This window comes from Bradyrhizobium sp. AZCC 2176 (assembly GCF_036924645.1).
Classification (GTDB): domain Bacteria; phylum Pseudomonadota; class Alphaproteobacteria; order Rhizobiales; family Xanthobacteraceae; genus Bradyrhizobium.
On the sequence record NZ_JAZHRX010000001.1, the window covers coordinates 5595135 to 5652805 of the forward strand.

Annotated in this window: 50 protein-coding genes and 3 pseudogenes (2 of these 53 cut by a window edge); 34 read left to right on the plus strand and 19 right to left on the minus strand. The window is 63.4% G+C overall.

Features of this window, described 5'->3' with window-relative positions; all coding sequences use genetic code 11:
- The 4 genes and pseudogenes from V1288_RS26310 to V1288_RS26325 all read right to left on the minus strand — a co-directional run.
- Positions 1–803 carry the 5' portion of an ABC transporter permease gene (locus V1288_RS26310; protein WP_442893987.1) on the minus strand. It extends 235 nt beyond the left edge of the window, so only the first 803 of its 1038 coding nucleotides appear in the window; it begins with the start codon at positions 801–803; its stop codon lies beyond the left edge, outside the window.
- 10 nt (positions 804–813) lie between these two features.
- Positions 814–2319, minus strand: a complete 1506-nt coding sequence (locus tag V1288_RS26315) for a sugar ABC transporter ATP-binding protein (RefSeq protein ID WP_334359797.1) — start codon at positions 2317–2319, stop codon at positions 814–816.
- A 6-nt stretch (positions 2320–2325) separates the two neighbouring features.
- A complete protein-coding gene (locus tag V1288_RS26320; RefSeq protein ID WP_334359798.1) occupies positions 2326–3345 on the minus strand; it encodes a sugar ABC transporter substrate-binding protein in 1020 nt (339 codons plus the stop codon).
- A 404-nt stretch (positions 3346–3749) separates the two neighbouring features.
- Positions 3750–4003, minus strand: a pseudogene (locus V1288_RS26325) (globin); the annotation flags it as partial.
- Between V1288_RS26325 and V1288_RS26330 the strand changes: the two are divergent.
- The 11 genes and pseudogenes from V1288_RS26330 (at position 3994) to V1288_RS26380 (ending at position 15415) form a co-directional block, all read left to right on the plus strand.
- Positions 3994–4284, plus strand: a complete 291-nt coding sequence (locus tag V1288_RS26330; protein ID WP_334359799.1) for a hypothetical protein — start codon at positions 3994–3996, stop codon at positions 4282–4284. The pseudogene V1288_RS26325 and the gene V1288_RS26330 sit on opposite strands and share 10 nt — an antisense overlap.
- Before the next feature lie 199 nt (positions 4285–4483).
- Positions 4484–4855, plus strand: coding sequence for a DUF2946 domain-containing protein (locus tag V1288_RS26335; protein ID WP_334359800.1), 372 nt, complete (start codon positions 4484–4486; stop codon positions 4853–4855).
- Between the two features lie 93 nt (positions 4856–4948).
- Positions 4949–7333, plus strand: a complete 2385-nt coding sequence (locus V1288_RS26340) for a TonB-dependent receptor family protein (protein WP_334359801.1) — start codon at positions 4949–4951, stop codon at positions 7331–7333.
- A gap of 29 nt (positions 7334–7362) precedes the next feature.
- Positions 7363–8577 carry a sialidase family protein gene (locus tag V1288_RS26345; RefSeq protein ID WP_334359802.1) on the plus strand — a complete coding sequence of 405 codons (1215 nt, stop codon included), beginning with the start codon at positions 7363–7365 and terminating at the stop codon, positions 8575–8577.
- Positions 8574–9074 (plus strand): TlpA family protein disulfide reductase, encoded by a 501-nt coding sequence (locus tag V1288_RS26350; RefSeq protein ID WP_334359803.1) that lies wholly within the window; start codon positions 8574–8576, stop codon positions 9072–9074. Before V1288_RS26345 ends, V1288_RS26350 begins: the two co-directional genes overlap by 4 nt.
- Positions 9075–9183: 109 nt before the next feature.
- On the plus strand, positions 9184–9693 hold the full coding sequence (locus V1288_RS26355) for a copper chaperone PCu(A)C (protein WP_334359804.1): 510 nt from the start codon (positions 9184–9186) through the stop codon (positions 9691–9693).
- A 9-nt stretch (positions 9694–9702) separates the two neighbouring features.
- Positions 9703–10227 carry a YcnI family copper-binding membrane protein gene (locus tag V1288_RS26360; RefSeq protein ID WP_334359805.1) on the plus strand — a complete coding sequence of 175 codons (525 nt, stop codon included), beginning with the start codon at positions 9703–9705 and terminating at the stop codon, positions 10225–10227.
- 9 nt (positions 10228–10236) lie between these two features.
- On the plus strand, positions 10237–11802 hold the full coding sequence (locus tag V1288_RS26365) for a copper resistance CopC/CopD family protein (RefSeq protein WP_334359806.1): 1566 nt from the start codon (positions 10237–10239) through the stop codon (positions 11800–11802).
- A gap of 236 nt (positions 11803–12038) precedes the next feature.
- Positions 12039–13355, plus strand: a complete 1317-nt coding sequence (gene proS / locus V1288_RS26370) for a proline--tRNA ligase (RefSeq protein ID WP_334359807.1) — start codon at positions 12039–12041, stop codon at positions 13353–13355.
- A 72-nt stretch (positions 13356–13427) separates the two neighbouring features.
- Positions 13428–14708, plus strand: coding sequence for a lipoprotein-releasing ABC transporter permease subunit (locus V1288_RS26375; RefSeq protein ID WP_334359808.1), 1281 nt, complete (start codon positions 13428–13430; stop codon positions 14706–14708).
- Between the two features lie 7 nt (positions 14709–14715).
- Positions 14716–15415: pseudogene (locus V1288_RS26380) on the plus strand (ABC transporter ATP-binding protein).
- Between the two features lie 78 nt (positions 15416–15493).
- Here the strand turns inward: V1288_RS26380 and V1288_RS26385 are convergent.
- Positions 15494–15760, minus strand: coding sequence for a DUF3551 domain-containing protein (locus V1288_RS26385; RefSeq protein WP_334359809.1), 267 nt, complete (start codon positions 15758–15760; stop codon positions 15494–15496).
- Positions 15761–15904: 144 nt separating this feature from the next.
- Positions 15905–16198, minus strand: coding sequence for a DUF3551 domain-containing protein (locus tag V1288_RS26390; RefSeq protein WP_334359810.1), 294 nt, complete (start codon positions 16196–16198; stop codon positions 15905–15907).
- 270 nt (positions 16199–16468) lie between these two features.
- Here V1288_RS26390 and V1288_RS26395 point away from each other — a divergent pair, with 270 nt between their 5' ends.
- Both V1288_RS26395 and dnaE read left to right on the plus strand, forming a co-directional pair.
- Positions 16469–17218, plus strand: coding sequence for an outer membrane protein (locus V1288_RS26395; protein WP_334359811.1), 750 nt, complete (start codon positions 16469–16471; stop codon positions 17216–17218).
- Between the two features lie 814 nt (positions 17219–18032).
- Positions 18033–21539 (plus strand): DNA polymerase III subunit alpha, encoded by a 3507-nt coding sequence (gene dnaE, locus V1288_RS26400; protein ID WP_334359812.1) that lies wholly within the window; start codon positions 18033–18035, stop codon positions 21537–21539.
- A gap of 20 nt (positions 21540–21559) precedes the next feature.
- Here dnaE and V1288_RS26405 read toward each other — a convergent pair whose 3' ends face one another.
- The gene (locus V1288_RS26405; protein ID WP_334359813.1) at positions 21560–21931 is read right to left on the minus strand and encodes a VOC family protein; all 372 of its coding nucleotides are present in this window, start codon (positions 21929–21931) and stop codon (positions 21560–21562) included.
- Between the two features lie 105 nt (positions 21932–22036).
- Complete coding sequence (locus tag V1288_RS26410; RefSeq protein WP_334359814.1) at positions 22037–22726, minus strand: helix-turn-helix transcriptional regulator; 690 nt, start codon at positions 22724–22726, stop codon at positions 22037–22039.
- Between the two features lie 270 nt (positions 22727–22996).
- Between V1288_RS26410 and V1288_RS26415 the strand changes: the two genes are divergently transcribed.
- Positions 22997–23416 (plus strand): CBS domain-containing protein, encoded by a 420-nt coding sequence (locus V1288_RS26415; protein ID WP_334359815.1) that lies wholly within the window; start codon positions 22997–22999, stop codon positions 23414–23416.
- Between the two features lie 123 nt (positions 23417–23539).
- Here V1288_RS26415 and V1288_RS26420 read toward each other — a convergent pair whose 3' ends face one another.
- Complete coding sequence (locus V1288_RS26420) at positions 23540–24007, minus strand: aminoacyl-tRNA deacylase (protein ID WP_334359816.1); 468 nt, start codon at positions 24005–24007, stop codon at positions 23540–23542.
- A gap of 241 nt (positions 24008–24248) precedes the next feature.
- Here V1288_RS26420 and V1288_RS26425 point away from each other — a divergent pair, with 241 nt between their 5' ends.
- The 17 genes from V1288_RS26425 (at position 24249) to lpxB (ending at position 43255) form a co-directional block, all read left to right on the plus strand.
- Complete coding sequence (locus V1288_RS26425) at positions 24249–26642, plus strand: caspase family protein (RefSeq protein ID WP_334359817.1); 2394 nt, start codon at positions 24249–24251, stop codon at positions 26640–26642.
- A gap of 225 nt (positions 26643–26867) precedes the next feature.
- Entirely contained in the window at positions 26868–27866 is a 999-nt protein-coding gene (locus V1288_RS26430) for a 30S ribosomal protein S2 (protein WP_334359818.1), read from the plus strand.
- 134 nt (positions 27867–28000) lie between these two features.
- Positions 28001–28927 carry a translation elongation factor Ts gene (gene tsf / locus V1288_RS26435; RefSeq protein ID WP_334359819.1) on the plus strand — a complete coding sequence of 309 codons (927 nt, stop codon included), beginning with the start codon at positions 28001–28003 and terminating at the stop codon, positions 28925–28927.
- Positions 28928–28998: 71 nt separating this feature from the next.
- Entirely contained in the window at positions 28999–29715 is a 717-nt protein-coding gene (pyrH, locus tag V1288_RS26440; RefSeq protein WP_334359820.1) for a UMP kinase, read from the plus strand.
- Between the two features lie 70 nt (positions 29716–29785).
- Complete coding sequence (frr, locus tag V1288_RS26445) at positions 29786–30349, plus strand: ribosome recycling factor (protein WP_334359821.1); 564 nt, start codon at positions 29786–29788, stop codon at positions 30347–30349.
- Positions 30350–30391: 42 nt separating this feature from the next.
- Positions 30392–31147 carry an isoprenyl transferase gene (locus tag V1288_RS26450; RefSeq protein ID WP_334359822.1) on the plus strand — a complete coding sequence of 252 codons (756 nt, stop codon included), beginning with the start codon at positions 30392–30394 and terminating at the stop codon, positions 31145–31147.
- Positions 31144–32010: a phosphatidate cytidylyltransferase gene (locus V1288_RS26455; protein WP_442893988.1), complete on the plus strand. Its 867-nt coding sequence runs from the start codon at positions 31144–31146 to the stop codon at positions 32008–32010. Before V1288_RS26450 ends, V1288_RS26455 begins: the two co-directional genes overlap by 4 nt.
- 4 nt (positions 32011–32014) lie before the next feature.
- Positions 32015–33238, plus strand: a complete 1224-nt coding sequence (gene dxr / locus V1288_RS26460) for a 1-deoxy-D-xylulose-5-phosphate reductoisomerase (protein ID WP_334359823.1) — start codon at positions 32015–32017, stop codon at positions 33236–33238.
- Between the two features lie 43 nt (positions 33239–33281).
- Complete coding sequence (gene rseP, locus V1288_RS26465; RefSeq protein WP_334359824.1) at positions 33282–34457, plus strand: RIP metalloprotease RseP; 1176 nt, start codon at positions 33282–33284, stop codon at positions 34455–34457.
- A gap of 172 nt (positions 34458–34629) precedes the next feature.
- On the plus strand, positions 34630–37182 hold the full coding sequence (bamA, locus tag V1288_RS26470) for an outer membrane protein assembly factor BamA (protein WP_334359825.1): 2553 nt from the start codon (positions 34630–34632) through the stop codon (positions 37180–37182).
- 129 nt (positions 37183–37311) lie between these two features.
- Complete coding sequence (gene lpxD / locus V1288_RS26475; protein WP_334359826.1) at positions 37312–38379, plus strand: UDP-3-O-(3-hydroxymyristoyl)glucosamine N-acyltransferase; 1068 nt, start codon at positions 37312–37314, stop codon at positions 38377–38379.
- Positions 38379–38837, plus strand: coding sequence for a 3-hydroxyacyl-ACP dehydratase FabZ (fabZ, locus tag V1288_RS26480; protein ID WP_334359827.1), 459 nt, complete (start codon positions 38379–38381; stop codon positions 38835–38837). Before lpxD ends, fabZ begins: the two co-directional genes overlap by 1 nt.
- A 193-nt stretch (positions 38838–39030) precedes the next feature.
- Positions 39031–39618 carry a histidine phosphatase family protein gene (locus tag V1288_RS26485; RefSeq protein ID WP_334359828.1) on the plus strand — a complete coding sequence of 196 codons (588 nt, stop codon included), beginning with the start codon at positions 39031–39033 and terminating at the stop codon, positions 39616–39618.
- A gap of 244 nt (positions 39619–39862) precedes the next feature.
- Positions 39863–40216, plus strand: a complete 354-nt coding sequence (locus V1288_RS26490) for a hypothetical protein (protein WP_334359829.1) — start codon at positions 39863–39865, stop codon at positions 40214–40216.
- A 171-nt stretch (positions 40217–40387) separates the two neighbouring features.
- Entirely contained in the window at positions 40388–41191 is an 804-nt protein-coding gene (gene lpxA / locus V1288_RS26495; RefSeq protein ID WP_334359830.1) for an acyl-ACP--UDP-N-acetylglucosamine O-acyltransferase, read from the plus strand.
- A gap of 19 nt (positions 41192–41210) precedes the next feature.
- A complete protein-coding gene (locus V1288_RS26500) occupies positions 41211–42068 on the plus strand; it encodes an LpxI family protein (protein WP_334359831.1) in 858 nt (285 codons plus the stop codon).
- Between the two features lie 23 nt (positions 42069–42091).
- Positions 42092–43255 (plus strand): lipid-A-disaccharide synthase, encoded by a 1164-nt coding sequence (gene lpxB / locus V1288_RS26505; RefSeq protein ID WP_334361408.1) that lies wholly within the window; start codon positions 42092–42094, stop codon positions 43253–43255.
- 66 nt (positions 43256–43321) lie between these two features.
- On the opposite strand, the gene gltA is transcribed toward lpxB, so the two are convergent.
- Both gltA and gltX read right to left on the minus strand, forming a co-directional pair.
- Positions 43322–44626: a citrate synthase gene (gene gltA, locus V1288_RS26510; RefSeq protein WP_334359832.1), complete on the minus strand. Its 1305-nt coding sequence runs from the start codon at positions 44624–44626 to the stop codon at positions 43322–43324.
- A 159-nt stretch (positions 44627–44785) separates the two neighbouring features.
- Positions 44786–46210, minus strand: a complete 1425-nt coding sequence (gene gltX, locus V1288_RS26515; protein ID WP_334359833.1) for a glutamate--tRNA ligase — start codon at positions 46208–46210, stop codon at positions 44786–44788.
- A 142-nt stretch (positions 46211–46352) separates the two neighbouring features.
- Here gltX and V1288_RS26520 point away from each other — a divergent pair, with 142 nt between their 5' ends.
- Positions 46353–48035 (plus strand): glutamine--tRNA ligase/YqeY domain fusion protein, encoded by a 1683-nt coding sequence (locus tag V1288_RS26520; protein ID WP_334359834.1) that lies wholly within the window; start codon positions 46353–46355, stop codon positions 48033–48035.
- A gap of 45 nt (positions 48036–48080) precedes the next feature.
- Entirely contained in the window at positions 48081–48425 is a 345-nt protein-coding gene (locus V1288_RS26525) for a nuclear transport factor 2 family protein (protein WP_334359835.1), read from the plus strand.
- Positions 48426–48537: 112 nt separating this feature from the next.
- On the opposite strand, the gene V1288_RS26530 is transcribed toward V1288_RS26525, so the two are convergent.
- From V1288_RS26530 to V1288_RS26545, 4 genes are all read right to left on the minus strand, one after another.
- A complete protein-coding gene (locus tag V1288_RS26530) occupies positions 48538–49707 on the minus strand; it encodes a saccharopine dehydrogenase family protein (RefSeq protein ID WP_334359836.1) in 1170 nt (389 codons plus the stop codon).
- A 128-nt stretch (positions 49708–49835) separates the two neighbouring features.
- Positions 49836–51266: a type I glutamate--ammonia ligase gene (glnA, locus tag V1288_RS26535; protein WP_334359837.1), complete on the minus strand. Its 1431-nt coding sequence runs from the start codon at positions 51264–51266 to the stop codon at positions 49836–49838.
- A gap of 114 nt (positions 51267–51380) precedes the next feature.
- Positions 51381–51563 carry a hypothetical protein gene (locus tag V1288_RS26540; protein ID WP_334359838.1) on the minus strand — a complete coding sequence of 61 codons (183 nt, stop codon included), beginning with the start codon at positions 51561–51563 and terminating at the stop codon, positions 51381–51383.
- A 179-nt stretch (positions 51564–51742) separates the two neighbouring features.
- On the minus strand, positions 51743–51997 hold the full coding sequence (locus V1288_RS26545; RefSeq protein WP_334359839.1) for a hypothetical protein: 255 nt from the start codon (positions 51995–51997) through the stop codon (positions 51743–51745).
- Between the two features lie 456 nt (positions 51998–52453).
- Here V1288_RS26545 and V1288_RS26550 point away from each other — a divergent pair, with 456 nt between their 5' ends.
- Positions 52454–54748, plus strand: a complete 2295-nt coding sequence (locus V1288_RS26550) for a ComEC/Rec2 family competence protein (RefSeq protein ID WP_334359840.1) — start codon at positions 52454–52456, stop codon at positions 54746–54748.
- Positions 54749–54832: 84 nt separating this feature from the next.
- Here the strand turns inward: V1288_RS26550 and V1288_RS26555 are convergent, their stop codons facing one another.
- From V1288_RS26555 to V1288_RS26570, 4 genes and pseudogenes are all read right to left on the minus strand, one after another.
- Positions 54833–55018, minus strand: a complete 186-nt coding sequence (locus V1288_RS26555; RefSeq protein WP_334359841.1) for a hypothetical protein — start codon at positions 55016–55018, stop codon at positions 54833–54835.
- 141 nt (positions 55019–55159) lie between these two features.
- A complete protein-coding gene (locus tag V1288_RS26560) occupies positions 55160–55576 on the minus strand; it encodes a hypothetical protein (protein ID WP_334359842.1) in 417 nt (138 codons plus the stop codon).
- Between the two features lie 248 nt (positions 55577–55824).
- Positions 55825–56527, minus strand: a pseudogene (gene lexA / locus V1288_RS26565) (transcriptional repressor LexA).
- 201 nt (positions 56528–56728) lie between these two features.
- A protein-coding gene (locus tag V1288_RS26570) for a molybdopterin molybdotransferase MoeA (RefSeq protein WP_334359843.1) crosses the window boundary here: on the minus strand, positions 56729–57671 show its 3' portion. 269 nt of this gene lie beyond the right edge of the window; the window shows 943 of its 1212 coding nt (coding positions 270–1212); its start codon lies beyond the right edge, outside the window; it ends in the stop codon at positions 56729–56731.

Below are 57671 nucleotides of genomic sequence, written 5' to 3' on the forward strand. Positions count from 1 at the left end.
GTGTCAAACTCGTTCTGCTGCGCGCTGCCGAAATGCGCCACCCCCAGCATGCCGCCGATGCCGGCGCAAACAGCCGAAATCACCATCACGCTGCCGAGGATCAGCTTGACGTTGAGCCCGGAATATTCCGCCGCCTCGCGGTTTCCGCCGACCATGTAGACGTAGCGGCCGAAGCGGGTGTGGGTCAGCACCAGATGGCCGCCGAGCAGCATTAGCGCGGCTACGATCACGATCCAGGGAATGCCGCCGATCGATGTCGATCCCAAGGTCGTAACCAGCGGGGGCACCTTGTAGGCGATCTGCCCGCGCACCAACAGCGCCGAGATGCCGGCGGCGATCTGCATCATCGCCAGCGTCATGATGAAGGAGGGGATGCCGATAACCGTCAAGCCGAACGCGTTGACGAGGCCGAGCAGGGCGCACAGCGCCAGCGCCAGCAGGATCGCGGCCCATCCGGGCATCGGGACGTTGGCGATGTTAACGTAGGATTCCTGCAGCGTGAAATAGGCGACCGCAATGCCGGTGACGTTGGCGATCGCGGCGATCGAAAGATCGATTTCGGCGCACAGAATCACGAAGGTGAGGCCGACGGCGATGATGCCGGTGACCGAAATCTGGGTGAGGATGTTGCCGAGATTGTCGAGCGTCGCGAACGAGGGGCTTGCTGCCGCGAAGAAGCCGAACAGGCAGATCAGCGTCAGGAACGGCGCGATGTTGCGCATCTGGGAGCGCAGCATCGCGGCAAGCCGGTGCGGGCGCTTGCGATCCGAAGCGGCGACTGTCACGCTTTCACCGGTCGTCATGTCGGTCTCCTCACGCCGCTTCCAGGAGGCGGTCCTTGCTAATCTGTTCGTTGGCAAACTCCCGCACGACAGCGCCGCGCTTGAGCACAATGACGCGGTCGGCGAGCGACAGCACTGTCTCCGGCTCGGTGGAGAGTACGATGATGGCGAGCCCCTTGGCGCGGAGGTTCCTGACGATGTGGATGACGTCGTTCTTGGCGCCGACATCCATGCCGCGGGTCGGCTCGCACAGCACCAATAGCCGCGGCGGGTAGCTGAGCCACTTCGCCAGCGCCACCTTCTGCTGGTTGCCGCCTGACAGCATGCCAAGATCGAGCTCGACCGCGGCCGGCCTGATCCGCAATTGCTCGACCTGCCGGTTGGCGATCGCGCGTTCGCGCGACGGCTTGAGCAGCAGGGATGAAATGCGATCGAGGATGCTGATCGAGATGTTCTTGTAGACCGGCTCCTGCAGGAACAGCATGTCGCGCCGGCTCTCGGGCACGAACGCGATCCCGGCGCGGCGGGCGCCGGCCGTGCTGCGGAAGGCTTTTTGTTCTCCGGCGATCGCCAGCGAGCCCTGGTCTGGCTTGAGCTTGCCGAACAGGATTCGTGCCAGTTCGAGCTGGCCGCATCCCATAAAGCCGTAGATGCCGAGCACTTCGCCGGCACGGACATCGAACGAAACCTCGCGCAGGCTGCGGGCGAGCGAGAGCCCGCTTGCGTTCAACACCACCGGCCGGTCCGCGGCGGGCGGCGGCAGCATGATGTCATGCGTATAGGTCTCCTCCAGCGCCTCGCGGCCCTTGCCGATCATCGCTTCGATCAATGCCGGTTTGCTCGTCTCGGATGCGGCGGCCTCCGCGACCTTCCGGCCGTTGCGGAACACCGTCACGGTATCGGAGACGCGCAGGATGTCCTCGATGAAATGCGAGATGAAGACGATGCTGGTGCCTTCGTCCCGCAACCGTTTCAGCGTCGCGAACAGGCGCTCCACCTCGGGCGGCGACAGCGCCGAGGTCGGCTCGTCGAGGATGATGATGCGGGCGCCCGAGAACAGCACGCGGGCGATCTCGATCAGTTGCTGCAGCCCGATCGGGAGGTCACCGAGCCGCGACATCGGATCGACGTCGATGCCGAACCGCTTCAATTGCTCGCCGGCCTCGCGCGCCATGCGCCGCCATTGCACGAGGCCGAGGCGGTTGGTCGGCTGGGCGCCGAGAAACACGTTCTCGGCCACCGAGAGATCAGGCGCGACGCTGAGTTCCTGATGAACCATCGCAATGCCCGCCGCATGCGCGTCGCGCACCGATCGAAAGCGGGTTTCCCGGCCGTCAAGGACGAAGCGGCCGGAAAAATCCGCATGCACGCCGGCGATGATTTTCATCAGCGTGCTTTTCCCCGCGCCGTTTTCGCCGACGAGACCATGGATCTCGCCGGCGGTCAGCGCGAAATCGACCCCACGAAGGGCTTCGACGCCGCCGAAGGCCTTCGTGATGTCGTGCAGTTCGAGGATGGGCTTAAGTCCCCTGGACATGCTGGCTCAGATCAGGAAGTGGTCCTCCATCCATTGCATGCCGGCTGCGTTGGCTTTCGTCACCACCGGGCCGTCCGTGATCACATGCTTCGGAATACCCTGTCCGCTCTTCTCGCCGCCGGTCACCGCGGCGACGCCGGCGATGATGGCGCCGCCATGGATGCGGCAGGAGGGATTGCGGACGGTCGCGAACATGCGGCCTTCGCTCACCGCCTGGATCGCCGGTGGCATGGCATCGACGCCGCCGATCAGGATGTTGGTGCGGTTGCGCGCCTTCATGATGTTATAGGCGGCCAGCGCCATGTCGTCATTGTGGAAGAAGGCCGCATCGATTTGCGGGTGCTTCGTCAGATAGGTCTCCCATAGCCGAGCTGTCTTCGAGACGTCCCAATCGGCGGGCTGGGTGTCGAGCACCTCGATGTTGGGGAATTGCTTCACCACGGACTCGAAGCCCTTGGCGCGGCCCTGCGCGCCGGTATGGCCGAGCGCGCCTTGCGTCATGATGATCTTGCCCTTGCCGCCCATGGCGTTGCAGAGCGCCTGCGTCACCGAAGCGCCCATGAATTCATTGTCGGGCGCCAGGAACGAATGCACCTTGATCTGGTCGAGCGGGGCGATCAGCGTGTCCATGTCGATCACGGGCGTGCCGGCATCGATCATCTTCTGCACGGGCTGGGTCAGCGTGCCGATGCCGAATGCCTGGATGGCGACAAAATCCCATTTCTGCGACGCCATGTTGTCGATCGCGGCGCGCTGCTTGACCGCGTCGAGCTGGCCGTCGAACCAGGTGACTTCGACGTTGAACAGCTTGCCCCACCATTCCGCCGCCTGCTTGCCCTGGGCGCACCAAGTGGCCTGCAGGCCCGCATTGGAGAATGCCGCCTTCAGCGGTTTCTCCGATCGTGCGGCTGCCGCCAGCGCCGGATTGATGCCCAACCCGCCGAGCAGGGCGGTTGCCGCACCGGCGGCCGCGCCTGTCTGAAGAAGATTACGCCTTGTCGTAGAGGATTTGTCAGTCCCGGACATCGCTCGCTCCCTCGATTGTTGTTACCGACGGCGTCGATTGCACGCACCGCGGATCGAGGCAGTCTTTCACACTCGGCGCATTTGCGCCACCGGCTGACTTGATCGTCCGTATCAATGACTTTCAGGAAATTTGGTGCCTGTCGTTTCACTGCGCTGCAACGAGACTTTCGATGTCACCGAGCAACTTCCGCCACGCTGCATTCATGTCGTCCGACCATTCCCGCCCCGATGACCTCACACAGCGTCTGCGCAATGATGTCAAAGAAGGCGACGAACAATTCGCGCGGCGTGCCAGCGCATGGTCCGCCAAAGTGTGCGCGGTTTGGCGACAAGATCATGCGCCGATTCAAAAGAATAGCGCGCGATCGGACGCAAAACCGGCTTCCACTTTTGCTGATCGCGCGCGGCCGTCGTGCGAGGAAACCTCCGAGATGATCAGGCGGAAATGACCGCTGCGTTCGCCGGCAAAATCCAGGATGGCGTCGATCGTTAAAGCCAGCATCGAACCCTTGACGAGTTCGCTGCCCTCAGTGCGGAACATCGTCCGCGCTTCGGGATGCGCATCGAACAGCCGGCGATAGACCAACGGCGTCAGATCCGCGCAACGCGTGGCGGCCAGTTCAAAACTCCGCTCGATCGGATTTGGCGATGCCATCATTGCTGCTTGCAATGGTCTCGAAAAAAGAAATCTCTCGAAAAAAAGAGCAGGGCTGGGAGCCCTGCTCAAAAATTGTGTCGACCCTTAATTTCCTCGAAAACTTAGATTTGATCTTGATTGTCGAGGCGACGCTGCTTGTGCGCGTCAGGGCTCCTCCCGAGACTTGGACCACCAAGCTTGAGCCTCTCGGCCAGCCTGAGCTTGAATTGGTAGACCATCTTTTTCGTCTTGTCACCATTTTCGGCAACGTTTGTTCAAAATTCCAGCACTCTGCGAAATGATTGGGAATTTGCTACTGACGGTTGTGGATTTAGCTGCAATTCGCCCGAGGCTTGGTATTGGGGTAGGGCGCCCTCCTAATGCTGCAAAACGCATCGCTTTTCGCCAGCTTCTTTCCTTGAAGCCGCAACATAATTCCGGGAACCTGATCTCGACTTCAGACTCTCATGGTGACTAAGGTCTGAAGCGGATGGGATTGCGATGCGCCGCCGGCTGAAGAATTTTCTGCCAATTGTCCTGATTGCCCTGGTGGTGCAGATTTTTGCACCGATCGGCGCATGCTGGGCGGCGAGCATCGCGGCCTCCGATCCGCTCGCCGGCGCCGTGATCTGCCACGGCAATGGCGCGCCCGGTGCAGGGCAGACCGATCAGACCGGCCACCGCGCCCACGACGGATGCTGTTCGGTTTGCAGCGTGCTTCAGACCGGTGCGCCGGTCGATGTGCCGCGGACTGCGGCGATCGCCGTCGATCGGGTTGCCGAGCGGGTGGCCTGGTTCGATTTTGCCTTCCGGCTGACAAACGCTCGCGCCGGTTCGCACGCGCAGGCGCGCGCGCCACCTTCCATTTCCTGACGCCCCGAACTCCCGAGTGATCGGTGCGGCGACTGCCGTGCCGGTTGGTGCAGTCATTCAAGCCGGCCAAAGAGCTGGCGTCAGGAATATCTTATGTATCGTTCTCAAGCCTTGGGTGGCGCGAGCCTGCTTGTGCTCGGCGGCGCGCTCTCCCTCGCGCCGTCGACCGCTGGGGCCCAGACGGCGTTACCGGCAGTGACCATCGAGGCGCCGCGCGCCACAGCGGCCAGACCGGCGGCCCGAAAGCCGGCCGTTCGCTCGTCCGCCCGGACGCAGGCGAGGCCGCCTTCGGCCAACCCCGCACCTGCCGCGTCGCTAACCGCGGGCATTACCCCCAGCGTGGCGCGCGCGCTGCTTTACCAGGCGCCCAATGGCCAGACCGAGACGACCATCGACCGCAGCCGGTTCGAAAACCGGCCGGCATTTTCTGTGGCCGATGTGCTGCGCGAGAGCCCGGGCATCTCGATCAAGCAGGGCAACGGGCCGCGCGATGTCGGCATCTCGATCCGCGGCTCCAACGCCCGCAACGGTTTTGGTATCCGCAACCTCGTGATCTTTGAGGACGGTTTTCCGGTCACGCAGCCGGACGGGCTTTCCCGCAGCGACCTGATCGATCCGCGGGCCTATGGCGCGATCGACGTCATCCGGGGGCCGTCGTCGGCGCTCTATGGCAACTACGCCACCGGCGGCGCGCTCAATTTCCGCACCCGCCCGGGCGGCACCATCGACGGCGCCGAATATGGCGTCGACGGCGGCAGTTTTGGTTATCTCAACAACTATCTTGCCTACGGCAAGAAGGTCGGCAATTTCGAGGGCTCGCTGTTTGCGAGCGACGCGCGCGGTGACGGATTTATCCAGAATAGCTGGTTCAATACCCAGACGGTCAATTTTCTAGGCACCTTGCAAGCGACGCCCGACGATCGCTTCACCGTCAAGTTCATCAACAACAATCTCGACACCCGGCTTCCGCTCCGGCTGTCGCTCAACCAGTACCATCAAAATCCCTTCCAGCAGGGCTGCGATATGGCCGGCGTTGCCGGCTGCGGATCGGTGTCGCTCTTCAACAACGGCTTCAATGGTCCGAAGAGTTCGGTCACCGCGGTGCAGGCCGGACTTGGCCGCGAGGATCGCCGTACCATCGTCGGTGGCAGATGGGAGCACGACTTCGACAACACGACCACCTGGCGCAACCAGTTCGTGTTCGACGACCGCAATATCAGCCAGCCGACGGGAGCCACCAGCGCAATCGGCGATTTCCCCTCCTACAACTACATGAGTGATGTCACCAAGCGTGGTGAGATATTTGGGCTGGAATCGACGACGTATTTCGGCGCGTTCTACAACACGCTGACGGCGTCGAGCGATACCCGCAACGTCATGCCGGGCGGCAATGCGAGGCTCGGTCTCCTGGCGAGCAACACCTTCAGCGACACGTCGAACTACGGCGTTCGCGCACGCGAAGAGCTCAAGCTGACGCCGGACCTGATCGCAATTGCGGGCATCGGATGGGAAACGACCCATCTGAAGGGGATCAACACTTCTTACACCTACGGCACGACTAACGTCCCGACGGCGACGCCAGGACTGCCGATAGTCGCCGATCGGCAGTTCCAGAACACTGCGCCAGAGCTGGCGCTGCTCTACAAGCTGAACAGTGAGTGGCTGTTCCGGGCACGCGTCGCCACCGGATACGGCACGCCGCAGGTCGGTAACCTCTTCGTCCTCTCTGACGGCCGAAACGGCAACAATACGCAGCTAAAGACTCAGCAAAACCTCGGTTACGACATCGGGTTCGATTGGACGCCGAACAACACGCTCAAATTCAGCGCGACAGGCTTCTACGAATTCTTCAAGAACGAGTTGGTTACACAGGCCACCCAGGTCGGCGCACCCAATGCAAGTTTCACGTTCAACGCCCCACGATCGGAACATCGCGGCGTAGAGCTTGCGGCCGACTGGAAGTTCTATCCCGGCTGGCGATTTACGGCGGCGTATACCTATCTCGACGAGGTCTACACAGATTACACCGAGAAGATCGTCAACGGCGCGACGTTCAGCTTCAACCGCGCGGGCAACAAGATTCCCGGCATCTCGCCGCACGAACTGACGGCACGGCTCGGCTATGATCACATGTGGGGGCCGCTTGCAGGTCTCGGGGCGTTCGTCGAGCTTCAGTGGAAAGACTCGTTCTACATGGACAACGCCAACCTCTTGAAGGCGCCCGGCTACGAACTGGTCAATCTCAACGTGCACTACAGCACCGACCTCAAGTCCGACTACTTCAAGTCGTTGAGCATGTATGTCGAAGTCAGAAACCTGTTCAACCGTACCTACGTCGCTTCCGCCAACAACATCGGAAACTCGGTTACGGCCGCAGGCGTGCAAAATCCTGCGAGCGTGCTGGCGAACACGACCGGCTCGATCTATGCCGGTTCGCCGCGCGCATTCATCGCCGGAATGAAGGTGGCGTTCAAATGAGCGGACAGCACTGGAAAAGGAGTACGGCCATGATGCGAATGAGCTTGCTCGCGACCCTCGTCATTTCGCTTTGGCAAACCGCGGCTCACGCGCAAATGAGCCATCATCAGCATGCCTCGGAAGCCGCATGCGAGGAGGCTGACTTGCGCTGCGCGTCGAAGGTCACGCCGGCCTTCGCATCGGATGGAACGCTGTGGCTCGCCTGGATGGCGGGAGGCCGGATATCGGTGGCAAGCTCAAAGGATAAGGGCCGCAGCTTTTCGACGCCGGTTCAGGTGACGAAGGAAAAGCTCAACCTCGACTGGGGTCCGGATGCGCGTCCCCAGATCGTCGTCGAGAAAAACGGCGGCATCGCACTGGCGTTTTCGATCTTCAGAGACAAGGCGTTCAACGGCCAGGTGCTCGCCACGCGCTCAATCGATGGCGGCCGGAGCTTCGCGGAGTTGCAGCCGATCACGTCGAGTAACGACAGCCAGCGTTTCGTCACGCTCGGGCTCGATGCGGATGGCTCAGTGTTTGCGGCCTGGATCGATAAGCGCAACCGGGTGCCCGCGCAGCAGGCGGGCAAGAAATACGAGGGGGCAGGGCTGTTCTTCGCGTCGTCGAAGGACGGCGACGCGGCTTATTCCGAAACGCGGCTGGCAAGTGACAACACCTGCGAATGCTGCCGGCTCGGTCTTGCATTCGCAGGCCCCGGCCATCCCGTAGTCGTGTTCAGGAACATCTTCGAAGGCGGTGTGCGGGATCACGCGGTCATGACGTTTGCCGATCCGGCGACGCCGGGCGAGGTTCGCCGCGTCAGCAACGACGACTGGCAGATTTCGGCCTGCCCGCATCATGGGCCTAGTCTTGCGATCTCGGCTGCGGGCACCTATCACGTGAGCTGGTACACCAACGGCAAGGCCCGCATGGGGCTATTCTATGCCCGCTCGGACGACCAGGGCCGTACGTTTTCCGATCCGCTTCCGCTCGGACGCTCCGACCGCAATCCGACGCGGCCGTACGTACTGAGCGGCCCGCACGGCGCCACCATGGTCTGGAAGGAGTTTGACGGCGAGAAGACCTCGGTCAATGCGATGACCTCGCATGACGAAGGCAAGAGCTGGTCGACGCCGGTCGTGGTCGCCGTGACGACGGACACGTCCGATCATCCGCTGCTGGTCAGCGACGGACAGAAGACCTACCTTTCCTGGATGACCAAGTCCGACGGATATCGCCTGCTGCCGATCGGAGACGGATCATGAAACGCTTCCTGCTGGCTGCAATTTTCCTCGTTGCATCTCTCGCCGCCGTGCCGGCAGCCGAGACGCCGTCCGAACTCAAGCCGTTCGTGCGCGGAAGCTGGCAGAACCTGTTGCGTTCGCACGCCGGGCGTCCGACGCTGGTGCATTTCTGGGGCGTCACCTGCGGCCCCTGCAAGGTCGAACTGCCGCTGCTCGGACAGTTTATGAAAGACCACTCCGAACTCGCCGTCGTGACAATCAGTGCCGATCTCGTTCCGAATCTGCCGGGTGCCGCGCGCACGATGCTGGAGAAGGCCGGGCTGGGATCGGCAGAGAACTGGATTTTCAGCGACGGCTTTGTCGAACGCCTGCGGTTCGAGATCGACCCGGCCTGGCAGGGAGAGATCCCGCGCACGCTCTTGATCGCGCGGGACGGAACCGTCACCACGATCGAAGGTTCGGCCGAGATACCGGACCTCGAAAAATGGCTGGACCAACAAAAAGTCGCGAGCAAATAAAGACGCACTCCCGTTATTGTGACTATTAAATTTGCGTTCTCAAGTTAAGGCAACAGCGGGCCTGGTCGTCCGCTGTGCCGGCCATACTTCATAAATCGAAAGACACACGATGAAACCTGTTCTGCAATTCTTCGCCTGCGCCGCCCTGTTTGCGCTGCTCGGCGCGCCCGCGCACGCCCAGGAGGTCAAGGCCGGCGATCTCGTCATCACGCAGCCCTGGAGCCGGGCGACGCCCGGAGGCGCGAAGATTGCGGGTGGCTTCCTCACGATCGAGAACAAGGGCGCGGCGCTGGACCGGTTGATCAGCGGGGCCGGCGATATCGCCGGCAAGGTCGAAATTCACGAAATGGCGATGAACAACGGCGTCATGACCATGCGTCCGCTCGACAAGGGCCTCGTGATTGAGCCCGGCAAGACCGTCAAGCTCGCGCCCGGCGGCTACCATCTGATGCTGATGGATCTGAAGACGCCGCTCAAGCAGGGCGACAAGGTGCCGCTCACGCTCGAATTCGAGAAGGCCGGCAAGGTGACGCTGTCGCTCGACGTGCAGGGCGTCGGCGCGCAGGCGCCCGCGGGCGGAGCGCCGTCGGGGCATGATCATTCCGGCATGAAGAAGTAGGGACAGCCAATGCCGAAACCAGTGCTGGTCGCCGCTGCCCTTGCCGCGTTCGTCGTCGCTCCGGCAGGCGCCCATATCACCCTTGAGAAACGGCAGGCGCCGGTGGGCTCGTACTACAAGGCGGTGTTTGCCGTGCCGCACGGCTGCGCGGGATCGCCGACGGTCAAGCTGCGGGTTCAAATTCCGGAAGGCGTGATCGGCATCAAGCCGATGCCAAAGCCGGGGTGGACTGTCGAGACGGTCAAAGGCAAATACACCGCCGAGTATGAGTTTCACGGCGGGAAAATATCCGAGGGCGTCAAGGAAGTGGTGTGGAGCGGCGGTAAGCTCGCCGACGACAATTACGATGAATTCGTCGTCTCCAGTTTTCTCACGCCTGGCCTGAAGCCGGACACCACGCTGTATTTTCCCGTGGTGCAGGAATGCGAGCAGGGCGTCAGCCGCTGGATTGATATTCCGGCCGAAGGTAACGATGCGCATGGCCGTGGCAGCAAATCGCCGGCGCCAGGCCTCAAGCTGATCGCGAAGCCGTAAGGCCCTCCCATGGCGCGCGTGCTCGCCAGCCTTGCCGCGCTGCTGTCGGCTCTATGTTTTGCGAGCGCAGCGTGGGCCCATGCGACGCTGCTTTCTTCGGAGCCGGCCGATGGCAGCGTGCTGGCGCAGCCGCCGAGGATGGTGCAGTTGCACTTCAACGAAGGCGTTACGCCGGCCGTGATCGGTTTGATCGATGCCGGCGGCAAGGCGCGCGATGTCGCCACCCGCGCGGTCGGACAATCCGTGCTGATCGTTTTGCCCGACGACCTGCCGCAGGGCACGCAGATCGTCAGCTATCGCGTGGTCTCGCAGGACGGTCATCCCGTGGCGGGATCGATGGTGTTTTCGATCGGCGCCGAGACCGGGACCGCGCCGCCGGCAAAGGCGACGCCGCTGGCGGTGCTGATCTGGCTCGCACGGATCGGGGTTTACCTCGGCCTGTTCGTCGGCGTCGGCGGCGCCTTCTTCGCAGCCTGGATCGGGCAGGGGCCGAGCGGATCGACGGTCAGCCGCGGCGCGCTTGCCATCGGTCTCGTCAGCGCAGCGGCCTCGCTCGGCCTGCAAGGTCTCGATCTTCTCAACCTTCCGCTTGGCGGCATCGTCACATCAGCGCCGTGGACGAGCGCGCTTGCTACCAGTCTCGGACCTTCCCTATTGATCGCGATCGCGGCGATGGCCATCGCCTGGTTCGCATGGAAAAGCCCGAGCATTCTGATGGCTTGGGTCCTGACCATGCTCGCCATGGCAGGCGTCGGGCTTTCGTTGGCCACCACCGGGCATGCCGCGACCGGCTCGCCGCAATGGCTGACGCGGCCATCGCTGTTCCTGCACGGCGTCGCCGTAGCCTACTGGATCGGCGCGTTGGCGCCGCTGGCGGCGATGGCGCGTCGGCGCAATGACGACCTGCCGCGCGTGCTCAAGCAGTTTTCGGCCGTAGCTATGTTGCTGGTCGGGCTTCTCGTGCTGAGCGGATTAGTGCTTTCGATCATCCAGCTTGGAAGTCTGCGCGCGCTGATCGAGACCCAATACGGCATCATTCTCTCGATCAAGTTGGCGCTGGTGATCCTCTTGCTCGGGCTTGCGGCGCTGAATCGGTTTTTGGTCACGCCTGCGGTTGGTGCGGATTACGAGATTACTCGGCCGCTCCTGGGATCGATCCTCACGGAATGCGTTCTCGTCGTTTGCATTCTGGCCGTCGTCGCCGGCTGGCGCTTCACGCCGCCGCCCCGCGCCTCGGTTGCTGCTGTTGCCGTGCCGCTCTCGGTCCATATCCACACGGATGCAGCGATGTTTCAGGTGCTGGTGTCGCCGGGCAAGGTCGGCTCCAACGACTTTGTGCTGCAGTTGATGACGGGAGACGCAGCCCTGCTGCCGGCCAAAGAGGCGACGCTGATCCTGAGCTTGCCGGAGCGCGGCATCGAACCGATGGAGCGTCGCGCGGCACTCGGGCCGGACGGCTACTGGCACGTGCGCGGCGTGGCGCTGCCACTGCCTGGCCGCTGGCACATGCAGATCGATGCGCTGGTCACCGATTTTCGGAAGATCACGCTGCAAGATGAATTGCAGGTGCGCTGACGCTAACTTGATGGGTGGAGCGAAGATATCCATCATCTTCGCCTTGCCACCCGTCCTACGGCCCGCCCTTCGCGGGGTATGACGCCGTTGTGAAGGCACGAGGACCAGGCGGCCCAAAAACGGCCCGAAAAACCGCCTTTCCGGCCGCTTTTCACCGGGCCCGGCCTTGTATTTTCGTACCCGATCCGGTTTCACTGCACCTCTTCCGGTATCCCACTGATTCCTTGAGTTGTCCCATGCGGTTGTCGCGGTTTTTTCTACCCATCCTGAAAGAGAATCCGAAAGAGGCGGAGATCGTCTCGCATCGGCTGATGCTGCGCGCCGGCATGATGCGGCAGGAAGCGGCCGGCATCTACGCCTGGCTGCCGCTGGGCTTTCGGGTTCTGAAGAAGATCGAGCAGATCGTTCGTGAGGAACAGGATCGCGCCGGCGCGCTGGAACTGTTGATGCCGACGCTGCAGCTCGCCGATCTCTGGCGCGAGAGCGGCCGCTACGATGCCTATGGTCCGGAGATGCTGCGCATCACCGACCGCCACAAGCGCGAATTGCTGTACGGGCCGACCAATGAGGAAATGATCACCGAGATCTTTCGCGCTTACGTCAAATCCTACCGAAGCCTGCCGCTCAACCTCTATCACATCCAGTGGAAGTTCCGCGACGAGCAGCGCCCGCGTTTCGGCGTGATGCGCGGCCGCGAATTCCTGATGAAGGACGCTTACTCCTTCGATATCGACGAGGCGGCGGCGCGCCGTTCCTATAACCGGATGTTCGTGGCTTACCTGCGCACTTTCGCGCGGATGGGATTGAAGGCTATCCCGATGCGCGCCGAGACCGGCCCGATCGGCGGCGATCTCAGCCACGAATTCATCGTGCTCGCGGAAACCGGCGAGTCCGGCGTGTTCTGCAATAGCGACGTGCTCAATCTGCCGATTCCGCCCGACGACGTCGACTATGACGGCGATCTCACCGACATCATCAAGCAATGGACGTCGGTCTATGCCGCGACCGAGGACGTCCACGACGCCGCGCGTTACGAGCGCGAAGTGCCGGCCGACAAGCGCGTCAATACGCGCGGCATCGAGGTCGGCCAGATCTTCTATTTCGGTACCAAATATTCCGATGCGATGAAGGCGCTGGTCGCCGGTCCCGATGGCGTCGATGTGCCGATCCATGGCGGCTCCTACGGCGTCGGCGTCTCGCGCCTGGTTGGCGCCATCATCGAGGCCTGCCATGACGACGCTGGCATCAAATGGCCGGAAGCAGTCGCACCGTTCACCGCCGTGATCTTGAATTTGAAGCAGGGGGATGCGGCCGTCGATGGCGCGTGCGAGAAACTTTATCGCGAGCTTCAGGCCAAGGGCATCGACGTGCTCTATGACGATACCGACCAGCGTGCGGGCGCGAAGTTCGCGGCCGCCGACCTGATCGGTATCCCCTGGCAGATTCTGGTCGGGCCGAAAGGCCTTGCCGAGGGCAAGTTCGAGATCAAGCGGCGCAGCGATGGTTCGCGCGAGAATCTCAGCCCGGCGGAAGTGGTGGCGAAGATCGCGTGATAAGATATCCACCGCGGCTGTAATGTTGGCCATTAAGGCCACATTTGGCCCGAATCATGGGATTATCGAGTAATGGATGAGACCATGAACGAGACAGCCCGAACCCCGCCTTTTGCGCCCTTCGAATGGCTGTTGTCCGGACGTTACCTGCGCGCGCGTCGCAAGGAAGGTTTCATCTCGGTCATCGCCGGCTTTTCGTTCCTCGGCATCATGCTCGGCGTCGCCACGCTGATCATCGTGATGGCCGTGATGAACGGCTTCCGCAAGGAACTCCTGGACAAGATCCTCGGGCTGAACGGCCATCTCCTGGTGCAGCCGCTGGAATCGCCGCTGACCGACTGGAAGGACGTCGCCGAGCGCATCAGTCAGGTCGACGGCATCCGCCTTGCGGCGCCTGTCGTGGACGGCCAGGCGCTCGCGTCCTCGGCCTTCAACGCCGCCGGCGTGCTGGTGCGCGGCATGCGCTCTGCGGACCTCAACAGCCTCACCTCGATCGCCAAGAACATCAAACAGGGCACGATGGAAGGTTTTGACGAGGGGCAGGGCGTCATCATCGGACGCCGGCTCGCCGATCAATTGTCGCTGCACGCCGGCGACACCATCACGCTGGTCGCGCCCAAGGGAGCGGTGACCCCGATGGGAACCACGCCGCGTATCAAGCCTTACAAGGTGGCGGCCGTGTTCGAGATCGGCATGTCAGAATATGACGCCAGCTTCGTGTTCATGCCGCTGCCGGAGTCGCAGGCCTATTTCAACCGCAAGGACGACGTGACCGCGATCGAGGTGTTCACGACCAATCCCGACAGGATCGACACCTTCCGCAAGCTGGTGACGGAAGCGGCCGGGCGGCCGGTGTTCCTGGTCGACTGGCGGCAGCGCAACTCGACCTTCTTCAACGCGCTTCAGGTCGAGCGCAACGTCATGTTTTTGATCCTGACCATGATCGTGCTGGTTGCCGCGCTCAACATCGTCTCCGGCCTGATCATGCTGGTCAAGGACAAGGGGCAGGACATCGCGATCCTGCGGACCATGGGCGCCTCGCAGGGCTCGATCATGCGGATATTCCTGATTACGGGTGCGGCGATCGGCGTAGTCGGCACGCTGACCGGCTTCTTCGTCGGCATGCTGATCTGCCTCAATATCGAATCGATCCGGCAGTTCCTGTCCTGGATGACCAACACCGAATTGTTCTCGCCGGAACTCTATTTCCTCTCGCGGCTGCCCGCCGAGATCGATTTCGGCGAGACCACCGCGGTCGTGATCATGGCGCTGACGCTGTCGTTCCTGGCGACGCTCTATCCGTCCTGGCGCGCCGCGCGCCTCGATCCCGTCGACGCGCTCCGGTACGAGTGAGGACGAGATGGCCGAGGAGGCGGAAGACGTACCAGTTATTTATCTCCACGAGATAAAACGCGAGTACAGGCAGGGCGAGGCGACGCTGACCATTCTCAACGGCGCCAAGCTCGCGCTGTGGGCCGGGCAGTCGGTGGCGCTGGTGGCGCCGTCGGGGTCGGGTAAATCGACGCTGCTGCATATCGCCGGCCTGCTCGAAAGCCCCGACGACGGCGAGGTCTATGTCGCGGGCACGCCGACGTCGCAATTGTCCGATATCGACCGCACCCAGATTCGCCGCTCCGACATCGGCTTCGTCTATCAGTCGCACCGGCTGCTGCCGGAATTCACCGCGCTTGAAAACGTCATGCTGCCGCAGATGATCCGCGGGCTCAAACGTTCCGAGACGATCAAGCGCTCGGAGGAGATCCTGGCCTATCTCGGCCTCGGCGATCGCGTCACGCACCGGCCGGCCGAACTCTCCGGCGGCGAGCAGCAGCGCGTCGCCATCGCGCGTGCGGTTGCCAATGCGCCGCGCGCGCTATTGGCCGACGAGCCGACCGGAAACCTCGATCCGCACACCGCCGATCACGTGTTCAAGGCGCTGATGCAACTTGTGAAGGCGACGCAGGTTGCGATGCTGATCGCCACCCATAATATGGAACTGGCCGGCCGGATGGACCGGGCGGGTGTCGCTGGTTGACGGCCAGGTCGTCGAACTGGAATAGCGCGTGGTCGGGCTTTTCCTCGCGAAAAACGCGGAAACGCGTTTGCGCGGTGATCTTGCTCAACCAAAGAAGAAACGCTCAGTAGCCGTTGCGGTACCGCTTGTAGCGGCGTGCCGACGGGTCTTGAGATGCATGTGCGAAATAGGGATTGAGTATGCATTGCGCCGCGCGGCCCGACGCCGACATGTTGCATTGAGGCAGGGAGGTATAGCTGCATTCGTAATAGTTGATCCTGCCATAAACATGCAGGCAAACCGGATAATTGGGATCGTAAGTCTGTGCCTGCGCCGGTGCCGCTGCCGAGGCCGCTCCGATTGCCAAAATTGCCACAGCCAGAATGCGCATCAGAATCTCCTTCGGGATTGGCGGCTGCGATCGGTCCAGATCCGCCCTTCAGTCACTAACCAGACGATCCACCCATGTCCGCGTCAAATCACGTTCGCGCGTTGGATGTTTCTTCGCGTCCGCACAATTGCGCACGCGGGCTGCTCAGTATCTGCCGTAGCCGGGGGCAGGCGGCAGCGCGCGGCCAGGCAGCGGGCGATACGCGGTCGGCGGCGGTTCGCGCTCGCCGATATAATAGGGATTGGCGATGCAGGTGAGAAAACGTCCCGAAGCCGTCGCCTGGCATTGCTCGTAACTCGTGAAAGTGCAGTGGCTCAGCCCCGGATACTCGTCTCCCTGAAGGCAGAACGGATATCGGGTGCCGACCGCTTCGGCAGGCGCGGCGCCGAGTGCGGCCAATCCACTCGCGGCCAGCACGGCTAGAATCGCTTTACGCATCTCGAATCTCCTCATCGACACAAGCCGCACCCGCGCAGTCCCGTCAAGCGACTCTACCTTGCAAAACCGTCAGCAAAGCTGAATGTGAATTTTTTGCGGCGGGCGGCGGCGCAAAGTTTCGAAAAATGCCTGCAACACAACATTAACTTAGGTTCACACTGAGGCCGTTTCATGGGCGCTGTTGCCGTGAGGTTACAGCAATTCGAACCAACGATGCTATGAGCATGCCACGGCCTTGGGGGCTGTCAAAATGGAACGGGAATACAAAGAATGAAGAAGGTTTTGCTTGTTACGGCCAGTCTGATCGCGCTCGGCGCGACTGCGCCGGCTGTTGCTGCGGATCTCGCTGCGCGTCCTTACACCAAGGCGCCTCCGATGATCGCCGCTCTGTATGACTGGAGCGGATTCTACATCGGCGCCAACGGCGGTTGGGGTTCGAGCCGTAACTGCTGGGACTTCCTGCCGGTTGCCGGCGGCGTTGCTTCCGATGGTTGCCATGACGCGTCGGGCGGCACAATCGGTGGCCAGATCGGCTATCGGTGGCAGGCCGGCACTTGGGTGTTCGGCGTTGAAGCGCAGGGCAACTGGGCCGACTTCGAGGGCAGCAATGTGGCTCTGTCCGATCCGAGGTTCCGCAACGAGTCGCGGATCGACGCGTTCGGCCTGTTCACTGGCCAAGTCGGTTACGCCGCCAACAATGTCCTGTTCTACGTCAAGGGCGGCGCGGCTGTGACCTCGAACGAGTACCGTGCGTTTGCGGTCGCCACCAACACGCTCGCTGGCACCACCAACGACGACACCCGCTGGGGTGGCGTGGTCGGCGTCGGCCTCGAATACGGCTTCGCTCCGAACTGGTCGGTTGGCGTCGAGTACAATCACCTGTTCATGCAGGACCGTACCTACACCTTCACCAACCCGGCTGGCGGCTTCTTCGCCAACGAACGCATCAGTCAGGACGTCGATCTCGTCACGGCCCGCCTGAACTACAAGTTCGGCGGCCCGGTCGTCGCGAAGTACTGATCTCGCGCGAAGTTTGCGAAAACAGAGAAGCCCCGGGCGCTGTCCCGGGGCTTTTTTGGTTGAGGCCGGGCCCGGTTAGCCATCGCGAATGTGTCCGCGAAAGCTGTTCTGCCGCCCCTTGGGTAGTGGGTCAGTTTGATTCTGGCAGGTTTCCGGGACTGGAAAACGGGCGGTTCCAGGCGCATATTTCGCGGATGGCGACAATTGTTCAATGCAATTGCGGCGCCGAGTACAGACGCACTGAAGAGAAGTTCTTGGTACCGCAAACGGGTGACGCGGTCTGCGCAATCTGCGGCGCTGCGCTGGAATCGTGGTTGGAGTCCACCCACGTTCCCTCATACGAACTTATTGAACGTCCACAGACCGAAGGTCGGCAGGACAAGCCGCCCGAAGCGCCGTAGGGCGAGTCTCGTTAACTAAGCGAAACATTTCGGGGTCACTTCTCAAACCTGACCCGCTGCGGACGCTTGACTCCAGGAACAAAAAAGGAACAATGTTCCTCATATGTTCTCAAATGTGGAGTCGGACCATGTTGCGGATGTTCGTGGAAGAGGCGGCGGCGCTGGCGTCGATTGCGCTGTTTGTCGGGATGATCGCGGTCTGGGCGCAGGTGATTCCCCAGCTTTGATGTGCGGGCAGATCCGACCTCGATACGTCCCAGCGGACGGGTTGGGGAAAAGCCGGATGGCGGGCGCTGAGCCCGCGTTCCGCGTGGACTCGGCGAAGCTGAGGCATCACCATTGCGGTGCGAGTCGGCACGCATCAGCGGCCGATGATCGCTCCCCGCCATGATGCAAGAGCCCGTTAAGCGACCATGTCCAGTGCCGGATTCGTTCATCTCCACGTTCATTCGGCCTATTCGCTGCTGAAGGGCTCCATCAAGATCGCCAAGCTCGGCGAACTGGCCAAGGCCGACCGCCAGCCGGCGCTGGCGCTGACCGACACCGACAACATGTTCGGGGCGCTGGAATTCTCCGACAAGATGGCGGGCTACGGCATCCAGCCGATCGTCGGCTGCGAGCTCGCGGTCGATTTCGGCGACCAGGATCCGAACGCGCGCAATGCGCTGGCCGCGACGCCATCGCGAATCGTGTTGCTGGCGGCGCGCGAGCGCGGTTACCGCAGCCTGATGCGGCTGAACTCGCGGGCGTTTCTGGAAACGCCGGTGCATCAATCCCCGCATATCAAGCTCGAATGGCTGGAAGGCGACGCCGAGGATCTGATCGCGCTGACCGGCGGCCCCGACGGGCCGATCTCGCTGGCGCTGCATGCCGATCACGCAGCTCTTGCGAGCGCCCGTTGCGAGCGGCTTGCGAGCCTGTTCGGCGATCGCCTCTATATCGAATTGCAGCGCCACGGCATCGACAAGGAGCGCCGCACCGAAACCGGCCTGATCGATCTCGCCTATGCCAAGGGATTGCCGCTGGTCGCGACCAACGAGCCATATTTCGCATCGAATGACGATTACGAAGCCCACGACGCGCTGCTCTGCATCGCCGGCGGCAAGTTGATCGCCGAGACCGACCGCGAGCAGCTCACGCCCGATCACCGCTTCAAGACCCGCGCCGAGATGGCGGTGCTGTTTGCCGACATTCCGGAAGCGCTGGCCTCTACTGTCGAGATTGCGGAGCGCTGTTCGTTTCGCCCGAAGACGCGAAAGCCGATCCTGCCGCGCTTCACGGTCGGCGCCGGCTCAGGCTCTGACGCGGCAAGCGAGGAGGCCGGGGAGCTGAAGCGCCAGGCCGAGGAGGGGCTCGCCAGGCGCCTGCAGGTTCATGGCCTGTCGCCCGGCACAACGGAAGAGGAGTACCAGAATCGTCTCGCCTTCGAGATCGACGTCATCAACCGCATGAACTATGCGGGCTACTTCCTGATCGTGTCGGACTTCATCAAATGGGCCAAGGCCCACGACATTCCGGTCGGTCCCGGCCGCGGTTCCGGCGCCGGTTCGCTGGTCGCCTATTCGCTGACCATCACTGACCTCGATCCGATTCGTTTTGGCTTGCTGTTCGAGCGCTTCCTCAATCCCGAGCGCGTCTCGATGCCGGACTTCGACATCGACTTCTGCCAGGACCGCCGCGGCGAGGTGATCGATTACGTGCAGCAGCGCTACGGCCGCGATCAGGTCGCGCAGATCATCACCTTCGGAACGCTGCAGGCGCGCGGCGTGCTGCGCGACGTCGGCCGTGTCCTGCAGATGCCGTATGGCCAGGTCGACAAGCTGACAAAACTGGTGCCGCAAAATCCGGCCGCACCGGTGACGCTGGCGCAGGCGATCGAGAGCGAGCCCAAGCTGCAGGCGTTCCGCGACGAGGATCCGGTGGTGGCGCGCGCCTTCGACATCGCCCAGCGCCTCGAAGGCCTGACGCGCCACGCCTCGACCCACGCGGCCGGCATCGTGATCGGGGACCGCCCGTTGAGCGAACTGGTGCCGCTCTACCGCGATCCCAAATCCGACATGCCGGTGACCCAGTTCAACATGAAATGGGTCGAGCCGGCCGGGCTGGTGAAATTCGACTTCCTCGGCCTGAAAACGCTGACCGTCCTCGACGTCGCGGTAAAACTGCTCAGGCAGCGCAACATCCAGGTCGATCTGGCGACGCTGCCGATCGACGATGCGCCGAGTTACCAGATGCTGGCGCGCGGCGACGTGGTCGGCGTGTTCCAGGTGGAAAGCCAGGGCATGCGGCGCGCGCTGATCGACATGCGGCCCGACCGCTTCGAGGACATCATCGCGCTGGTGGCGCTCTATCGCCCGGGCCCGATGGCCAACATCCCGACCTATTGCGCGCGCAAGCATGGCGACGAGGAGCCGGAATATCTGCACCCGATCCTGGAGCCGATCCTGAAGGAGACGTTCGGCGTCATCATCTACCAGGAACAGGTGATGCAGATCGCGCAGGTGATGGCCGGCTATTCGCTCGGCGACGCCGACCTGCTGCGCCGCGCGATGGGCAAGAAGATCCGCGCCGAAATGGAAAAGCAGCGCGCGGTGTTCGTCGCCGGCGCGGTCAAGAACGGCGTGCCGAAGGGGCAGGCCGACACGATCTTCGAACTGCTCGCAAAATTCGCCGACTACGGCTTCAACAAGAGCCACGCCGCGGCTTACGCGCTGGTGTCTTATCACACCGCCTACATGAAGGCGCATTACCCGGTGGAGTTTTTGGCCGCGTCGATGACGCTCGAACTCAACAACACCGACAAGCTCTCGGAATTTCGCGCCGAGGCGCAGCGGCTCGGCATCAAGGTCGAGGCGCCGAACATCAACCGTTCCGGCGCCACCTTCGAGGTCGGCGAAAATACGATCTATTACGCACTCGCTGCGCTCAAGGGCGTCGGCCCGCAGGCGGTGGAGTTGATCGTGGAAGAGCGGAAGAAGGGCGCCTTCACCTCGCTCGCGGACTTCGCGGCGCGGGTCAATCCGCGTGCCATCAACAAGCGCGTGATCGAAAGCTTGGCGGCCGCCGGCGCCTTCGACACGCTCGACTCGAATCGCGCGCGGGTCTTTGCCGGCGCCGATGCCATTCTCGCCGCCTGCCAGCGCAGCCACGAAGCCGCAACGATCGGTCAGAACGACATGTTCGGCAATGCGTCCGACGCGCCGACCATCATGCTGCCGCAGATCGAGCCGTGGCTGCCGGCGGAGCGGCTGCGGCGCGAATACGACGCCATCGGCTTCTTCCTGTCAGGCCATCCGCTCGACGACTACGCGACCGTGCTGAAGCGGCTGCGGGTGCAGTCCTGGGCGGAATTCTCACGCGCCGTGAAGACCGGCGCGACGGCGGGGAGGGTCGCCGCGACCGTGGTGTCGCGGATGGAGCGGCGCACCAAGACCGGCAACAAGATGGGCATCATGGGGCTATCAGATCCGACCGGTCATTTCGAAGCCGTGCTGTTTTCCGAAGGCCTTGCGCAATATCGCGACGTATTGGAGCCAGGGGCTGCCGTATTGCTGCAGCTCGGCGCCGAACTGCAGGGCGAAGATGTGCGCGCCCGGGTGCTGCATGCCGAGCCGCTGGACGACGCCGCCGCCAAGACGCAAAAGGGCCTGCGTATTTTCGTGCGCGACACCAAGCCGCTCGAATCGATCGCGCGACGGCTCAACATGCCGGAAGCCGCGCCAAACGGTGCGGCAAAGGGCCTGCCGGCGAAGCCCGCGCCCGCGCCATCGGGTGGTGCCGATGGCGACGTCTCGCTCGTCATGATGCTCGACCTCCAGACCGAGGTGGAGATGAAGCTGCCGGGCCGCTTCAAGGTCTCGCCGCAGATCGCCGGTGCGATCAAGGCGGTGGCCGGCGTGGTGGACGTGCAGACGCTATAGTAGTCAACCGACCGCGCGGCTCATGCCGCCGCCGGGACGAACACGCGCAGGCGATGGCCATCGGGATCGGCCGCGACAAAGGTGGTGCCAAAATCCATTTGCACGGGCTGCTGCAGGATGTTCAGCCCGCGCTTCTTCCAGTCGGCAAAGGTCGCCTCGACCGCGGCGGCATCATCGACGGTGAACGCAACTTCGCCGGCGCCGGGTTGCGCGGCGGCTGCCGGCTCCACGGTCTTGCGCGACCACAATCCCAGCATTACGCCTTCCGACAGCGGCAGCATCGCAAAGGTCGGCGAGCTTTCGACAATGGGCCGGCCGAGCAAATCGGAATAGAAGCTGGCGCTGGCCGGCGGGTTCTCGACGTAGAGCAGAACGAAGCTGAAATTTGGCATTGGCAGGCTCCCGTTTGAACATCGCCGCCGAGCCGCCTTGCGACGTCCGGCATCAGTTCAGCGTAGGGCATGACCCTGCCAAAAACCGTCAGCAGTGAAATCGGTTCAGCGCTCGGCAATTCCCTCGCTCGCACGCCAATCCTTCAGCAGAACCTGACGGCGGCGTGGATAGCGCTTGTCGAGCGCGTGCACCTTGCCGATGCGGTCGGTCCGGAAATGCCGAAAACCCTCACGGAGTTCGCACCACGCCACGACGACACGCACGCGGTCGAAAAAGCCGAGGGCGAAAGGCCAGATGGTCCGCTTTGAACTGCGTCCGCTGCCGTCGATGTAGCCAATTCGCAACTTGCGCTCGGTCCGGATCGCCTGGCGAATGAGCGGCAGTTCGGCATCTCCTGCGGCGATCGCTTGTGCCGGCCCGATCAAGAGGCCCGAGGTATCGAGACCATCTTTCAGGTCGCGCGGAAGCACGGCCGCGATCTTCGCCAATGCGCTGCGTGCGGCGCCGCTCAAGGCCGCGTCGGTGCGGTCCGCCACCCAGCGCGAGCCAAGCACGATCGCCTCGATTTCGTCTTCCGAGAACATCAGCGGCGGCAGCATGAATCCCGGACGCAGCACGTAGCCGACGCCCGGCTCGCCATCGATAGGCGCCCCCTGCGCATTGAGTGTTTCGATGTCGCGATAGAGTGTGCGCAGCGAAATCCCAAGTGCCTCGGCCAGCACCGCGCCGCTGACGGCACGTCGATAGCCACGCAAAAGCTGAATGAGATCGAGCAGGCGCTGCGCGCGCGACATTAATCCGCCCCGTTACCAAGCCGACCAAAGTCTATCAGGGCACGCTGCCAAAACGTGTCAGCATCAGGCGCCATTGCCGGCTTGAGGGTGGGGACGGCGTAGCGCGCGGACCCGCTTCCGTCTACGCGCTACGGCGCCATCGCCGACTTCAAGAAGTTGTCATTGCCTTTTTCGATTCCGTCCCAGCCGATCTGGCGTATAATCGAATCCAGGGGGAACTGTGCTGCATCACGTGATTATCACCTGAAATCGCAGTAACGGAGGTCCGCCATGAAAGTTAAAGACGCGATGCACAAGGGCGTCGACTGGGTCAATCCCGACACCCCCATCACTGAAATCGCCAAGCTGATGCGAGAACATGACATCGGCTGTATTCCGATCGGAGAGGACGACAAGCTGATCGGGATGGTGACCGATCGCGACATCGTCTGCAAAGGACTTGCAAACGGCAAATTCGATCCCAGCCGTGCCCAGGCGCGTGACGTGATGACCGAAGGCATCCATTGCTGCCGGGAGGACGATGACCTTGCCAAGGCAGTCCATCACATGGAGACGCTGAAGGTTCGCCGGTTACCGGTGATCAACAAGAGCAAACGCATGGTCGGCATGATCAGCCTGGGTGACATCAGCCATTTTACGTCGGGCGAGTTGATGTCCGGCTACGTGAAGAGCGTTGCGGCCCATCACTGAAGCGGCGGCCTCTTGCGATCGAAGCGTCTTGAACGGCTTGCGCCTGTTCGACCGCGAACAGGCGCGGGGCGTTCTTCTTGAAATCGTTCGACCGCAGCGGCGCAGTCCGCAGGTCGAGCGACATCAATCGTGCGTGCTGAAGTGGCCGCGCCAGGCCTTCGCCGTCAATCGCGCGAACTGCGCGCCTTCCATGCGGATCAGCGTGGCGTGATCGCCGCCTTCCATGTAGATGTGCCGCCGCGCATCGATGCTGTCGTCGACGATGACGTCCAGCCCGTAGCACTCGCCAACCGCCGGGATGGCTCCGATGTCGCAATCGACAAATATCTCGGCGATCTCCTTTTCGCTCGCCAGGTCGACCTTATGGCCGAGCTGACTTTTCAGGGTCGACAGATGCAAATGATGGGAGGCCGGAAGGACGGCCATCATGTAGCCGCCGTCACGGCGGAGCACGACGGCCTTGGCCAGCGCCTCGCCCGGCACATGGCAGGCCTCGGCTGTGCGGGTTGATGACATCGTAGGGGCGTGGGGGATCAGGTCGTAGGTGACGCTCTGATCCAGGTACTTCTGCAAGGTCGGGGCAACGGTCATGGCAGTTCCTCCATTGAATGGGCAATCCGCACACCGGGAGGAACTCGCGCAGTCGCCTCACGATGCGGGCGAACACGATCTGGAGAGAAGGATACGCCCGTCGCGACGCCGCGACAATGCGAATTTCGGTGCCGGAACCGGGTGGAGCGGGGCGCCATGCCTTGTTGAGAGCGTATTTGTTCAAGAAACGTTCAGGTCAACGCGCGTTCTATGCGTTCGGGCGGTGACAGGGTGGGATCCCATGCGGGTAGCAAGAAGTTTGTCGATCCTCTCGGTGTGTCTCGTCGCGATGTCCGGACTGGCGGGACATCCGAACACCGCCGCCGCGCAGCAGCCGGAAAAACGCATTGCGCTGGTGGTCGGCAATGCCGGCTATGTGAAGTCGCCGCTGGCGACGGCAGCCAACGATGCCGGACTGATCGCGCAGACCTTGCAGGCGGCCGGCTTCGATGTGATCGGCGCGCGCGATCTCGACGGCGACACGCTGCGCAAGAGTTTTCGCGATTTCATCCAGAAGGCCGAAAGCTCCGGGCCGGACACGGTCGCGATGGTGTACCTGGCCGGTTACGGGCTGCAGCTCGCGGGCGAGAACTATTTCGTGCCGGTCGATTCCGCGATCAACCGCGATACCGACGTGCCGATCGAGGCGCTGCGGACCGGCGACTACATCCGCCAACTCGCCTCGCTGCCGCTGAAGGCCGGAATCGTCGTGCTGGATGCGGCGCGGCAGCAGCCTTTCGTCAACGGACAGATCGCAGGCGGTCTCGCTTTGGTCGAGGCGGACCCGCATATGCTGATCGCGTTCAACGCGGCGCCCGGAACGGTGGCGCCGGCCGAGCAGGGATCGTACGGCATCTACGCCCAGTCGCTGGCCGAGATGATCCGCACCGGCGGATTGCCGCTGCCGGAGGTGTTCAATCGCGTGCGACTTCGCGTCAACGAAGCGAGCAAGGGCGCGCAGGTGCCTTGGGACAGCCAGAAGGTCGATGCGGCCTTCACGTTCTTCGAGCGCGCCCCGGATGCGCCTGCCGCGGCGGCGCCGGATCAGGTCGCGGCCATCCGCGACAAGCCGATCCGCGATCTCGGCGTGCAGGATGCCTACGCCGCCGTGCTGGAGCGCGACACGCTGCAAGGCTATGAGGATTTTCTCGCGGCCTATCCCGGCGATCCCATGGCAAAGCGGGTGAGGGCGATCGCGGCGGCGCGGCGCGAAGCGATCACGTGGCGGCGCACCTACCGCGCCGACACGCCGAACGCCTATTGGTCATATCTGCGACGCTATCCGAATGGGCCTCACGCCGCCGACGCGCGCCGCCGCCTTGCCATTCTCACCGCGCCGCTCGAGCCGCCACCGACGTTCGACGTCATCGACTACGACGTGCCGCCGCCACCGCCGGAGGAGATCATCTATGTCGACCGGCCGGTATTAGCCTTCGGCGATCCCGAGTTTGATTTTGTCGCGCCGCCACCGCCGCCGGTCTATTACCTGCCGCCGCCGCCGGATGACTTTGTGGTGCTGGAGCCACCGCCGCCGCCGATCGGCCTGTTCATCCTGCCGCAGCCTTTCTTTGTGCCGATACCAGTCTATGTGAGGCCGCCGCGCTATGTGGCGCCGCCGCCGAACAACATCATCTTTGCCAATATCCACAACAGAGCCGTCATCAACAACGTCATCAACAGACCGCCTCAAGCAGCTCAACCCGTGGCCGGGATTGGCGCCAAGGGTATCGGACCCGCGGGCGCCCCGGCGGCGGCAGTCGCGCCGAGGCAAGGTGGCGCCACCCCGACGTTGCCGCCTGCGGTCGCGCAACGGGCTACGCTGATCCAGCAGGGCAAAGCACCGGTGCCGCCGAGCGCCACGATCAATCCTGCGGTGAAGGCTGGTTTGCCCGGTGCTCCGGCAGGGCAGACCGGAAGGCCGAACGCGACGCAGCCGGCGAATGCGCCGGGTACGCTACCTTCGACCCAGCCTTTGCCGAGGACCAATGCGCTGCCGGTTCCCGGCGCCCGGGGCGCGCCGCCTGCGCCTCCAAGCGCTGCGGTATCGCCGGGGGCAGTCAATCCGAACGCAAGGCTTGTGCCGGGAGCGTCGCCGCCAGGATCTGCCGCGCCGACCGCGCCCCGTGGCGCTACCGGGGCGGCTGCTCCGACGGCTCCGGCAGGCCAGCAGCCAAGGGTCGCAGCGCCGCCGCCCGGCGCCGCCGCGTCGCCAAAGCCCACCGCTGCAGTTGCACCGAAACCCCAATTGCAGCCTGAGCTGCGGCGAGCCCCGCCACCGTCCGCGGTGCACGTGGCAAGGCCACCACCGCCAGCAGCCCGCGTCGCTCCGGCGCCTCCACCACCGCGTATGGCCGCCCCGCCGCCGAGAATGGCCGCGCCATCCCCGCCAGCCGCGCGTATGGCCGCGCCGCCTCCACCGAGGATGGCTGCGCCATCCCCGCCACCCGCGCGTATGGCCGCGCCACCTCCACCGAGGATGGCTGCGCCATCCCCGCCACCCGCGCGTATGGCCGCGCCACCTCCACCAAGGATGGCCGCACCACCGCCGCCCCGGATGGCTGCGCCAGCGCCGCGTCCGGCTGCGCCTCCGCCGGCGGCGGCAGCCAGGAAGTGCCTGCCGGGCGCTCGATGCTGATTGAATAACGGGCCAGCCCCCTAAGTCTGGCCCGTGGCGGCCCTAAATCGCGGGGCTGGAAGGGTGAAAATCCGGCCGTATTTCCTTGCTTCTGGCTGGAATCCGGCTATATAGCGCGCCATCTCACACGGAAACATGGCTCTCAAAGGCCGTCCGGTGGCAGCCGGGCCAGTCAGGCTCGTTTGCTCACACGTTTCCGGAGGAACCAACCGGAGAACTATCACTATGGCGCTACCCGATTTTTCCATGCGTCAGCTCCTTGAAGCTGGCGTGCACTTTGGCCACCAATCGCACCGCTGGAATCCTAAGATGCAGGATTACATCTTCGGTGCCCGCAACAACATCCACATCATCGATCTCGCCCAGACCGTGCCGATGCTGCATCGCGCGCTGCAGGCGGTGTCCGACACCGTCGCCAAGGGCGGCCGTATCCTGTTCGTCGGCACCAAGCGCCAGGCGCAGGACGGCGTCGCCGAAGCGGCCAAGCGCTCGGCGCAGTATTTCGTCAATTCGCGCTGGCTCGGCGGCACGCTGACCAACTGGAAGACGATCTCGGGCTCGATCAAGCGCCTGCGTCATCTCGATGAGGTGCTCTCGTCCGGCGAGGCCAACTCCTACACCAAGAAGGAGCGGCTGACGCTGCAGCGCGAGCGCGACAAGCTCGACCGTTCGCTCGGCGGCATCAAGGACATGGGCGGTCTTCCCGACATGATCTTCGTGATCGACACCAACAAGGAAGACATCGCGATCCAGGAAGCGCAGCGGCTCAATATTCCCGTTGCCGCGATCGTCGACACCAATTCCGACCCCAAGGGCATCACCTTCGTGGTGCCGGGCAATGACGACGCCGGCCGCGCCATTTCGCTGTATTGCGACCTGATTGCCCGCGCCGCCATCGATGGCATATCGCGCGCCCAGGGTGACCACGGCATCGACATCGGCGCCGCCGTTCAGCCGGCCCGCGAGGAGATTCCGGCAGCTCCCCAACCGACCGGTTTCCAGGGTCTGGCCGGTCCGCGCGGCACCGCCGACAACCTCAAGAAGCTTACCGGCGTGTCGGGTGCGATCGAGAAGAAGCTCAACGACCTCGGCATCTTCCATTACTGGCAGCTCGCCGAGCTCGACCACGATACCGCCCACAAGATCGGCGAAGAGGTTGGCCTTCCGAGCCGGGCCGATGCCTGGGTCGCCCAGGCCAAGACCCTGACCGCGGAAGCGGAATAATTGGTACGCCGCGTGGCCGGGTCTTCCGGCCACCGGTTCTGCTCCCCAGATTACGGCATTCCCTGGAGCTGACGGCGGCACGGCGCAAAGCGCGCGCCGCGCCCGCGGCTAGCAGGCAAGAAGGATATTCGACGATGGCAACGATCTCTGCGGCGATGGTCAAGGAACTGCGCGAGTCGACCGGCGCAGGCATGATGGACTGCAAGGCAGCGCTGACCGAAACCTCCGGCGACATGCAGGCTGCCCAGGATTGGCTGCGCAAGAAGGGCCTGTCGAAGGCCGCCAAAAAGGCTGGCCGGGTGGCGGCTGAAGGCCTGATCGGCTCGGTGACGTCGGGCACCAAGGGCGTCGTGGTCGAGGTCAACTCCGAAACCGATTTCGTAGCCCGCAACGAGCAGTTCCAGGGCCTCGTCAAGATGATCGCGCAGGTCGCGCAGCGCGTCGGCGGCGATGTGGAAGCGATCAAGGCCGCGAAGGTCGGCGACGTCACGGTCGAGACCGCCATTTCGGACGCCATCGCCACCATCGGCGAGAACATGACGCTGCGCCGTGCGGCTTTGCTCGAAGTGGGCAAAGGCGTGGTGGCAAGCTACATCCATGGCGCCGTGATCGATGGCGCCGGCAAGATGGGCGTGCTGGTCGCGCTCGAATCGGCCGGCCAGACCGATGAGCTCACCCATCTCGGCCGTCAGTTGGCGATGCATGTGGCCGCGACCAACCCGCAGGCGCTGGATCCGTCCGGCCTCGACCCCGCGGTCGTAAAGCGCGAGAAGGACGTACTGGCCGACAAGTATCGCCAGCAGGGCAAGCCGGAGAACGTGATCGAGAAGATCGTCGAGTCCGGCCTGAAGACCTATTACAAGGAAGTCTGCCTGCTGGAGCAGGCGTTCATCCACGACGAAAAGGGCAAGTCGGTAGCCCAGGCGGTAAAGGAAGCCGAAGGCAAGATCGGCGCGCCGGTGAAGATTACCGGATTTGTGCGCTATGCTCTCGGCGAGGGAATCGAAAAGCAGGAAACCGATTTCGCAGCCGAGGTCGCGGCGGCCAGCGGCAAGAAGTAACCGCTGCGGTCACAGTCTTCCGGCGCAATCGCGCCGGAGGTCACCTGCGCGGGACAAGGAAGCGATAAGCAATGGCTGAGCCGGTCTATCGTCGCGTCGTGATCAAGCTCTCGGGCGAGTATCTCGCGGGCAGCCACTCCTTCGGTATCGACCAGCCCACCATCGACCGCATCGCCGACGACCTGATCGCGGCCCAGAAGCTCGGCGTCGAGGTGGCTGTCGTGATCGGCGGCGGCAACATCGTTCGTGGCGTGGAAGTTTCCTCGCGCGGCGTGTCGCGCCCGACCGGCGATACCATGGGCATGCTCGCCACCGTGATGAACTGCCTGGCGCTGGAGGCGGCCGTCGAGCGCAAGGGAACGCCGGCGCGGACCCTGTCGGCGTTCGTGATGCCCGAGATTTCCGAGCTGTTCACCCGCAGTGCAGCGCACAAATATCTGTCCGAGGGGCGAATCGTGCTGCTCGGCGGCGGAACCGGCAATCCGTTCTTCACCACCGACACGACAGCGGTGCTGCGGGCGGCCGAGATCGGAGCGCAGGCGGTGCTCAAGGCGACCAATGTCGATGGCGTTTACAGCGCCGATCCAAAAAAGGACCCGTCGGCGAAGCGCTTCGACCGGCTGACGCACTCGCAGGCGATCGCCGGCGACTACAAGGTGATGGATGCGACCGCATTCGCGCTTGCCCGCGAGACGTCACTGCCTATCATCGTATTCTCGATCGCCGAGCCGGGTTCGATCGGCGCGATCCTGCGCGGGACCGGCCACGGCACGGTGGTTGCCGGCTGATATGGCAGTGCTGCTTCGAACCGCGGGCTTTAAGACGCCGGCGGCTGGTTTCTAAGGAGGGGAGAGTGTTATGCCCACGCCCGGTTTTGACATCAACGAATTGAAGCGCCGCATGCAAGGCGCGACCCACTCGCTCAAGCACGAGCTGGGCGGCCTGCGGACCGGCCGCGCGGCGGCATCCATGCTGGAGCCGGTGCAGGTCGAGGCGTACGGCTCGCACATGCCCCTCAACCAGCTCGCGACCGTCAGCGTGCCCGAGCCGCGCCTGCTTTCCGTCCAGGTATGGGACAAGTCCATGGTGAAGGCCGTCGAAAAGGCGATCGTCGATTCCAATCTCGGCCTCTCGCCCGCGACCGAAGGACAGGTGCTGCGCCTGCGGATTCCCGAGCTCAATGAGGAGCGGCGCAAGGAACTGGTGAAAGTCGCGCATAAATACGCCGAAGCCGCCAAGGTTGCGGTCCGCCATGTCCGTCGCGACGGACTGGATATCGTCAAGAAGCTCGAGAAGAATCACGAGATTTCCGAAGACGATCAGGAACGGCTCGCCCACGAGGTGCAGAAGGCGACCGACGGAACGATTGCGGAAATCGATCAGTTGCTTGCGGCGAAGGAAAAGGAAATCCTCACCGTTTGATGGCAACGTTCAAGAGTTGAGACTGGCCCTGGATTTCAGATAATGCCGAACGCCGCCGCCCCCGCCACGGAAGGACCGGATCGATCCGTCCCGTTGCATGTGGCGATCATCATGGACGGAAACGGGCGCTGGGCGGCAGCGCGCGGCTTGCCGCGTGCCGAAGGCCACCGCCGCGGTGTCGAGGCACTGCGTCGCGTCGTTCGCGCCGCCCATGAACTCGGCGTGCTTTACCTCACGATCTTCTCGTTCAGCTCCGAGAACTGGTCGCGGCCGGCGACCGAAATCGGCGATCTGTTCGGACTGCTCCGCCGCTTCATCCGCAACGATCTGGCGACGCTGCATCGCGACGGCGTGCGCGTGCGCGTGATCGGCGAGCGGGAAGGGCTGGAGCCCGATATCTGCACGCTATTGAACGAAGCCGAGGAACTGACCCGGGCCAACACCGAGCTCAATCTCGTGGTCGCATTCAATTACGGATCGCGCCAGGAGATCGCCGGCGCCGCGCAACGGCTGGCGCGCGAAGTGGCGGAAGGCAAGCGCGATCCCGCCTCGATCGACGCCGATGCGCTCGGCCGCTATCTCGATGCGCCTGACATTCCCGATCCCGACCTGATCATCCGCACCAGCGGCGAGCAGCGGTTGTCGAACTTCCTGATGTGGCAGGCGGCCTATAGCGAACTCGTGTTCGTGCCGATCCACTGGCCGGATTTCGACAAGGCCGCGCTGGAAAGCGCCATTGCCGAATACGCCAGACGGGAACGCCGTTTCGGCGGTCTGGCCGCGAAAACCGGATCGTGACCGAACGCGAAGCCGCGCCGGCGGCAGCGAGCCCGCCCGATCCGCGAATTCGCGAATCTGAGTCGCGCAACCTCGTCATGCGCATCGCCGCAGCCGCCGTGCTGATTCCGCTTGCGGTTGCGATCGCCTATGCCGGCGGCTGGCTCTGGGCCACGCTGGTGACGCTGGCCGCCATCGGCCTGTTTGCGGAATGGCTCGCGATCGTCGGTCTCAGCGCGATGCGCGTGACGGTGCCGGGTGTGGCCGCGCTTGCGATCGCCGGGCTTTGTTTTGCGATTGGCCGCCTCGATGCCGCGCTGATCGTGCTCGGCGTCGGCTTCGTTGCCGTGGTGTCGATCGCGCCGGAGCGGCGAAGCTGGGCGGCGGCGGGATTTTTGTACGCGGCGGCGGCCGAGATCGCGTCGGTGCTGCTGCGCCTCGATCCCGTCAAGGGATTCGCCGCGCTGATGTTCGTGCTGCTGATCGTATGGGTGACCGACAGCGGCGGCTATTTCGCGGGTCGCCGCATTGGCGGTCCAAAACTTTGGCCGCGCGTCAGCCCGAAAAAGACCTGGGCGGGCGCCGCCGGCGGGTTCGCCGCCAGCCTCGCCGTGGCGTGCGGATTTGCCGCGTTCGATCTGGGCAGAATCGGGCCGTTATTGATGCTTTCCGGAGCCCTTTCGGTCGTTTCGCAGCTCGGCGATCTCTTCGAATCCGCCGTGAAGCGGCGTTTTGACGTAAAGGACTCAGGTCACATTATTCCCGGCCACGGCGGGCTAATGGATCGCCTGGATGGATTTGTCGCAGCCGTCGTCGTGGCGGCTCTTTTCGGTCTTCTGCGGGGCGGCGCCGATGGCGTCGGCCGCGGTCTTATGGTTTGGTGAAACGATGAGCGCAGTTCCATTGCGTAACAACAAGGCCGCGGTAGCGGATGCGCGCACTGTGACGGTGCTTGGCGCCACCGGTTCGATCGGCGACAGCACGATGGATTTGCTGCGCGGCGCGCGCGACCGCTATACCGTCGAGGCGCTGACCGCGAATTCCAATGTCGAAGCGCTGGCCAAACTCGCCAAGGAATTCGGCGCGCGATTCGCGGCGATCGCCGACCCGGCGCGACTCGGCGAACTGAAAGCCGCTTTGGCAGGCACAGGCATCGAATGCGGCGCCGGCGAAAGCGCCATCATCGAGGCCGCCGCGCGTCCCGCCGACTGGGTAATGGCGGCGGTGAGCGGTGCGGCCGGGTTGAAGCCGGCGCTCGCCGCGGTCGACCGCGGTGCGGCGGTCGCGCTCGCCAACAAGGAGTGCCTGGTCTGTGCCGGCGATTTCTTCATGCAGCGCGCGGCCAAAGCCGGCGCCTGCATCCTGCCGGCGGATTCCGAGCACAACGCACTGTTTCAGGCGCTCTCTTCCGGCAATCGCGAGGAACTGGTGCGCGTGATCATCACCGCCTCGGGCGGGCCGTTCCGCACCTGGGCGCCGGCCGACATCGAGCAGGCGACGCTGGAGCAGGCTCTGAAGCATCCGAACTGGAGCATGGGCCAGAAGATCACCATCGATTCGGCCTCGATGATGAACAAGGGCCTTGAAGTCATCGAAGCCTCCTACCTCTTCGCGCTTTCGGCCGACGAGATCGACGTTCTCGTGCATCCGCAGTCGATCATTCACGGCATGGTCGAATTCTCCGATCGTTCCGTGGTGGCGCAGCTCGGCGCGCCCGACATGCGCATTCCGATTGCGCACTGCCTTGGATGGCCCGAACGAATCGTTGGCCCCTCGGCAAGGCTCGATCTCGCAAAAATCGGACAGCTCACCTTCGAGGCGCCGGATTTCGAGCGGTTCCCGGGCTTGCGGCTGGCCTACGAAGCGTTACGTACGGGACGTGGTGCGACCACGGTATTCAACGCTGCCAATGAGGTGGCGGTGGCGGCGTTCATTTCCGGAAAGATCAAGTTCGGGTCGATCGCACGCCTTGTCGAAGCCACCATCAACGACTGGATTCGCGCCGGGAACCTTGCGCCCTTGAGCTCGGCCGACGACGCGATTTCCGTTGACCATAACGCGCGAAACAGAGCCGCCTCCCTATTGCCTCAAATTGCCTTAAAGGCATCGTAGAGGCTTGGGGACGGAGCCTTTGGCTCTTGTCGAGGGGAACCTGATGTCAGAGTTTTTTCTAAGCAGTTTCAATACGTTGGGCCATGGGCTCATTGGTTACATCATTCCCTTTTTGTTTGTTCTGACCATTGTCGTGTTCTTTCATGAACTCGGCCACTTCCTGGTCGCCCGATGGGCGGGCGTGAAGGTGTTGACGTTCTCGCTCGGCTTCGGGCCGGAACTCGCGGGCTTCAACGACCGTCATGGCACCCGCTGGAAGATCTCCGCGATCCCGCTTGGCGGCTATGTGAAGTTCTTCGGCGACGAATCGGAAGCCTCCACGCCTGCCTCGGCCGAAACGCTGGCCGGCATGACAGAGGAGGAGCGGGCGGGCAGTTTCCATCACAAGAAAGTTGGAGCGCGCGCGGCCATCGTGGCCGCCGGTCCGATCGCGAATTTCATTCTGGCGATAGTCATCTTCACCTGTCTCTTCACCTTCTTCGGCAAGCCGAGCACGACGGCGCGGGTCGACAAGATCGAAGCCAGCAGCGCCGCCGAGCGGGCAGGCTTTCAGGTCGGCGATATCGTTACCGCCATCGACGGCAAGAAGATCGGCAGCTTCTCCGACATGCAGCGCTTCGTCAGCGTCCGCGCCGGCGACACTATGACCTTCACCGTCAAGCGCGGTGATTCGACGCTGCAATTGAAGGGCACGCCGGAACTGCGCGAAGTGAAGGATCCCTTCGGAAACACGCAGCGGCTCGGGATTCTCGGCATCACCCGCGCGACCTCGCCGGGCGAAGTGACGACGGAGAAGGTCGATCCGGCCAGCGCGTTTTGGCTCGGAATCAAGGAAACTTGGTTCGTCATCGACCAGACGCTCTCCTATATCGGCAACATCTTCACCGGACGGGCGAGCGCCGACCAGATCGGCGGACCGATTCGGATCGCGCAAATTTCGGGCCAGGTCGCCACGCTGGGGCTGATTCCGCTGCTACATCTGGCGGCGGTACTGTCCATTTCGATCGGACTGCTCAATCTGTTCCCGGTGCCCTTGCTCGATGGCGGCCACCTTTTGTTCTATACGGCCGAGGTGCTGCGGGGCCGTCCTTTGTCGGAAAAATCCCAGGAATACGGGTTCCGCGTGGGGCTGGTTCTGGTGCTGATGTTGATGGTGTTCGCTTTCTATAATGACTTCCATCAGGTGCCTTGGCTGAAGGGGTTGTTCGGGAGATCTTAGAAGCGGCTTTTTTGTGACGTTGCCCATTGGCAACGTCTTGGAATGAAAATGGAATCGCACCGGATGTCTGGTTTGCCGCCCTGTCGAAATTGGCTACAAGCAATGCAACTTTGGGATTCTGTCGGTTCGTAGGGGTACGAGCCGGCACGGCAATGACGAGGGCGCGTTGCGCATGATGTTGGGAATGCGAGTGCGGGGGGCTCTGCTGGGCGCTCTGATCATGGTGGCCGCGCCGATGGGGAGCGTGCTGGTGTCTGTGCCGGCTTCGGCCCAGACCGTGGCGTCGATCTCCGTTGAGGGGAACCGGCGCGTTGAGGTCGAAACCATCCGTTCCTATTTCAAGCCGGGTCCCGGCGGCCGCCTCGGGCAGGCCCAGATCGACGACGGCCTGAAGGCGTTGATCGAAACCGGCCTGTTCCAGGACGTGCGAATAAACCAGGTGGGCGGCCGGCTGGTCGTGACCGTGGTCGAAAACGCCGTGATCGGGCGCATCGCCTTCGAAGGGAACAAGAAGGTCAAGGACGAGCAGCTTTCGGCTGAAATCCAGTCCAAGCCGCGCGGCACGTTCTCGCGCCCGATGGTCCAGTCGGACGCCCAGCGCATCACCGAAATCTACCGGCGCTCCGGCCGCTATGACGTGCGCGTCACGCCTGAAATCATCGAGCAGCCGAACAACCGCGTCGATCTGATCTTCACGGTCACCGAAGGCACCAAAACGGGCGTCAAGTCGATCGAGTTCGTCGGCAACGTCGCCTATTCGGCCTATCGCCTGAAGGACGTCATCAAGACCCGTGAATCCAACCTCTTGAGCTTCCTCGGCGGCGCCGACGTCTATGATCCCGACCGGGTCGAGGCCGACCGCGACCTGATTCGCCGCTTCTATCTCAAGAACGGTTATGCCGACGTGCAGGTGGTCGCCGCGCTGACCGAATATGACCCGGACAAGAAGGGTTTCCTCGTCACCTTCAAGATCGAGGAGGGGCAGCAATATCGCGTTGCTTCCGTCGACTTCCAGACCTCCATCGCAACCCTCGATACCGCCACGCTGCGCAGCTTCTCGCGCGTCAGCGTCGGCTCGGTCTACAACGCCGAGGCGCTTGAGAAATCCGTCGAGGAAATGCAGATCGAGGCCTCGCGGCGCGGTTATGCCTTCGCCGTGGTGCGTCCGCGCGGTGATCGCAATTTCGAACAGCACACCGTCTCGATCGTGTTCGCCGTCGACGAGGGCCCGCGAACCTATATCGAGCGCATCAACGTCCGCGGCAACACCCGCACCCGCGACTACGTGATTCGCCGAGAGTTCGACCTTTCCGAAGGCGACGCCTACAACCGCGCGCTGGTCGATCGTGCCGAGCGCCGGCTGAAGAACCTCGACTTCTTCAAGAGCGTGAAGATCCTGACCGAGCCGGGCTCGTCGACCGATCGCGTGATCCTGATCGTCGATCTCGAAGAGAAGTCGACCGGCGACTTCTCGGTGTCGGGCGGCTATTCGACCACGGACGGCGCGCTGGCCGAAGTCAGCATCTCCGAGCGCAACTTCCTCGGTCGTGGCCTGTATGCGAAGGCAGCCGTGACCTACGGTCAGTATGCGCGCGGCGGTTCGCTGTCGTTCGTCGAACCCTACCTGCTGGACTACCGCGTAGCCCTCGGCCTCGATCTGTTCTATCGCGAGCAATTGGCCAACAGCTACATCTCCTACGGCACCAAGACGCTGGGCTTCAGCCCGCGGCTCGGCTTCACGCTGCGGGAAGATCTTGCGCTGCAGTTGCGCTACTCGATCTATCAGCAGGAAATCTCGCTGCCGAACGCGCTCGCGAACTGTAACAACAACACGTCGAACTCGCTGCTCGCGTTCAATCCGACGCCGGCATTCGTGAACTCCGTCGGCGGGCCGGGTGGGTTGCCAGCTCCCGCGACAGACGCCTCCGGCATCGGCCTGTGGTGCTTCAGCGACGGCGAAGCCTCGCTGCCGGTTCGCAGGGAACTGCAGGGTGGCAAGGCACTGACCTCGTCGGTCGGCTATTCGCTGAACTACAACACGCTGGACAACAACAAGAACCCGACCGACGGCTTGCTGATCGACTGGAAGCAGGACTTCGCCGGTGTTGGCGGCGACGTGAAGTACATCAAGTCGGCGATCGACGCGAAGTACTACACCCCGCTGGTTGCCGATATCGTCGGCCTGATCCATCTGCAGGGCGGCATGCTCAACCAATTCGGCGGCAGCGAACTGCGGATGCTCGATCACTTCCAGATGGGCCCGAACCTGGTTCGTGGTTTTGCGCCGAACGGCATCGGTCCGCGCGATTTGAATCCGTTTGGCACACGTGACGCGCTGGGCGGCACCAAATATTGGGGCGCTTCGTTCGAATTGCAGATGCCGTTCTGGTTCCTGCCGAAGGAAGTCGGGCTCAAGGGCTCAGTCTATGCCGACGCTGGCGGACTGTTTGATTACAAGGGGCCGACGTCCTGGGCGCAGACGGGCGAAGTCAATGTGCCTGGCTGCGTGCCGCCGACGCAGGCGACGGCGACCACCCCGGCCAATGCCGGAACTTGTACGGGATTGCAGTTCGACAATGGCAATGTGGTCCGCACCTCGGTCGGTGTCGGCTTGATCTGGGCCTCGCCGTTCGGTCCGCTGCGCTTCGACTATGCGGTTCCGCTTACCAAGGGTCAGTTCGACCGCGTGCAAGAATTCAAGTTTGGCGGCGGCACATCGTTCTAAGGTGTCTTGAAGCGAAACGGACTCGGATCAGGTCCGCGTGACGAGAATGCCAGGGAACAAGAGGGGTCGGCTCCGTTTCTTCGGAGCCGGCGCTCCGGTGTGAACACCGGCCGAACTGCGACGGGTGGAATGGCGCAGCCGATATTCTTCAAGCAACCCCCTTCGTCGACGCTGGCCGAGATTGCAGCGCTGACGGGAGCGGTATTGGTCGACCCCGTGCGGGGTAGTCACGTGATCAGGGCTCTGGCTTCGCTCGACGAAGCCGGCCCGATGCATCTGGCGTTTTTCGACAACCTCAGATACGCCGATCAGCTCAAGGCAACAAAGGCCGGCGCCGTTCTGGTCAGCCCGCGCTTCGAGGCCCAGGTGCCCGCCCATGTGGCGGTGCTGCGGGCCACCCAGCCGTTCCGCGCCTTCGTGAAGCTGGCGCGCGAATGGCACGCCGATGCGCTTCGTCCGCAATCCTGGTTCGACAATGACGGCATCGCGCCGTCGGCCATCATCGATCCGTCGGCCCACCTGGAAGACGGCGTGATCGTCGATCCGCTGGCGGTGATCGGGCCCCGGGTCGAGATCGGCGCCGGGACCGTGATCGGCGCCGGTGCGGTGATCGGCGCCGACGTCAAGATCGGCCGGGACTGCAATGTCGGCGCCCGCACGGCCATCCAGTTCGCCCTGATCGGCAACAACGTCCTGATCCATCCCGCCTGCAGCATCGGCCAGGATGGCTACGGCTTCATTTTCTTCGGCCCCGACGGCCACCTCAAGGTGCCCCAGACCGGCCGCGTCCTGATTCAAAACGATGTCGAGGTCGGCGCCGGCACCACCATCGACCGCGGCAGCCTGCGGGATACCGTGATCGGCGAGGGCACCAAAATCGACAATCAGGTCCAGATCGGCCACAATGTGACCATCGGCAGGCACTGCCTGCTCGCGGCCCAGATCGGGCTCGCGGGCAGCCTGACGATCGGTGACAACGTCGCGCTGGGGGCGAAGGTGGGCATCAACAACCACCTCAAGATCGGCGACGGCGCCCAGGTAACAGCCATGAGTGCGGTCAAGGACGACATTCCGCCCAATGGCCGCTGGGGTGGCCATTTTGCCAAACCGACCAAGCAGTGGTTCAGGGAGATTGTTGCAGTGGAGCGACTGGTGCAGGGCGGCACGGCCGGTCCGAAAGGCGAAGGACAGGAGTGATGGAGGAGGCAGCGGTCAGATTCGAGCTCGTGGACATCAACGAGATCCTCAAGACGCTCCCGCACCGTTATCCGATGCTGCTGATCGACCGGGTGATCAATATCCGGACCGATTACAGCGGCATCGGCATCAAGAACGTCACCTTCAACGAGCCGCCGTTTCTCGGCCATTTTCCCGAGCGTCCGGTCTATCCCGGCGTGATGATGATCGAAGCCATGGCACAGACCGCCGGCGTCATCGGCATCAAATCGGTCGAAGGCACCGAGAAGCCGCGTGCGGTTTATTTCCTCACCATCGACAAGTGCAAATTCCGCAAGCCCGTGATGCCTGGCGATACCATCGAGTATCACATGCGCTCGATCGGCCGCCGCAAGGCGATGTGGTGGTTTCACGGCGACGCCAAGGTAAACGGCAGCGTGGTCGCGGAAGCCGACGTCGGCGCGATGCTGACGGATTGAACCGGATTGCATTCATCCGTCACACAACCGACGTCTTCCTGATGTCCTTATTCAATCGTTGGTAGTGGAACCCGCGCCCTCGGCATTGAAGAAATTTGCAGATTAAAATCCGCTTCGGGTCCGCGCTTTTTTGACGGAGGCGTCCGTGAACATGCTTGCGTCCGTTATTTCGTGCTTGGTCATTTTTTTGCTGATGTCGCCGCAAAGTTACGCGGCTGAACTGGATGGTCTCGTATCGTCTCTCAAGGACGGTGGCTACGTCGTCGTGTTTCGACACGGCGCCACCGACGACAGCCAGAAGGACGTCTACCCCTTCAAGTTCGACGACATGAGCGCGCAACGGCAACTGAGCGAGAAGGGCCGCACGCTGGCGCGCGAGCTTGGAGCTGCGCTGAGTAAATTGGGCGTGCCGATCGGCGAAGTCTACACAAGCCGGCTGAATCGGGCGGTTGAAACCGGCAAGCTCATCGGCGGCAAGGATGTGGCGCCCGTGGACGAGTTGACCGACAGCAGCGCCGGCAGCGCGTCTGGAATGGCCAATCCCGACGGCAAGAACGACAAGGCCGGCCGGGCCGTGCGCGACCTCGTCAATGCGCCTCCCAAAGCCGGCGTCAACAATCTGGCGGTGACGCACAAGACCAATGTCACTGATGCCTTCGGAAAGGAATTTGCCGACATCCGCGAAGGCGAGGCGCTGGTCTACAAAACCAGCAACTCGGGCTCTGCCGTCCTGGTCACACGCGTGCAGGCCGGCGAATGGATCGCGCTGGCCGGCAGTTAGCCATAGCGTTTTCGAGCCCCGGACTTGATCCGGGGTGAGTACCGGTTCACGTAGCAATCAAGTTTACGTAGATTAGATGACGTAGACTTATCTGCGGCAGAAAACGCGTTAAAACAAGAGTCTAGAGCTTCAGTTCTGATTCAATCAGAACCGAAGCTCCAGATTTGGTTTCGCCACGAGGGAACTTCGACCCGCCCTCAGGTTTGTAGTTCCGGTGGAAGAGGTTGTTGCGGAGACGGGCCGCATGAAATTTCTCAGAGTTGCGGTTGCGCTGATAGCCTCAGCCGCTGTTTTCGCTGGAAGTGCGGTGGCCCGCGATGACGGCCGCTACGCCAACTCCCCGCTCAAGCCCTGGTTCGACAGCCTCAGAAGCGGGAAGGGGCCATGCTGTTCGGATGCCGATGGCTCCGTCGTTTCCGATGTCGATTGGGAATCGAAGGACGGTCACTATCGCGTCCGGCTCGAGGGCCAGTGGATCGACGTACCCGACGATGCTGTCATCACCGTGCCAAACCGCGCCGGCCGGACCATGGTTTGGCCTATAAAGGGGGCATCCGGGATTTCGATCCGCTGCTTCCTGCCTGGCAGCATGATCTAGCGACGGCTTGCCTCGACTCTCGTCATGGGAATCAGGCTGGCGGCAGGTGAATTTGCAGCCGGACGCGCCGACACATGACGTAACCATACGTCACTGGACAGCGTTGGTACGTCGCGCTAACCACCCGAAAACGCGAGGTATTCGCGTCCAATCGATGGGCTGGGCAGGTTAATGAGTACGATCGATCCAACCGCGCGGGTTGAGGATGGCGCTGTGATCGGCGAGGGGACGACGGTCGGTCCCTATTGCATCATCGGCCGCAACGTCGTTATCGGCGCCAACTGCAATCTGATCGCGCATGTTCACGTTACCGCGCAGACAACGATCGGGGCCGGCTGCACGATCTATCCGTTCGTTTCGCTCGGTACGCCGCCGCAATCGCTGAGCTACAAGGGTGAACTGACCCGGCTCGAGATCGGTGCGGGCTGTACCATCCGCGAATCCGTCACCATGAACGCCGGCACGCTTGCCGGCGGCGGCGTGACGCGGGTTGGCGAGCGCGGCTACTTCATGAATTGCAGCCATGTCGGGCATGATTGCCAGGTCGGCAATGAGGTGATTTTTGCAACCTCCGCCACGCTGGGCGGTCACTGCGAGATCGGCGACTTCGTCTTCATCGGCGGGCTGTCGGCGGTGCACCAGTTCACCCGAATCGGACCGCAGGTGATGGTCGGCGGCGTCTGCGGCGTGCGCGGCGACATCATTCCATTCGGGCTCGTCAACGGCCAGTATGCGAGCCTCGAAGGGCTGAACATCATCGGCATGAAGCGCCGCAAGTTCACCAAGGAGCGGCTGGCGACGGTGCGCGCGTTCTACCAAAAGCTGTTTCACGGTCCCGGCATCTTTGCCGAGCGGCTGAATGCGGTGCAGCCGCTGGCCGCAGAGGATCCGGCGATCGCCGAAATCCTCGCCTTCATCGCGCAAGGCAAGCATCGCGCGCTCTGCCTTCCCGCCGGCGACGGCAACAAGCAGTGATGACGGGATCGCCGCAGCCATGAATTCAGCGGCTTCCGACATTTCTTCGCCCGTCGGCGTCATCGCAGGCGGCGGCGCCATGCCGTTCGCGGTGGCGGATTCGCTCAGCCAGCGCGGGATCGCGCCGGTGCTGTTCGCGCTCCGCGGCGCCTGCGATCCTGATCGCGTCGGGCGCTTTCGCCATCACTGGATCTCGGTCGGTCAACTCGGCCGCGCGACAAAACTGTTCCGCAGCGAGGGCTGCCGCGACCTGATCTTCATCGGCACGCTGCTGCGCCCGGCGCTGTCGGAAATCAGGCTGGATTGGGGAACGATCCGCGTTATGGGCCGAATCCTGGCGGCATTTCGTGGCGGTGACGATCATCTGTTGTCGGGAATCGGCCGCATCCTCGAACAGGACGGTTTCCGGATGGTCGGTATCCGGGAGGTCGCCCCCGATATCCTGATGCCGGAGGGCAACATTGCCCGCGCCACGCCCGATTCCGCTGCTAGCGCTGACATCGCCATAGGGCGGGAGGTGCTCGGCGCGCTCGGGCCGTTCGACATCGGCCAGGCCGTGGTCGTGATCGACGGGCACGTGGTCGCGGTTGAGGACATCGAGGGCACCGACGGGCTTTTGGCGCGCGTGGCGCGGCTGCGCGAGGCGGGGCGCATTCGCGCCAAATCCGGCCGCGGCGTGCTGGTGAAGGCGCCGAAGCGCGGACAGGATTTGCGCTTTGACCTGCCGGCCGTGGGCGCGAAAACCATCGACGGCGCAGCGACGGCCGGGCTCGCCGGTATCGCGGTGATTGCCGGCCACACGATTACCGCGGACTCGCAAGCCATGATCGAGGCTGCGGACAAAGCCGGCCTGTTCGTCCAGGGCTTGTCAGCGTGACGCCGTCTCGCGCCACCGCCGGGATGGAGCGGAGGGTATTTCTGATCGCGACGGAAGAGTCCGGCGATCGCCTCGGCGCCAATTTGATGAAGGTGCTGCGCCAGCGCCTCGGCGACGCGGTGCAGTTCGAAGGCGTCGGCGGCCGCGCGATGGCGCGCGAAGGCCTGGAGTCGCTGTTTCCGATCGAAGAGCTCTCGATCATCGGGCTTGCCGCCGTCGTCAAGGATCTGCCGAAGATCCTCGGGTTGATCAAGGAAACCGCCATCGCGGTGACGGAAGCCGCGCCGGATATTCTCGTCATCATCGACAGCCCGGACTTTACCCATCGCGTCGCCAAGCGCGTTCGCGCCAAGAATCCCAGGCTGCCGATCGTCAATTATGTATCGCCCTCCGTCTGGGCGTGGCGGCCCGGCCGGGCGCGCGCGATGCTGAAATATGTCGACCACGTGCTGGCACTGCTGCCGTTCGAGCCCGAGGCCTATCGCAGGCTGCGCGGGCCGCCCTGCAGCTATGTCGGCCATCCCCTGACCGAGCAGTTGTCGTCGCTGCGCCCGAACCCCGAGGAAGCCGCGCGGCGGGCGCAATCGCCGCCGGTGCTCCTGGTGCTGCCGGGCAGCCGGCGCAGCGAAATCCGCCATCACATGGCGGTGTTCGGCCAGGCGGTGGCGCGGCTGCAGGATCAGGGCGTCGGGTTCGAACTGGTGCTGCCGACCATGCCGCATCTGCAGGAGGCGGTGGTGGAGGCGGTGAAGGGCTGGCCGGTGCAGCCCCAGGTCGTGATCGGCGAGCAGGAGAAGCGGGCGAAGTTCCGGATCGCGCATGCGGCGCTGGCCAAATCCGGCACCGTGACGCTGGAGCTGGCGCTGGCCGGGGTGCCGATGGTGACGGCCTACCGAACCGGCTCGGTGGAGGCGTGGATATTGCGCCGGGCCATCAAGGTGAACTCGGTGATACTGGCCAATCTCGTGATCGGCGAGAATGTCATTCCGGAATTCCTGCAGGAGGATTGCACCCCGGAAAAGCTCGCGGCCGCGCTGCGTGACGTGCTCGGCGACACCGAGCCTCGGCAGAGGCAACTCGAGGCCTTCGGCAAGATCGACGGAATCATGTCGACCGGCAACCAGCCGCCGAGCGCGCGCGCCGCCGATATCGTGCTGGCAACGATGTGGCAGGCGCGGCGGGGGTAGGTTTCGTACGAAAGCCGGACGCGACGAACCGCATCCGGCTTTCAATCTGTCGTATACGCGACGTGCTTACTTCCGCTTGTCCATCGCGACGTAGTCGCGGCGGCCGACGCCGGTGTAGAGCTGGCGCGGACGGCCGATCTTCTGCTGCGGGTCCTCGATCATCTCGCTCCACTGGCTGATCCAGCCGACGGTGCGGGCGACCGCGAACAGCACGGTGAACATCGAGGTCGGGAAGCCCATCGCCTTCAGCGTGATACCCGAATAGAAGTCGACGTTCGGATAGAGCTTGCGGTCGATGAAGTACTGGTCGGAGAGCGCGATCTTCTCCAGCTCCAGCGCCACCTTCAGCATCGGGTCGTCGCCATGGCCGGTCTCGGCGAGCACGGCATGACACATCTTCTGCATGATCTTGGCGCGCGGATCGTAGTTCTTGTAGACGCGATGGCCAAAGCCCATCAGGCGGACTTCGCTGTTCTTGTCCTTCACCTTGGCGATGAATTCCGGAATCTTGTCGACCGAACCGATGTCGGCGAGCATCGCAAGCGCGGCTTCGTTGGCGCCGCCATGCGCCGGGCCCCACAGGCAGGCGATGCCGGCGGCGATGCAGGCGAACGGGTTGGCGCCCGAAGAGCCGGCGATACGCACTGTCGAGGTCGAGGCATTCTGCTCGTGGTCGGCGTGCAGGATGAAGATCTTGTCAAGCGCGTCAGCGAGCACCGGATTGATCTTGTATTCCTCGCAGGGCACCGCGAAGCACATGTGCAGGAAGTTCTCGGCAAAGGAGAGCGAGTTCTTCGGATACATGAAGGGCTGACCGACGGTGTACTTGTAGGCCATTGCGGCCAGCGTCGGGACCTTCGCGATCATGCGCATCGAGGCGATCATGCGCTGCCGCGGATCGTTGATGTCGGTCGAGTCGTGATAGAACGCGGCGAGCGCGCCGACGGCGGCGACCATGATCGCCATCGGATGGGCGTCGCGGCGAAAACCCTGGAAGAAGCGGGCCATCTGCTCGTGAACCATGGTGTGATGGATCACGCGGCTGTCGAAATCCTGCTTCTGGGCGGCGGTCGGAAGCTCCCCATAAAGCAGCAAATAACACGTTTCGAGGAAGTCGCCGTTTTCGGCGAGCTGTTCGATCGGGTAGCCGCGGTATTCCAACACGCCGGCGTCGCCGTCGATATAGGTGATCTTCGACTGGCAGCTACCGGTGGAGGTGAAGCCGGGGTCGTAGGTGAACATCCCGGCCTGGGCGTAAAGCTTGGCGATGTCGATGACATCTGGCCCCACCGTGCCGCTGAGGATCGGGAAATCGTAGGTCTTGTTACCTACCGTGAGCGTTGCAGTTTTGTTGCTGGATTTTGCGTCCATCGTGAATCCCCGATGAAATCGTTACGAAAAACCGCGCCGACCTTGGTGCCATTTTCTTGTCAGCAGCAAGGAAGCCGGATTGTCTAGAAGCGGCGCCAAAGGCGTAGCTTATTGCCCTGTGCACTGCAAGATGGCCACGGCCCCCCATATGGTAGGGGCTTATCTGGCCGCCTGATCGCCCAGACGAGCCAGGCATTCCTCCCGCCCCAGTACCGCCAAAACATCAAAAATTCCCGGCGAAGTCGTGCGTCCGGTCAGCGACACCCGGAGCGGCTGGGCGACGGCCCCAAGCTTGAGGTTGTTCTGCTCTGCGAAATTCCGCATGGCGGCTTCCGTGGTCTCGGCGTGCCAGTCAGTGACGGCCTCCAGCGCTATCCGGAGGTTTCCGATCAGCGCCCGGGTTTCCGGCGTCAGCAGGGCGGCCGCCTTGGGCTCGATCTGAAGCGGACGGTCGGCAAAGATGAAGTAGGCGCCCGATATCAGCTCGATCAGGGTCTTGGCGCGCTCCTTCAAGCTCGGCATCGCCCGCAACAATTGCGCGCGTGTGGTGTCGTTGAGTTTTGCCTTCAACTCGGCGCCTTCGGGGACGTAGTCGAGCACGCTCTCGAACTGGGATACCAGTTCGCGGTCGTCGGCGTGGCGGATGTAGTACCCGTTGAGGTTCTCAAGTTTCGCGAAATCGAACCGCGCCGCGGACCGCCCGATGGCAGGCAAATCGAAAGCGTCGATCATCTCCTGCGTCGAGAAGATTTCCTGGTCGCCATGGCTCCAGCCGAGCCGGACCAGGTAATTGCGCAGCGCCGCCGGGAGGTATCCCATGGCGCGGTAGGCATCGACGCCGAGCGCACCGTGGCGCTTCGACAGCTTTGAGCCGTCGGGCCCGTGGATCAACGGGATGTGGGACATGTTGGGGATGTCCCATCCGAGCGCGTCGTAGATCTGCTTCTGGCGCGCGGCGTTGATCAGATGGTCGTCGCCGCGGATGACGTGGGTGACGCCCATGTCATGGTCGTCGACCACGACAGCCAGCATGTAGGTCGGGTTGCCGTCGCCGCGCAGCAGCACGAGATCGTCGAGGTTCTCGTTCTGCCAGACCACGCGGCCCTGAACCTGGTCCTCGATCACGGTCTCGCCGGTCTGCGGCGCTTTCAGGCGGATGGTCGGCTTCATGCCGGCGGGCGCCTGAGACGGATCGCGGTCTCGCCACATCCCGTCATAAAGGCGGGTGCGGCCGTCGGCGCGCGCCTTCTCGCGCATCGCCGTCAGTTCCTCCGCGGTGGCGTAGCAGCGGTAGGCCTTGCCGCTGGCGAGCAACTGCTCGGCCACTTCACGGTGACGTACGGCGCGGCTGAACTGATAGATGACGTCGCCGTCCCAATCGAGCCCGAGCCACTTCAGCCCGTCGAGGATGGCGGCAATCGCCGGCTCGGTGGAGCGCTCGCGGTCGGTGTCCTCGATCCGCAGCAGCATCTTGCCGCCGGTCTTCTTGGCGTAGAGCCAGTTGAACAGCGCGGTCCGGGCGCCACCGATGTGGAGGAAGCCGGTGGGCGAGGGGGCAAAGCGTGTGACGACGGAATCAGTCATTACCGGGACGGGGCCTATGCATGAGCGGCCGTGGTGTATAGCAGGAACGGTACATAACTAAACCCTCGCTATGGGCAAAGCAGGCTTGGCTCGCAGGGGCGAATTTGGCAGAAGGTTCGCCAATCCCTAACAGGAACTCGGAATGACCACAGAACCGGTAACGGCAGAAGCAGGGCGCGATTTCATCCGCGACATCGTCCAGGCGGATCTCTCTTCCAAAAAACACAGCCGGATCGTGACCCGATTCCCGCCGGAGCCGAACGGCTACCTGCATATCGGCCATGCCAAGTCGATTGCCCTTAATTTCGGCATCGCGCAGGAGTTTGCGGGAAAGTGCCACCTGCGCTTCGACGACACCAACCCGACCAAGGAAGAGCAGGAATATATCGATTCCATCCAGGCCGACGTGCACTGGCTCGGCTATGACTGGGGAACCGATCTCTATTACGCCTCCGATTATTTCGAGCGCCTGTACGACTGGGCAGAAGGCCTGATCAAGGCCGGCAATGCCTATGTCGACGACCAGTCGCAGGAGGAAATCCGGATCAACCGCGGCACGCTGACGGAACCTGGCAAGAACTCGCCGTTCCGTGACCGCACGGTGGAGGAAAACCTCGACCTCTTCAGGCGCATGAAGGCGGGCGAATTCCCGAACGGCACGCGCGTGCTGCGCGCGAAAATCGACATGGCCGCGGGCAATATCAACCTGCGCGACCCCGTGCTCTACCGCATCCTGCATGCCGAGCACCCGCGCACCGGCACCAAATGGTCGATCTATCCGAGCTACGACTACGCCCATGGCCAGTCGGACGCCATCGAAGGCATCACGCATTCGATCTGCACGCTCGAATTCGAGGACCACCGGCCGCTCTACGAATGGCTGCTCGACAAGCTGCCGGTGCCGTCAAAACCGCGCCAGTACGAATTCGCCCGCCTGAACCTGACCTACACGCTGCTGTCGAAGCGCGTGCTGACGCAACTCGTCCGCGACGGCCACGTTTCGGGTTGGGACGATCCGCGCATGCCGACCATTGCGGGCCTGAAGCGGCGCGGTGTGCCGCCGGCGGCGGTGCGCGAATTCGTCAAGCGCATTGGCGTGGCGAAATCCAACAGCGTGGTCGATGTCGGCATGCTGGAATTCTGCATTCGCGAGCACCTCAACAAGACGGCGCAGCGGCGCATGGCGGTGCTGCGGCCCTTGAAGGTCGTGATCGAGAATTATCCGGAAGGACAGGTCGAGGAGCTCGAAGCCGTCAACCATCCCGACGATCCTTCGTTGGGCACCCGAAAAATTTCATTCGGCCGCGAGCTCTACATCGAGCGCGACGATTTCATGGAGAATCCGCCGAAAAAATTCTTCCGGCTATCGCCGGGCAACGAGGTGCGGCTGCGCTATGCCTATTTCGTCAAGTGCACCGGCGTGATCAAGAACGATGCCGGCGAAGTCGTCGAACTGCGCTGCACCTATGATCCCGCCACCAAGGGCGGCAACGCCCCTGATGGACGCAAGGTCAAGGCCACCATGCACTGGCTGTCGGCCAAGGATTCGATGCCGGCGGAAGTCCGCGTCTACAATCAGCTCTTCGCGAACCCGAGCCCGAACGCCGCGAATTTCGCCGCCGATCTCAATCCGGAGTCGCTGGAAATCCTGCCCGACGCCCGGATCGAGCCTTCGGTTGCATCAGACAATTCGGGCGAGGTGGTGCAGTTCGAACGGCAGGGCTATTTCGTGCGCGACCGGGATTCGGCGCCGGGCAAGCCGGTGTTCAATCGCACCATCGGCCTGCGTGATACGTTTGCGAAGGAAGTCGGCGGGAAGGGGTGAAGTCCAGCGATGGGATCATCCGCGCGCAGCGGGACCGATGACATCGTGTCCGGCATCATGGGAAAATGGGCGACAGCGTTCAGCAGGCTGGACGCCAGTGCGCTAGCGTCGCTCTATTCGAGCAACGCGTTCTTCTTCGGCTCGAATCCAAACCTGTATCGCGGCAACGACGGTGTTGCCGCCTATTTCGACGCGTTGCCGAGGTGGCATTCTCCGACGGTCAAGTTCACTGACGTCAGGACCGCGCACGCCGCCCCCGACCTGATCAACGTCGCGGGCACGGCGTCTTTCGTCGTCGAGGAGGATGCTGAACCCCTGGGTGATTATTCGCGAAGGCGGCGAATGGAAGATCGTCAGCCATCACGTGTCGTCAAAGACCCCGCTGATTGACCCGTAGGCAGGTTGCGCGTTAGTTGACGCGGTCGCTGCTAGGGCGTGAACCCAGAGATCAGAGGCGTTGGCGAACGTTCGCTTTGGAGCGCACTCAGTTCCGAGCATTACCTCAACGCGCGCTGAAGGTGAGGCCAGCGCGCTCCTTCAGACGCTTGCGCAACGCCGGACCCATCAGCGCGCCCGGCGTCCAGTTGCCGCCATCGCCCTGCACGTCGCGCACAAGGCAGAGAGCGCTCTCGGCGATCATCTTGCAGGTCGAGCCGTAGCCCGGATCGCGGTCTCCCGTGACTACCGTCTCGACCCGTTCGCCATCCGGCAGCTCGCCCAGGAAGAGGATGTCGTAGAAGCCCCTCTCGCGCTCTTCCCGAGTCGGGCCTGCGCCGGGTTTGAAACCGCGGGTCGCGAACAAGGAAATCATCGTGGCGAACGTCTCGGTCGCCACGCCAGCGACTTCCCCAAATGCCGGCGCGACCATCATCTCGTCGTAAATGAAGTCTGTGCCGTAGGGATGACCCAACAGGAAATTCGTGCGGTGCACGTTCTTGGTGTTGATCGGCGCCATTGGGAACGGCACGAGCCACGCGTTCATGCTCGGGTCATATTCGGGGATGAGGCCCGACGGCTGAGACGGCCCGGTGAACCCCGGCGTCAACGCGAAGGGATCGGTCAGCAGCCGGATCAGGGCCGGGTCGCGCGCGGCGGCGGCTAACGTCGCCCCAGCGCTCGCCGCGGTGCCGCCAGACATGCCGCCTTTCACCTTGCGCAGGCGCGCTTTGACCCGCCGCGCCGGGCGTCCGAATTTCTCGCGCGCCTTCTCCTGCAACGTGAGCACGCCGAGATCGAACGGGATGGAATCGAAGCCGCAGGAGAATACAATGCGCGCGCCTGTCCGTTTCGCTTCGTCGTGATGGGTGTCGATCATGCGCCGCATCCAAGCCGGTTCGCCGCACAGATCAACATAGGCCGTGCCCGTGGCCGCGCAGGCGGCCACAAGCTCGGGACCGTGGAGCTGATAAGGTCCGACCGCTGTGATGATCACGGCCGCACGCTCGCACATCGAACGCAGGCTGGCCGGCTCGGCGGCATCCGCCTTAACCAAAGGCAAATCGTCTGGTGCGCCGATGTCGGCACGCACCTTCTGGAGCTTGTCAGTCGAGCGTCCTGCCATCGCCCAGGACGGAGCATCGTCGCCGCGATAGGACGTCGCCAGATATTCGGCGATGAGACGGCCAGTGTAACCCGTTGCGCCGTAGACGATGAGGTCGAAGTCCCGCTTCACGACGTTGGTCCTCCTCGAGACCCGGGAGAGTTATCTTCAGATCCGTGTGCAATCGCAGGACACGACCGCGCGCCGCTTCATCAAACTCGCATCTACGAATTTGGCTACGCGCGAATGAGTCCATGCTGCTAGATATCGTAATACAAATGAAACTCGTATGGGTGAGGGCGCAGCCGGATAGGATCGATCTCCTTCTTCCGCTTGTAGTCGAGCCAGGTCTCGATCACGTCGCCGGTAAACACATCGCCGCGGAGCAGGAAAGCGTGATCGCGCTCGAGCGCGTCAAGCGCCTGTTCCAGCGACCCGGGTGTCGACTTCACGTCCTTTGCCTCGGCGGGCGGCAGGTCATAGAGGTTCTTGTCGATCGGCCGGCCCGGGTCGATCTTGTTGTTGATGCCGTCAAGGCCGGCCATCAGCATCGCGGCGAACGCGAGATAGGGGTTGCAGGAGGGATCCGGCGAGCGAAACTCGACTCGCTTGGCCCGCGGGTTCGGCGAATACATCGGAATCCGGCAGCAGGCTGAGCGGTTGCGCTGGGAATAGACCAGGTTGATCGGAGCCTCATAGCCTGGCACCAGGCGCCGATAGGAGTTGGTGGTGGGGGCGCAAAGCCCGCATAACGCCCAGGCGTGGGTAAGGAGCCCGCCGATGTAGTAACGGCCCATCTCGCTCAGCTCGGCGTAATCAGCCTTGTCGTAGAACAGATTGGTCTCGCCCTTCCACAGGGACTGGTGAACATGCATCCCCGAGGCGTTGTCCTCGAACAGCGGCTTCGGCATGAACGTTGCGGTCTTGCCGTGCTCGCGGGCGGTGTTCTTCACCACGTATTTGTAGATCATCAGATTGTCCGCCATGCGGGTGAGCGTGGTGAAGCGCATGTCGATCTCGTTCTGGCCGCCGGTCGCGACTTCATGGTGATGGGCTTCGATCTGGATGCCCAGCTGTCCCATCGTCAGCACCATTTCGGTGCGGAGAGCCTGCATGCTGTCGGTCGGGGGAACGGGAAAATATCCTTCCTTCGGGCGCGGCTTGTGGCCCAGATTCGGCGCTTCGTCCTTGCCAGTATTCCAACTGCCTTCGCTGGAATCGATTTCGTGGAAGGCGTAATTGATGTCCTGTCCATAGCGCACGTCGTCGAACACGAAAAACTCCGCCTCCGGGCCGAAGTAACTCGTATCGGCGAGGCCAGTGCCCTTCAAGTTGGTTTCGGCCTTCTGGGCTATGTAACGGGCGTCACGGCTATAGGGTTGACCGGTCACGGGGTCCCTGATGTTGCAAATCAGGACGAGGGTCGATGCAGGCGAATATGGGTCGAGGAAGGCCGTTGCCGGGTCCGGCACGACCAGCATGTCGCTTTCCTGAATTTCCTGGAAGCCGCGGATGGATGAGCCGTCGAATCCAATGCCTTCGCTGAGAGCATCGATATCAGCTGCATCCGGCGGGACGGAAAAATGCTGCCACACCCCAGGCAAGTCGGTGAAGCGCAGATCGATCATCTGCACTTTCTCTTCCCTGATCGCCTTCACGAGATCTTCGGCTGTCGCACACTTCGGAAACATGGCTTCACTCCTGTCATGGAGAGCCGCATCTTGGAGGTCAGGTTGCCCTTCAGCCGCGACCAGGCGGATTGCGACGGAACCTGCTCCAGATCCTACCTGGCCGCGCCGGCAGCTTCAGCTTTGGTGCGGCCCGCGCATGAGCTTCATGGCGTCTTCGATATGCCGCCAGGTTCTGGCCAGCTCGACGTCGCCTTTTGCTTCGAGCTCGATGGCGTTCTGGGCGGCTTCCGCAATGGCCTTGGCGCCATGTGCTTCCAGCAATTGCCGCGCATAGTCGTGGATTTCGATTTCTCGCATGGCGTCATCCTCCGCTCGTTCTGAGCGCAACCGTGAATTCCAGTTGGGCCGATAGCCGTAGACGTTGACACCTCGTCAAGCGCACACAGTGTGCATCCTGCTGCGGCGCACTTGCAAGAGCGCTTTCAAGCGCACTTTCCGGGCGGTGGGCTGCCGGGATTGGATGGTGGCGCCGGCGCCTAGCAGCCCCGGCAAATGCTGCGCAGGGATTTGGCGAGCAGGGCATCTTCCTGCGACACGGGCTCGTACGGTTTTTGCTGCGCCTGCTTGGCCTGTTCGTTTTTCTGCCGGGCGGCCCGGTCAGCATCCTGGCGCTTATAGCATGCCTCGCGCTCGGACTTCGCCTCGATGAAACGGCATTGTTCGGCTGTGGCAGCGGCAGTCGCCGAAGCGGTAATCACGAGGGCGAATGAAAGGCAGGCGGCAAATTTCATGCAGCGACTATAGCGCGAGCCGCAGCGCATTTCTTCAGATTTCTGCCTGAATACGCAAAGCGCAGGGATCTTTAACGCAGGTCAATCAACGGCGGCGGAATGCTTCCGGTGACTTCCGATGTGTCACCGGAGATGCGCCAAGCGGCTACTCCGAAGCATGCCGTAAGCATCAGAGCCGTCACAAGTAGAAGCGTGCAAGAAAACTGGCTCACGTCGTGCTCCGCAACCAGCCTGAATTTCAGTGAACGAGCACGCTCTGCCGAGTCGGAAAATGCAGTTGGGCTGACCTAACGATAGTTTTCCACGCTCAAGTGACGTCTTTGGCGCAAATCGGTCGGAGAGGTCGCGCGGGCGTCGCGGCCCGTTTCCCGAGGTTTCTGCATCCGTTCCGCTAGCGGCCGCAATACACCGTCCGGTAGTCTTGTGCTCTCCACGGGATTGCAAGGTGTAACCAGCGTGGCGGAGCAGGGCGACATTTCGGGCCGGAAGCGGGGCTATGCCGGGACCTGGCCGCCGCGCGCGGCGGCGCCTATCGGCGGCCTTGCGCCATCGCGTCCGGCCTTCTGGCCGCCGCTGATCGAAACACTGCGCACATGGGTGCGCGCGGAAGCCGGGGCCGGCCGCTTGCTGCCCTGGATACCGGTCGCCTTCGGCACCGGCATCGCCTTTTACTTTGCCGCCGATCATGAGCCGGTTTTGTCGGCGGCGGCCATCGTGGCCATCGCGCTATGCGCGGTCGCGGTGCTGCTGCGGCGGCAGAAATTCTTTCCTGTCGCCGTCATGGTCGCGGCGGTCGCGGCGGGCTTTGCGGTCGCGACGTGGAAGACCGCGCGGATTGCGCATGGCGTGCTGGCGCGGCCGATGTTTTCGGTATCGCTGACGGGCTTTGTCGAAACCCGCGACATTCGCGAGCGCACCGACCGTTTTGTGCTGCGCGTCGTCACCATGGAAAGCGCGCGTGGAACGACAAAGCTGGAACGCGTGCGGCTGTCAGTGAAGAAGGGCACGGCGCCCGCGGTCGGCAGCTTCGTCGAGCTGAAGGCGCGGCTGTTGCCGCCGCTTTCGCCGGTGCGGCCAGGCAGCTACGATTTCAGCCGCGACATGTTTTTTGCCGGCATCGGCGCTTCCGGATTCGTGATGGGTGCGATCAAGGCTGCGGAGCCGCCCGCCACCGGCGGCGGGCTGCGCCTGCGTTACTCGGCGTTCATGCAGGGCCTGCGCGACACCATCGACGGGCGGATCAGCACCGCGCTGGAGGGCGACAAGCGTGCCATCGCCACCGCGCTGTTGACCGGGCGGCGCGACGCGATCTCTCAGCCGGTGAACGACGCGATGTTCATCTCGGGCCTCGGCCATGTGCTGTCGATCTCCGGCTATCACATGGCCGTCGTCGCCGGCGTGGTGTTCTTCGCGGTGCGGGCGCTGCTTGCGCTGTTTCCCGCGCTCACGGCAGGCTACGCCATCAAGAAATGGTCGGCGGCGGCAGCGTTTGCAGCCGCCGCGTTCTATCTGTTGCTGTCGGGCGCAGAAGTGGCGACGCAGCGCTCGTTCTTCATGACGGCCGTGGTGCTGATCGCGGTCATGGTCGACCGTCGGGCCATCACGTTTCGCACGCTCGCGGTCGCGGCCTTGATCGTGCTGGCGGTCGCGCCGGAAGCGCTGGTGCATCCGAGTTTCCAGATGTCGTTTGCGGCCACGCTGGGCCTGGTCGCGCTGGTGCAGATCGGCATGCCCGGCCTGTTCGCAACGCCCGATCACACCGCAACCGCCCGTGCGGCGCTGTGGGGCGGGCGCGAGCTTACGATGCTGCTGCTGGCCTCGCTTGTGGCGGGGCTCGCGACCATGCCTTACGCGGCCTTTCACTTCCACCGGGTCACGCCCTATGGTGTGCTGGCCAATCTGGCGGCGATGCCGGTGGTCTCCGCGCTGGTGATGCCGGCGGGCCTGCTCGGCCTCGTCGCGATGCCGTTCGGTTTCGATCGCCCGTTCTGGATGATCATGGGTACAGGCATCGACTGGATGATTTCAGTCACGCAATGGGTCGCAGCCTTGCCGGGCGCGGTCGGCCGCGTGCCCGCCTTCGGCATCGGCCCGCTGATTGCGGCGAGCCTCGGCATCATCCTGCTCGGCCTATTGCGCACGCCGCTGCGCTGGTCGGGCGCGGTGCTGGTGCTGTCAGCGGCGCTCTGGGCGGCGAGGGTGCCGCAGCCGGATATTTTGATCTCCGCCGACGGCCGCCATGTCGGCGTCCGCGGCCAGGACGGCCGGCTGCATCTGATGCATGCGTCGAAGGGCTCCCGGGACGCCTTCCTGCTGAAGGAGTGGCTGGCGGCGGATGCCGACGCCCGTACGGCGGCGGACGCCTCGCTCACATCAGGTGTATCATGCGACGACCTTGGCTGCGTAATGCAATCCGCCGGTGGCGGCCTGGTCGCGCAGGCGCTCAGGCCCGAGGCGCTGGCGGACGATTGCGAGCGCACGGCGCTGATCGTGACCCAGCGGCAGGCGCCTGCGGCCTGCGCGGCTTTGGTGATCGATGCCGACCGCCTGCGGCGGCAGGGTGCTATGGCGTTGCAGCGAAGCCGCGAGGGATTTGTCGTCGAAGCGGCCAAGCCGCGGGGCATCGACCGCCCGTGGTCGCCTGCCGCAGCCGAGAGCGAGGCCGACGCCACCGTTCTTATGCCGCGTATCGTGCTGCCTCGCGCAGTCGATGCGACGCCGGCCGAGGCCGACCTTCAGGCGGAGGAATAGAGCGTTTTCCAGCGAAGGAGGCCGGTTCGCGTCAAGAAAACGCGTCAAACCAAAAATCTAGAGCCCCAGGGCTCCAGACTGATATCAGTGCTCGTCGACCGAAGGAGTTGAGGGACTGGGACCGGCCGGTATTTCGAACGCGCCGAGGTGGAATTCCTCCGGCGCATCGGGGTCCGATGGCAGGTTGACCAGCGTGAACGACGCTTCGGGGAATTGCCGCCAGATCGCGAGATCTTCGGCCGTGATGGTGAGCCAGCCGTACCGAAACATGTACCGTCCGGGCTCAGTGACGCGTCCGGCTCTTTGCCATGTGACTTTATTGACCACCGACTGCCCCTCGGTGCCGAATTCTCAAAAACTATATCACGACGATCCGCCGGCCTGAACCGGCGGATCGCATCTGCGTGGTGTTTATCCGGTCACGATGGATTCGGCCGGAAGCGATTCCGCAGCCTTCGGCACACGTTCGCCCTCGGTCACCGGCAATTGCAGCACGGTCGCGCGCTGGCCTTCGCAAAGCTGGGTCACCAGCACATGGCTCCCGTCGGGAAATTCGATCGCGTCATGGTGACGGTCGGATACTTCAGGTTCGATCTGGTTGAATTTGCCGACCCGCCAGTCGGTGGTTCGCGTCCAGATCCAGCGGTTGTCGTATCTGACGTCCTCGGCGAACGCCAGTTCGGTGCCGGGAAGCATGCAGACCGCTACTGCAGGCTCGCGTTCGGACGCAAAACCGCGGGTTGATGTACCGCGGAATGTCGTGGTGATCAGCGTCTCGCCGACTTTGGCAGGCCGCGTCGCCACAGCGTGCAGGCTATAGTCACACATCGGATGGCTCCCTCGTTTGAGATAGCGGACCCGTGTCTGGAAGGAGGCACAGGCCTCTATCAGAGTGGACTTGTTCAGAGCGGACTCTGGCGCAGAGCGTTCTCTTGTTTCTGGGCAATTCTGCGACTGGCGCACTGCGTATAAATCACAAACGCGCTAGCGCAGGTTGGTTCCAGGTACGGCACAAAAAACCCCGGCCGTAGGCCGGGGCGGGTTGCCGTCGCAGTCGTATCCCACACAGCAAACCGTCAATACTTCCGGTACAGCCCGATCAGCTTGCCCTGAATCCGGACCCGGGTTCGGCGGCAGGATGCGCACTTCATAGGCGGCATTGGCGGGCTCGAGCGCAATCGAGGCGCCGCGGCGGCGGAAGCGTTTTAGCGTGGCTTCCTCCTCGTCGATCAGCGCCACCACGATGTCGCCGGTGTCGGCGGTCTCGTTGCGCTGGATCAGCGCCATGTCGCCATCGAGAATGCCGGCGTCGACCATGGAATCGCCGCGCACTTCGAGCGCGTAGTGCTCGCCGGAGCCAAGCATGTCGGGCGGCACGCTGATGGTGTGGCTGCGGGTCTGCAGCGCCTCGATCGGGGTGCCGGCGGCGATCCGGCCCATCACGGGGACGGCGACCGGGCGGTTGCCGTCGTCCTCGGCGGCCGGCGCGCTCACGGAGCGTTTGCCGAGCGTGCCTTCGATAACGCTCGGCGTGAAGCCGCGGCGGCCGTTGCCGGCGGCAGCCAGCTCCGGCAGCTTGATGACTTCGATGGCGCGGGCGCGGTTGGGCAGGCGGCGGATGAAGCCGCGCTCCTCCAGCGCCGTAATGAGGCGGTGGATTCCGGACTTCGAACGCAGGTCGAGCGCGTCCTTCATCTCGTCGAAGGAGGGCGGTACGCCGGCCTCTTTCAGCCGTTCATTGATGAAACGCAGAAGTTCATACTGTTTGCGCGTAAGCATCGCGAGCAATCCCCCGGTTGGCGTCGTCCTTGGTTCCGAATCCTCAGGGCCCAGATCGCGGGAGTCCCCAAACTCCGGACCACAGACACTAGCAGTCGAAACAAATCATGAACGGACACTATATGTTCGATATGTGTTCCGCAACCACTTAATTTCAGGTGAACGCGTCGCGGCCTACCCTTAAAGGCACCGTTCGGGGCGTTATTCCGGCAGCCGGAGCAGTTCGCACCGCGACCCCTTTGCGGCAGCCGCCGCGAACGGCGGACGTATCACAAGTGCCCGTGCCGCAGCGAGATTTCCTAATAGCGATGAGTCCTGGTGGTTGACCGGCACCGCGATCAGCGTGCCGTCTTCGCGCGCTTCGAGGCGGGCGCGAAGATAGTCTTCGCGCTGGTCGTTGGCAGCGAGATCGCGCCCGAGGAGAGCGCTTTCGCGCCGATGATGGACGGTGTCGCGGCCCGATAGCGCCCGAATCAACGGCACCAGAAACAGGAAGCCGCAGACATAGGAGGAGACGGGATTGCCGGGCAGGCCGATCACCCGCATCGCGCCCAGCCTTCCATGCATCATCGGCTTGCCCGGCCGCATCGCGATACGCCAGAACGTGATGGCCGTCCCCTCGGCCTCCAGCGACCGCTTGACGAGGTCGTGGTCGCCGACCGAGGCGCCGCCCATCGTGATCAGGATATCTGCTTCAAGCTCGCGGGCGCGGCGGATGCCCTGCGCGGTGGCGGCGACCGTGTCGGCAGCGATCCCGAGATCGACGACCTCGGCGCCCTCGGCGCGCGCCAGCGCACGGATCCCGTAGCCGTTGGAATAGACGATCTGGCCCGGCCCCGGGGTCGATCCCGGCATCACGAGCTCGTCGCCGGTGGCGAGCACCGCGACCTTCGGGCGGCGGCGAACGGAAAGCTCCGGATAGTTCATGCCGGCGGCGAGCGACAGGTCGCGGTCGGAGAGGCGCCGTCCGCCGGTCAACAACACGTCGCCCTCGCGGAAATCGACACCGGCGGCGCGAATATGCCGCCCCTTCACGGCGGCTTCGGTGACGGCGATGCAATCGCCGTCGATGGCGGTGTCTTCCTGGATGATGACGGCGTCGGCGCCGTCAGGGATCACGCCGCCGGTAAAGATCCGCACCGCT

What these genes read in the sequence shown, in the direction of transcription:
- V1288_RS26315 (WP_334359797.1), bottom strand. Translation starts at nt 2,319, where the DNA reads ATGTCCAGGGGACTTAAGCCCATCCTCGAACTGCACGACATCACGAAG.
- V1288_RS26320 (WP_334359798.1), bottom strand. Translation starts at nt 3,345, where the DNA reads ATGTCCGGGACTGACAAATCCTCTACGACAAGGCGTAATCTTCTTCAG.
- V1288_RS26330 (WP_334359799.1), top strand. Translation starts at nt 3,994, where the DNA reads ATGCCATCATTGCTGCTTGCAATGGTCTCGAAAAAAGAAATCTCTCGA.
- V1288_RS26335 (WP_334359800.1), top strand. Translation starts at nt 4,484, where the DNA reads ATGCGCCGCCGGCTGAAGAATTTTCTGCCAATTGTCCTGATTGCCCTG.
- V1288_RS26340 (WP_334359801.1), top strand. Translation starts at nt 4,949, where the DNA reads ATGTATCGTTCTCAAGCCTTGGGTGGCGCGAGCCTGCTTGTGCTCGGC.
- V1288_RS26345 (WP_334359802.1), top strand. Translation starts at nt 7,363, where the DNA reads ATGATGCGAATGAGCTTGCTCGCGACCCTCGTCATTTCGCTTTGGCAA.
- V1288_RS26350 (WP_334359803.1), top strand. Translation starts at nt 8,574, where the DNA reads ATGAAACGCTTCCTGCTGGCTGCAATTTTCCTCGTTGCATCTCTCGCC.
- V1288_RS26355 (WP_334359804.1), top strand. Translation starts at nt 9,184, where the DNA reads ATGAAACCTGTTCTGCAATTCTTCGCCTGCGCCGCCCTGTTTGCGCTG.
- V1288_RS26360 (WP_334359805.1), top strand. Translation starts at nt 9,703, where the DNA reads ATGCCGAAACCAGTGCTGGTCGCCGCTGCCCTTGCCGCGTTCGTCGTC.
- V1288_RS26365 (WP_334359806.1), top strand. Translation starts at nt 10,237, where the DNA reads ATGGCGCGCGTGCTCGCCAGCCTTGCCGCGCTGCTGTCGGCTCTATGT.
- proS (WP_334359807.1), top strand. Translation starts at nt 12,039, where the DNA reads ATGCGGTTGTCGCGGTTTTTTCTACCCATCCTGAAAGAGAATCCGAAA.
- V1288_RS26375 (WP_334359808.1), top strand. Translation starts at nt 13,428, where the DNA reads ATGGATGAGACCATGAACGAGACAGCCCGAACCCCGCCTTTTGCGCCC.
- V1288_RS26385 (WP_334359809.1), bottom strand. Translation starts at nt 15,760, where the DNA reads ATGCGCATTCTGGCTGTGGCAATTTTGGCAATCGGAGCGGCCTCGGCA.
- V1288_RS26390 (WP_334359810.1), bottom strand. Translation starts at nt 16,198, where the DNA reads ATGCGTAAAGCGATTCTAGCCGTGCTGGCCGCGAGTGGATTGGCCGCA.
- V1288_RS26395 (WP_334359811.1), top strand. Translation starts at nt 16,469, where the DNA reads ATGAAGAAGGTTTTGCTTGTTACGGCCAGTCTGATCGCGCTCGGCGCG.
- dnaE (WP_334359812.1), top strand. Translation starts at nt 18,033, where the DNA reads ATGTCCAGTGCCGGATTCGTTCATCTCCACGTTCATTCGGCCTATTCG.
- V1288_RS26405 (WP_334359813.1), bottom strand. Translation starts at nt 21,931, where the DNA reads ATGCCAAATTTCAGCTTCGTTCTGCTCTACGTCGAGAACCCGCCGGCC.
- V1288_RS26410 (WP_334359814.1), bottom strand. Translation starts at nt 22,726, where the DNA reads ATGTCGCGCGCGCAGCGCCTGCTCGATCTCATTCAGCTTTTGCGTGGC.
- V1288_RS26415 (WP_334359815.1), top strand. Translation starts at nt 22,997, where the DNA reads ATGAAAGTTAAAGACGCGATGCACAAGGGCGTCGACTGGGTCAATCCC.
- V1288_RS26420 (WP_334359816.1), bottom strand. Translation starts at nt 24,007, where the DNA reads ATGACCGTTGCCCCGACCTTGCAGAAGTACCTGGATCAGAGCGTCACC.
- V1288_RS26425 (WP_334359817.1), top strand. Translation starts at nt 24,249, where the DNA reads ATGCGGGTAGCAAGAAGTTTGTCGATCCTCTCGGTGTGTCTCGTCGCG.
- V1288_RS26430 (WP_334359818.1), top strand. Translation starts at nt 26,868, where the DNA reads ATGGCGCTACCCGATTTTTCCATGCGTCAGCTCCTTGAAGCTGGCGTG.
- tsf (WP_334359819.1), top strand. Translation starts at nt 28,001, where the DNA reads ATGGCAACGATCTCTGCGGCGATGGTCAAGGAACTGCGCGAGTCGACC.
- pyrH (WP_334359820.1), top strand. Translation starts at nt 28,999, where the DNA reads ATGGCTGAGCCGGTCTATCGTCGCGTCGTGATCAAGCTCTCGGGCGAG.
- frr (WP_334359821.1), top strand. Translation starts at nt 29,786, where the DNA reads ATGCCCACGCCCGGTTTTGACATCAACGAATTGAAGCGCCGCATGCAA.
- V1288_RS26450 (WP_334359822.1), top strand. Translation starts at nt 30,392, where the DNA reads ATGCCGAACGCCGCCGCCCCCGCCACGGAAGGACCGGATCGATCCGTC.
- dxr (WP_334359823.1), top strand. Translation starts at nt 32,015, where the DNA reads ATGAGCGCAGTTCCATTGCGTAACAACAAGGCCGCGGTAGCGGATGCG.
- rseP (WP_334359824.1), top strand. Translation starts at nt 33,282, where the DNA reads ATGTCAGAGTTTTTTCTAAGCAGTTTCAATACGTTGGGCCATGGGCTC.
- bamA (WP_334359825.1), top strand. Translation starts at nt 34,630, where the DNA reads ATGATGTTGGGAATGCGAGTGCGGGGGGCTCTGCTGGGCGCTCTGATC.
- lpxD (WP_334359826.1), top strand. Translation starts at nt 37,312, where the DNA reads ATGGCGCAGCCGATATTCTTCAAGCAACCCCCTTCGTCGACGCTGGCC.
- fabZ (WP_334359827.1), top strand. Translation starts at nt 38,379, where the DNA reads ATGGAGGAGGCAGCGGTCAGATTCGAGCTCGTGGACATCAACGAGATC.
- V1288_RS26485 (WP_334359828.1), top strand. Translation starts at nt 39,031, where the DNA reads ATGTCGCCGCAAAGTTACGCGGCTGAACTGGATGGTCTCGTATCGTCT.
- V1288_RS26490 (WP_334359829.1), top strand. Translation starts at nt 39,863, where the DNA reads ATGAAATTTCTCAGAGTTGCGGTTGCGCTGATAGCCTCAGCCGCTGTT.
- lpxA (WP_334359830.1), top strand. Translation starts at nt 40,388, where the DNA reads ATGAGTACGATCGATCCAACCGCGCGGGTTGAGGATGGCGCTGTGATC.
- V1288_RS26500 (WP_334359831.1), top strand. Translation starts at nt 41,211, where the DNA reads ATGAATTCAGCGGCTTCCGACATTTCTTCGCCCGTCGGCGTCATCGCA.
- lpxB (WP_334361408.1), top strand. Translation starts at nt 42,092, where the DNA reads ATGGAGCGGAGGGTATTTCTGATCGCGACGGAAGAGTCCGGCGATCGC.
- gltA (WP_334359832.1), bottom strand. Translation starts at nt 44,626, where the DNA reads ATGGACGCAAAATCCAGCAACAAAACTGCAACGCTCACGGTAGGTAAC.
- gltX (WP_334359833.1), bottom strand. Translation starts at nt 46,210, where the DNA reads ATGACTGATTCCGTCGTCACACGCTTTGCCCCCTCGCCCACCGGCTTC.
- V1288_RS26520 (WP_334359834.1), top strand. Translation starts at nt 46,353, where the DNA reads ATGACCACAGAACCGGTAACGGCAGAAGCAGGGCGCGATTTCATCCGC.
- glnA (WP_334359837.1), bottom strand. Translation starts at nt 51,266, where the DNA reads ATGTTTCCGAAGTGTGCGACAGCCGAAGATCTCGTGAAGGCGATCAGG.
- V1288_RS26540 (WP_334359838.1), bottom strand. Translation starts at nt 51,563, where the DNA reads ATGCGAGAAATCGAAATCCACGACTATGCGCGGCAATTGCTGGAAGCA.
- V1288_RS26545 (WP_334359839.1), bottom strand. Translation starts at nt 51,997, where the DNA reads ATGAAATTTGCCGCCTGCCTTTCATTCGCCCTCGTGATTACCGCTTCG.
- V1288_RS26555 (WP_334359841.1), bottom strand. Translation starts at nt 55,018, where the DNA reads ATGTTTCGGTACGGCTGGCTCACCATCACGGCCGAAGATCTCGCGATC.
- V1288_RS26560 (WP_334359842.1), bottom strand. Translation starts at nt 55,576, where the DNA reads ATGTGTGACTATAGCCTGCACGCTGTGGCGACGCGGCCTGCCAAAGTC.